This window comes from Flavobacterium sp. (genome assembly GCF_004211145.1).
Taxonomy (GTDB): domain Bacteria; phylum Bacteroidota; class Bacteroidia; order Flavobacteriales; family Flavobacteriaceae; genus Flavobacterium.
Genome location: NZ_SEBS01000005.1, coordinates 57,672 through 115,342, shown reverse-complemented (window position 1 = coordinate 115,342; position 57,671 = coordinate 57,672). Strand labels below are relative to the sequence as shown.

The 57,671-nt window shown below is 47.0% G+C and carries 50 protein-coding genes and 1 tRNA gene (2 of these 51 cut by a window edge); 22 read left to right on the top strand and 29 right to left on the bottom strand.

Translation table 11 applies throughout. From position 1 onward, the window contains the following. The 3 genes in view from EOO50_RS03845 to EOO50_RS03835 are tightly spaced (at most 4 nt apart) and all read left to right on the top strand, a layout consistent with a single transcriptional unit that may run on beyond the window. On the top strand, positions 1-640 hold the 3' portion of the coding sequence (locus EOO50_RS03845; protein ID WP_290838070.1) for a DUF4349 domain-containing protein. 173 nt of this gene lie to the left of the window's left edge; the window shows 640 of its 813 coding nt (coding positions 174-813); its start codon lies beyond the left edge, outside the window; it ends in the stop codon at positions 638-640. A 4-nt stretch (positions 641-644) separates the two neighbouring features. Beyond that, positions 645-2,282 carry a S41 family peptidase gene (locus EOO50_RS03840; protein ID WP_290838069.1) on the top strand — a complete coding sequence of 546 codons (1,638 nt, stop codon included), beginning with the start codon at positions 645-647 and terminating at the stop codon, positions 2,280-2,282. Continuing rightward, entirely contained in the window at positions 2,282-3,100 is an 819-nt protein-coding gene (locus EOO50_RS03835) for an OmpA family protein (RefSeq protein WP_290838068.1), read from the top strand. Before EOO50_RS03840 ends, EOO50_RS03835 begins: the two co-directional genes overlap by 1 nt. 656 nt (positions 3,101-3,756) lie before the next feature. Here EOO50_RS03835 and EOO50_RS03830 read toward each other — a convergent pair. The 9 genes from EOO50_RS03830 to EOO50_RS03790 form a co-directional block, all read right to left on the bottom strand. After that, a complete protein-coding gene (locus EOO50_RS03830) occupies positions 3,757-4,203 on the bottom strand; it encodes a GNAT family N-acetyltransferase (protein WP_290838067.1) in 447 nt (148 codons plus the stop codon). A 2-nt stretch (positions 4,204-4,205) separates the two neighbouring features. Next, on the bottom strand, positions 4,206-5,174 hold the full coding sequence (locus EOO50_RS03825; RefSeq protein WP_290838065.1) for a DUF4837 family protein: 969 nt from the start codon (positions 5,172-5,174) through the stop codon (positions 4,206-4,208). A 38-nt stretch (positions 5,175-5,212) separates the two neighbouring features. Then, the gene (locus EOO50_RS03820) at positions 5,213-7,249 is read right to left on the bottom strand and encodes a LysM peptidoglycan-binding domain-containing protein (RefSeq protein WP_290838064.1); all 2,037 of its coding nucleotides are present in this window, start codon (positions 7,247-7,249) and stop codon (positions 5,213-5,215) included. A 295-nt stretch (positions 7,250-7,544) separates the two neighbouring features. After that, positions 7,545-8,732, bottom strand: coding sequence for a phosphoglycerate kinase (locus tag EOO50_RS03815; protein ID WP_290838063.1), 1,188 nt, complete (start codon positions 8,730-8,732; stop codon positions 7,545-7,547). A gap of 115 nt (positions 8,733-8,847) precedes the next feature. After that, positions 8,848-9,234 carry a T9SS type A sorting domain-containing protein gene (locus tag EOO50_RS03810; RefSeq protein WP_290838061.1) on the bottom strand — a complete coding sequence of 129 codons (387 nt, stop codon included), beginning with the start codon at positions 9,232-9,234 and terminating at the stop codon, positions 8,848-8,850. Positions 9,235-9,343: 109 nt separating this feature from the next. Continuing rightward, positions 9,344-10,006, bottom strand: coding sequence for a hypothetical protein (locus EOO50_RS03805; RefSeq protein ID WP_290838060.1), 663 nt, complete (start codon positions 10,004-10,006; stop codon positions 9,344-9,346). After that, positions 10,003-10,518, bottom strand: a complete 516-nt coding sequence (locus EOO50_RS03800; RefSeq protein WP_290838059.1) for a hypothetical protein — start codon at positions 10,516-10,518, stop codon at positions 10,003-10,005. The genes EOO50_RS03805 and EOO50_RS03800 overlap by 4 nt, the downstream gene beginning before the upstream one ends. Then, the gene (locus EOO50_RS03795; protein ID WP_290838058.1) at positions 10,518-11,210 is read right to left on the bottom strand and encodes a LytTR family DNA-binding domain-containing protein; all 693 of its coding nucleotides are present in this window, start codon (positions 11,208-11,210) and stop codon (positions 10,518-10,520) included. The genes EOO50_RS03800 and EOO50_RS03795 overlap by 1 nt, the downstream gene beginning before the upstream one ends. Further along, the gene (locus EOO50_RS03790; protein ID WP_290838056.1) at positions 11,207-12,367 is read right to left on the bottom strand and encodes a sensor histidine kinase; all 1,161 of its coding nucleotides are present in this window, start codon (positions 12,365-12,367) and stop codon (positions 11,207-11,209) included. Before EOO50_RS03790 ends, EOO50_RS03795 begins: the two co-directional genes overlap by 4 nt. A 105-nt stretch (positions 12,368-12,472) precedes the next feature. On the opposite strand from EOO50_RS03790, the gene EOO50_RS03785 reads away from it, so the two are divergent. The 3 genes from EOO50_RS03785 to EOO50_RS03775 are packed head-to-tail and all read left to right on the top strand — an operon-like array spanning position 12,473 to position 14,673. Further along, on the top strand, positions 12,473-13,621 hold the full coding sequence (locus EOO50_RS03785; protein WP_290838055.1) for a DNA polymerase III subunit delta': 1,149 nt from the start codon (positions 12,473-12,475) through the stop codon (positions 13,619-13,621). A 4-nt stretch (positions 13,622-13,625) separates the two neighbouring features. Further along, positions 13,626-14,006 (top strand): DoxX family membrane protein, encoded by a 381-nt coding sequence (locus tag EOO50_RS03780; RefSeq protein WP_290838053.1) that lies wholly within the window; start codon positions 13,626-13,628, stop codon positions 14,004-14,006. 28 nt (positions 14,007-14,034) lie between these two features. Continuing rightward, positions 14,035-14,673, top strand: coding sequence for a hypothetical protein (locus EOO50_RS03775; protein ID WP_290838052.1), 639 nt, complete (start codon positions 14,035-14,037; stop codon positions 14,671-14,673). Between the two features lie 53 nt (positions 14,674-14,726). Here the strand turns inward: EOO50_RS03775 and EOO50_RS03770 are convergent, their stop codons facing one another. The 6 genes from EOO50_RS03770 to EOO50_RS03745 all read right to left on the bottom strand — a co-directional run bounded on the left by EOO50_RS03770 (position 14,727) and on the right by EOO50_RS03745 (position 24,465). Further along, positions 14,727-17,003: a helix-turn-helix domain-containing protein gene (locus EOO50_RS03770; protein WP_290838051.1), complete on the bottom strand. Its 2,277-nt coding sequence runs from the start codon at positions 17,001-17,003 to the stop codon at positions 14,727-14,729. Positions 17,004-17,117: 114 nt separating this feature from the next. Beyond that, positions 17,118-17,711, bottom strand: coding sequence for an OmpH family outer membrane protein (locus EOO50_RS03765; protein ID WP_290838049.1), 594 nt, complete (start codon positions 17,709-17,711; stop codon positions 17,118-17,120). A gap of 95 nt (positions 17,712-17,806) precedes the next feature. Beyond that, a complete protein-coding gene (locus tag EOO50_RS03760) occupies positions 17,807-18,658 on the bottom strand; it encodes a class I SAM-dependent methyltransferase (protein ID WP_290838047.1) in 852 nt (283 codons plus the stop codon). Positions 18,659-18,736: 78 nt separating this feature from the next. After that, positions 18,737-20,608: a tRNA uridine-5-carboxymethylaminomethyl(34) synthesis enzyme MnmG gene (gene mnmG / locus EOO50_RS03755; RefSeq protein WP_290838046.1), complete on the bottom strand. Its 1,872-nt coding sequence runs from the start codon at positions 20,606-20,608 to the stop codon at positions 18,737-18,739. A gap of 45 nt (positions 20,609-20,653) precedes the next feature. Then, entirely contained in the window at positions 20,654-21,073 is a 420-nt protein-coding gene (gene ybeY / locus EOO50_RS03750; protein WP_290838045.1) for an rRNA maturation RNase YbeY, read from the bottom strand. Further along, entirely contained in the window at positions 21,070-24,465 is a 3,396-nt protein-coding gene (locus EOO50_RS03745; protein ID WP_290838043.1) for a DUF4175 family protein, read from the bottom strand. The genes ybeY and EOO50_RS03745 overlap by 4 nt, the downstream gene beginning before the upstream one ends. A 363-nt stretch (positions 24,466-24,828) precedes the next feature. Between EOO50_RS03745 and gltX the strand changes: the two genes are divergently transcribed. Next, on the top strand, positions 24,829-26,334 hold the full coding sequence (gltX, locus tag EOO50_RS03740) for a glutamate--tRNA ligase (protein WP_290838042.1): 1,506 nt from the start codon (positions 24,829-24,831) through the stop codon (positions 26,332-26,334). A 28-nt stretch (positions 26,335-26,362) separates the two neighbouring features. Here gltX and EOO50_RS03735 read toward each other — a convergent pair whose 3' ends face one another. The 3 genes from EOO50_RS03735 to EOO50_RS03725 are packed head-to-tail and all read right to left on the bottom strand — an operon-like array spanning position 26,363 to position 28,148. Further along, entirely contained in the window at positions 26,363-26,944 is a 582-nt protein-coding gene (locus tag EOO50_RS03735; RefSeq protein ID WP_290838041.1) for a hypothetical protein, read from the bottom strand. Continuing rightward, positions 26,941-27,510, bottom strand: a complete 570-nt coding sequence (locus tag EOO50_RS03730; RefSeq protein WP_290838039.1) for a hypothetical protein — start codon at positions 27,508-27,510, stop codon at positions 26,941-26,943. The genes EOO50_RS03735 and EOO50_RS03730 overlap by 4 nt, the downstream gene beginning before the upstream one ends. Next, positions 27,507-28,148, bottom strand: coding sequence for an outer membrane beta-barrel protein (locus tag EOO50_RS03725; RefSeq protein ID WP_290838038.1), 642 nt, complete (start codon positions 28,146-28,148; stop codon positions 27,507-27,509). The genes EOO50_RS03730 and EOO50_RS03725 overlap by 4 nt, the downstream gene beginning before the upstream one ends. A gap of 69 nt (positions 28,149-28,217) precedes the next feature. Here EOO50_RS03725 and EOO50_RS03720 point away from each other — a divergent pair, with 69 nt between their 5' ends. Then, the gene (locus tag EOO50_RS03720; protein WP_290838036.1) at positions 28,218-29,189 is read left to right on the top strand and encodes an SPFH domain-containing protein; all 972 of its coding nucleotides are present in this window, start codon (positions 28,218-28,220) and stop codon (positions 29,187-29,189) included. 27 nt (positions 29,190-29,216) lie between these two features. Here the strand turns inward: EOO50_RS03720 and EOO50_RS03715 are convergent, their stop codons facing one another. The 4 genes from EOO50_RS03715 to EOO50_RS03700 form a co-directional block, all read right to left on the bottom strand. Beyond that, positions 29,217-29,456 (bottom strand): DUF6327 family protein, encoded by a 240-nt coding sequence (locus EOO50_RS03715; RefSeq protein ID WP_290838035.1) that lies wholly within the window; start codon positions 29,454-29,456, stop codon positions 29,217-29,219. Positions 29,457-29,458: 2 nt separating this feature from the next. Then, positions 29,459-29,809 carry a competence protein gene (locus EOO50_RS03710; protein ID WP_290838034.1) on the bottom strand — a complete coding sequence of 117 codons (351 nt, stop codon included), beginning with the start codon at positions 29,807-29,809 and terminating at the stop codon, positions 29,459-29,461. 2 nt (positions 29,810-29,811) lie between these two features. Next, positions 29,812-30,138, bottom strand: coding sequence for a YtxH domain-containing protein (locus tag EOO50_RS03705; protein ID WP_290838032.1), 327 nt, complete (start codon positions 30,136-30,138; stop codon positions 29,812-29,814). Between the two features lie 300 nt (positions 30,139-30,438). Next, complete coding sequence (locus EOO50_RS03700; protein WP_290838117.1) at positions 30,439-32,535, bottom strand: glutamine--tRNA ligase/YqeY domain fusion protein; 2,097 nt, start codon at positions 32,533-32,535, stop codon at positions 30,439-30,441. A gap of 187 nt (positions 32,536-32,722) precedes the next feature. Between EOO50_RS03700 and folB the strand changes: the two genes are divergently transcribed. Beyond that, positions 32,723-33,082 carry a dihydroneopterin aldolase gene (gene folB / locus EOO50_RS03695; RefSeq protein WP_290838030.1) on the top strand — a complete coding sequence of 120 codons (360 nt, stop codon included), beginning with the start codon at positions 32,723-32,725 and terminating at the stop codon, positions 33,080-33,082. Between the two features lie 237 nt (positions 33,083-33,319). Here folB and EOO50_RS03690 read toward each other — a convergent pair. The 5 genes from EOO50_RS03690 to rnr all read right to left on the bottom strand — a co-directional run bounded on the left by EOO50_RS03690 (position 33,320) and on the right by rnr (position 38,064). After that, a tRNA-Cys gene (locus EOO50_RS03690) sits at positions 33,320-33,390 on the bottom strand. Between the two features lie 57 nt (positions 33,391-33,447). Beyond that, positions 33,448-34,401, bottom strand: a complete 954-nt coding sequence (locus EOO50_RS03685; RefSeq protein WP_290838029.1) for a hypothetical protein — start codon at positions 34,399-34,401, stop codon at positions 33,448-33,450. Next, positions 34,401-35,087, bottom strand: a complete 687-nt coding sequence (locus tag EOO50_RS03680; RefSeq protein WP_290838027.1) for a LysE family transporter — start codon at positions 35,085-35,087, stop codon at positions 34,401-34,403. The genes EOO50_RS03685 and EOO50_RS03680 overlap by 1 nt, the downstream gene beginning before the upstream one ends. Positions 35,088-35,155: 68 nt before the next feature. Continuing rightward, on the bottom strand, positions 35,156-35,833 hold the full coding sequence (locus EOO50_RS03675; RefSeq protein WP_290838025.1) for a head GIN domain-containing protein: 678 nt from the start codon (positions 35,831-35,833) through the stop codon (positions 35,156-35,158). Next, the gene (gene rnr / locus EOO50_RS03670; protein ID WP_290838023.1) at positions 35,830-38,064 is read right to left on the bottom strand and encodes a ribonuclease R; all 2,235 of its coding nucleotides are present in this window, start codon (positions 38,062-38,064) and stop codon (positions 35,830-35,832) included. The genes EOO50_RS03675 and rnr overlap by 4 nt, the downstream gene beginning before the upstream one ends. A 146-nt stretch (positions 38,065-38,210) precedes the next feature. On the opposite strand from rnr, the gene EOO50_RS03665 reads away from it, so the two are divergent. The 3 genes from EOO50_RS03665 to EOO50_RS03655 all read left to right on the top strand — a co-directional run bounded on the left by EOO50_RS03665 (position 38,211) and on the right by EOO50_RS03655 (position 41,791). Beyond that, complete coding sequence (locus EOO50_RS03665; protein ID WP_290838021.1) at positions 38,211-38,450, top strand: DUF2007 domain-containing protein; 240 nt, start codon at positions 38,211-38,213, stop codon at positions 38,448-38,450. Between the two features lie 606 nt (positions 38,451-39,056). Then, entirely contained in the window at positions 39,057-39,488 is a 432-nt protein-coding gene (rpiB, locus tag EOO50_RS03660; RefSeq protein ID WP_290838019.1) for a ribose 5-phosphate isomerase B, read from the top strand. 179 nt (positions 39,489-39,667) lie between these two features. Continuing rightward, entirely contained in the window at positions 39,668-41,791 is a 2,124-nt protein-coding gene (locus EOO50_RS03655; RefSeq protein ID WP_290838017.1) for a Tex family protein, read from the top strand. A gap of 87 nt (positions 41,792-41,878) precedes the next feature. Here the strand turns inward: EOO50_RS03655 and tatA are convergent, their stop codons facing one another. After that, positions 41,879-42,061: a twin-arginine translocase TatA/TatE family subunit gene (tatA, locus tag EOO50_RS03650; protein ID WP_290838015.1), complete on the bottom strand. Its 183-nt coding sequence runs from the start codon at positions 42,059-42,061 to the stop codon at positions 41,879-41,881. Between the two features lie 164 nt (positions 42,062-42,225). On the opposite strand from tatA, the gene EOO50_RS03645 reads away from it, so the two are divergent. The 10 genes from EOO50_RS03645 (at position 42,226) to rfbD (ending at position 51,791) form a co-directional block, all read left to right on the top strand. After that, a complete protein-coding gene (locus EOO50_RS03645; RefSeq protein WP_290838013.1) occupies positions 42,226-43,092 on the top strand; it encodes a M23 family metallopeptidase in 867 nt (288 codons plus the stop codon). Continuing rightward, complete coding sequence (locus EOO50_RS03640; protein ID WP_290838011.1) at positions 43,089-43,436, top strand: SdpI family protein; 348 nt, start codon at positions 43,089-43,091, stop codon at positions 43,434-43,436. The genes EOO50_RS03645 and EOO50_RS03640 overlap by 4 nt, the downstream gene beginning before the upstream one ends. A 1-nt stretch (position 43,437) precedes the next feature. Next, a complete protein-coding gene (locus tag EOO50_RS03635; protein WP_290838009.1) occupies positions 43,438-44,922 on the top strand; it encodes a GH3 auxin-responsive promoter family protein in 1,485 nt (494 codons plus the stop codon). Continuing rightward, a complete protein-coding gene (locus EOO50_RS03630) occupies positions 44,915-45,811 on the top strand; it encodes a carboxypeptidase-like regulatory domain-containing protein (protein WP_290838007.1) in 897 nt (298 codons plus the stop codon). The genes EOO50_RS03635 and EOO50_RS03630 overlap by 8 nt, the downstream gene beginning before the upstream one ends. Next, positions 45,811-46,761 carry a carboxypeptidase-like regulatory domain-containing protein gene (locus EOO50_RS03625; RefSeq protein ID WP_290838005.1) on the top strand — a complete coding sequence of 317 codons (951 nt, stop codon included), beginning with the start codon at positions 45,811-45,813 and terminating at the stop codon, positions 46,759-46,761. The genes EOO50_RS03630 and EOO50_RS03625 overlap by 1 nt, the downstream gene beginning before the upstream one ends. 100 nt (positions 46,762-46,861) lie before the next feature. Further along, complete coding sequence (locus EOO50_RS03620) at positions 46,862-48,556, top strand: hypothetical protein (protein WP_290838003.1); 1,695 nt, start codon at positions 46,862-46,864, stop codon at positions 48,554-48,556. Positions 48,557-48,558: 2 nt separating this feature from the next. Next, positions 48,559-49,527: a hypothetical protein gene (locus EOO50_RS03615; protein ID WP_290838001.1), complete on the top strand. Its 969-nt coding sequence runs from the start codon at positions 48,559-48,561 to the stop codon at positions 49,525-49,527. A gap of 4 nt (positions 49,528-49,531) precedes the next feature. Then, a complete protein-coding gene (gene rfbA, locus EOO50_RS03610) occupies positions 49,532-50,392 on the top strand; it encodes a glucose-1-phosphate thymidylyltransferase RfbA (RefSeq protein WP_290837999.1) in 861 nt (286 codons plus the stop codon). A gap of 2 nt (positions 50,393-50,394) precedes the next feature. Further along, on the top strand, positions 50,395-50,946 hold the full coding sequence (gene rfbC, locus EOO50_RS03605; RefSeq protein WP_290837997.1) for a dTDP-4-dehydrorhamnose 3,5-epimerase: 552 nt from the start codon (positions 50,395-50,397) through the stop codon (positions 50,944-50,946). Beyond that, complete coding sequence (gene rfbD, locus EOO50_RS03600; RefSeq protein WP_290837995.1) at positions 50,940-51,791, top strand: dTDP-4-dehydrorhamnose reductase; 852 nt, start codon at positions 50,940-50,942, stop codon at positions 51,789-51,791. The genes rfbC and rfbD overlap by 7 nt, the downstream gene beginning before the upstream one ends. Positions 51,792-51,860: 69 nt before the next feature. Here rfbD and EOO50_RS03595 read toward each other — a convergent pair whose 3' ends face one another. Continuing rightward, positions 51,861-57,671: the 3' portion of a putative Ig domain-containing protein gene (locus tag EOO50_RS03595; protein ID WP_290837993.1), read on the bottom strand. Its footprint extends 2,226 nt past the window's final position; the window shows 5,811 of its 8,037 coding nt (coding positions 2,227-8,037); the start codon falls outside the window, past its right edge — the gene reads right to left on this strand; it ends in the stop codon at positions 51,861-51,863.

Sequence of the window (57,671 nt, the reverse complement as noted above, 5' to 3'; positions counted from 1 at the left end):
GTCGGCCAATCTCAAATTTGAAACCAACGACCTTTCCAAGACATTTGCTGAGATTTCGACGTCGGTCAAGAAAGTGAACGGAAGTGTCCAAAATGATTCCGAATCCAAAGAATACGGTACCAACCAGCGGATTTTGCAAGTCCGGATCCCGTCGAAAAATTTCGATACGTTCCTGAGCGAAATTTCATCGGGCGTTTCCTATTTCGACCAAAAAGAAATTTCGTCCACCGACGTCACCGAGGAATACATCGATACCGATTCTCGCATCAAGACCAAAAAAGCACTCGAAGCGCGTTATCTCGAACTGCTCAGGAAAGCCAATAAAGTATCGGAAATGCTCGAGGTCGAAGCCAAACTTTCGGAAATCCGCGAAGAAATCGAATCCAAACAAGCCCGATTGAATTATCTGCAAAACCAGGTCGCGATGAGTTCGTTCACGATCACGTTCTACAAGAATGTGCCCGAGAATGAAAGCGCCAAAGTTTCGTTCGGAAGCAAAATCGGCAATGCGCTCGCATCGGGCATAAACGGACTGCTGGATTTCTTTATCTGGCTGCTCGAAATGTGGCCATTTATTCTTATTTTAGTCGCCCTCATAGTGTTCTTCAGAAAAAGATGGAGAAGAAGAAAAAAGAAATGATATCATGTACACTTTCCTGAAAAAACGATACGTCCTTCCAGCGGTTGGCGCAGGCCTTTTATTTGTCGGCGCGAGCTTTAAGGAAGACTTTTTTGAAGTCGCCAAGCAAATCGAGATTTTTACCGAATTGTTCAAGGCCGTGAACGAAAATTACGTCGACGACACGAATCCCGGCGAACTCATGGATCACGCGATCAAGAACATGCTCGCCGATCTGGATCCGTACACGGTGTACTTCAACGAAGCCGACGTCGTGAAATTCAAGATCAACAACACAGGCGAATACACGGGAATCGGCGCCTTGATCACGCGCAAGGAAGGCGTCCTGATCATCAAGGAACCGTACAAGAATTATCCTGCCGACAAAGCCGGACTCAAAGCCGGGGACGAAATCATCCAGATCGGCGACGTGAATTTGCAGGATTTCAAGGAAGATGCGGGCCAATTGCTCAAGGGCGCGAAAAACACCAAGATCGAGATCAAGTACAAACGCCAGGGAAAAGTCGCCACGACGCAGTTGGTTTTGGATGAGGTCGAACTCAAGGCGGTTCCGTATTTCTCGAAAATCGACGACAAAACGGGCTATATCGTGCTCACCGCTTTCAACAAACGCGCGTCTCTCGAGACCAAGGAAGCGCTCGAGGCCTTGAAACGCGACGGGGCCGAACGCATCATTTTGGATCTTCGCGGCAACGGCGGCGGACTCTTGGGCGAAGCGGTAAACATCTGCAACTTGTTCGTTCCCAAAGGCGAAGTCATCGTGACCACGAAATCGAAACTTGAAAAACACAACAATACCTACAAAACCAACCGCGATCCGATCGACGCTGAAATTCCGCTCGTCGTGATCGTCGACGGGAAAAGTGCGTCGGCCTCTGAAATCGTCGCCGGAGCGTTGCAGGATTTGGATAGAGCGGTGATCGTCGGAAGCAGAAGTTTCGGAAAAGGTCTGGTACAACGCCCGATCGATTTGACGTACGGAACCCAATTGAAAGTCACGATTTCGCGTTATTACACGCCTTCGGGACGATGCATCCAGGCTTTGGACTACGCGCACCGCGACAAGGATGGGAAAGCGATTCGCACCGACGCGACGAAATACAACGCATTCAAAACGCGCAAAGGCCGCACGGTTTATGACGGTGGCGGGATTTCGCCCGACGTTGAATTGTCGGAAACCAAGATGAGCCCGATATCGGACGCGCTCGTTCGCAACGACGGGATCTTTAATTACGTGACCGATTATTATTACCGCCATCCGAACGTCGGGACACAAATCCCAACAATCACCGACGCCGATTTTGCCGAATTCAAGCAATTCCTGAAACGCACGAATTTCTCTTTCGATACCGATACCGAAGTCGCGCTTCGCAAGATGTTGGATGCGGCTAAAAAGGAAAAGATCGACGCGAATATCTCGGCCGAATACCAGAATCTATTGTCGGCTTTGCAACGTTCCGAGGACGCGCAAATCAATCAAAACCAAAAGGAAATCAAGGATTTGATCCTCGACGAAGCCATCAAGCGCTATCAATACAAAGAAGGACTTTACCAATATTACACGAAAAACAATTCCGAAATCAAGAAGTCGGTGGCGATCTTGAATGCGCCTGCCGAATATAACAAGCTACTCAAAATCTGATGCGTCTGAAATTCTCGTTTTTGCTGCTTTTCCTTTGCGCATTCGCAAACGCCCAGGAAAACGTCGTCCAATCGGTCTATTTTCAATTCGACAAATTCGCGCTCGATGCAAGGCAGGCGCAGGAAGTCGTGGCCTTCATCAAAAAAGCCGATTCTACGCGCATCGAATCCATTGAGATTTTTGGTTATACCGATGACCGCGGCAAAGACGCCTACAACACCAAACTTTCCACGCAACGCGCGAACGAAGTGCAAAAGAAAATCGTCGCGGCTGGCATCAGAAGCAAAATCATCGTGACGCTTGAAGGCAAGGGTAAAATCATGATCGAGGAAGATCTCGAACCTGAAAAAATTCCTGAGAAACGCCAGAAGAACCGTCGCGTCGACGTGGTGTTGAACCTGCGTCCATTGCCAAAAATCCAATTGCCGGGAATGTATACTTCGATCCCGAAGAACGCTGTCGTCGGTGATCATATTTACCTCGAAAATCTTTTGTTCGAGCGCGGTTCAAGCAAACTTACATTCAAGGCGAAACAGCAACTCGACCAACTCGCGAAATTGCTGCACAAGTACAAAAATCTGCAGTTCGAAGTCCAAGGCCATGTGTGCTGCACGCCTCCGTATCAAAAGGAAGCGATCGATCTGGCGACTAAAAAACGCAAACTTTCCACGAATCGCGCCGAGTCTGTCTATAAATATCTTGCCTTTAAAAAAATTGCCAAAGACCGCATGACATTCAAAGGTTACGGGAATACGGTTTCGCTTGGAAAAGACCCGGAATATGACAGGCGGGTTGAGTTGGTGATTACGAAGATTTAGGGAAACGCTGCGCTTGGGATTGCGAGATTTGATATGATCGACTTAGGAAGATCATCGAAAATGAATTGTGGGACGGCATTTTGAAAAAGTGTGACAAGAATTTTGAGAATATTCTTTTGCAACGAAATCTGTTGCTAAAATTCTACACCTAAAAAAATGCAACACCTAAAAAAGGTTTCGCTTTCAGCCTGAAGTTCGGCGAAATTTCAAAAAAACAAACGTCATCTACTTCATTAACACTTAAAAAGTATCATACTAGACTTCGATGATCTTTATGAAGGAGTTGTACATTTCAAAAAATCTCGACGGCAAAATAATTCAGGCAAAGTTCTATGGCGAAACCTCCCTTTTGGATAATTACTACGATGTCACGTTTTCATCAATTGATTATCCGATAGAATGAGAACTTATTTTTTCATTCAATCTGTCTAAAGAGAAGAAGCCAATTCCTACGAAAAACATATGTTCATATTTAGCTTGTGGAGTTATTTTGTCGGTAAATCCTGTAGTAGCGGATTTTGGAGAAATTACATTAGACTTGGGGAATTGGATAACTCAAGAAAGAGCAGTTGGAGAATTTATTTTCGGGAATATCGATAGATTAGACGTTCTAGATATTTTAACTAACAGTTAGCGCAAGAATTTATAACCCCGATTCACGACTTCTCCATCCTTATATGCGGAATATCATCCTCCAAATATTCTTCGCCGACCGCAACAAATCCGTGGCTTTCGTAAAATTTCTTCAGGTATAATTGGGCCGATATCGTAATCTCGTCCGTTGAGAAATGGCTTTTTATCGCCTTGATCGACTCTCGCATCAAATCGTGTCCGAGTTTCTTATCGCGATGTTTAGGCGACACGATCACGCGCCCGATCGACGATTCCTCGAAATAATCGCCTTTTCCGAACAAACGCGCATAAGCGGCGAGTTCTCCGTCGAGTTCGCCCAAAACGTGCAACGCTTTCGAATCCTTTCCGTCGATGTCCTGATACACGCAGTTTTGCTCGACGACAAAGACTTCGCTCCTCAATTGCAACACTTGGTATAGCTCGTTTAAAGAAAGTGCCTCAAACGGCTTTATTTTCCATTTTAATTCCATGCTTATTTTTTCTTGGTGAAACGCACCGATTTGAGCATCGCCTCGAGTTCGAACATCAAATCGCGTTTCTCGCGTGATGGCGCATAACAAAAACCTTCGATGACAATATACCGGTTCTTCGCGCCATCGTAAATACAATAATTCAAAAACGGCCCCGACATGAAATCGTTGTTGAGCTCCCAGTTTCCACGGGTTTCGAGCGCGGTCCGTCCGTCGAGTTTTACGGTGGCGAAATAGGGCGCGTATGAATTCTCGGTCACCATCTCGGTATTGCGTTTCGTGCCGTGGATGTAACGCTTCCCGATCGAGTCGCGGCTTTTCACGATATCGTTCACGGTCAGGTCGCGTCCGAAGCGCGAGGCCGGAACTTCGTACGCAATAACGCTCATGCTGCCGCTTGTGATTTCCTTCTTAAACCACAAAAAACGTCGGCGTTGCATCACGATCTTGTAATCCTGCGGGATGTCGAGCGCGATCTTGAATTTTTTGTCGAGGCTTTTGTCGTTCGGAAGATGTTTGCTGAGCTGCTGTTGCGCCTGTCGGATTTCAGTCGCGCGGATTTTTTGGATGATCGTCGGGTAATTCTTCTCGATCGTGTCTAAAATCTGCGCGGTCGTCTTGCCATGGATGTACACGACGTTCTGCGGTTTGGTGAATTGATCTTCGCGGATCTCGTAGTACGGTTCGCCTTTTTTGATCACGATGATGTTGCGGCTGTCGGTCATGTAACCCTCGAAAAGCTTCACCGGATATTGGTTGATCGTGAACAGCGGTTCTTCCTGAGGCAACCCGATCACGGGAGACGCAAACTTATTGCGCAGCGAATCGCCGATCTCGCCTTTCCAAAGCTGATCGTCGATGATTATCGAAACCTCGTTGATTTTGGCCGATGTGGCGCTTTTGTCGACTTTCTTATCGCAGGCTGCAAACGCAAACGGCAGTAAAAGCAATAAAAAAAGGGCTTTTTTCATGGAAGTGAATAAAGCCCTAAAAGTAAGAATATTTTTGATTAGCCGTTTATCTTAAGCTTCATCCCCGGTTTGAGGTTGTTCCCGCTGATCCCGTTCCAACGTTTGATGTCGCTCACGCTGACACCCGATTTCTTCGCGATGCTGAACAACGAGTCGCCTTTTTTCACGTAATAATGTTCCTCGGCTTTCTTGGAAGCTTCAGCCATTCTATCGCGTTTCGACGGTTTTTCGACCGATGCGACGTCGTTCTTGATTTCAGTTTTACCGACGACGAGTTTCGCTCCTATCAACACATTATTGTCCTCAAGGTTGTTCCACTCTTTCAATTGGTCGAGCGAAATGCCGTTTTTCTTGGCGATCGTGCTCAAGTTGTCGCCTTTAGCCACGACGTATTCCTCGTTCTTGAATTGCGGTTCTTCGTTTTTAGCCACTTCTTCCTGACCGTTCAAGAGATCCGAAATTTTAAGCTTGCTGTCAAGTTTCACCGTATTTCCTGACAGGTTGTTCCATTTCTGGAGTTGCTCAGGAGTCGTGTTGAACTTGCGTGCGATCGCAGCCAGGTTATCGCCTTTTTCCACGATGTAATACTGTGGCGCATTTTGCGCGATGGCGGTCGTCGTATCGGGTTTTTTAGTGGTTTCGGCCACAGCGGTTTCGATAGTTTTAGGCTCCGATTTCTTCTTCGGCGCAACGGCAACCGATTCTCTCGTCACGATTCTAAGGTTTCGTCCAAGAGGCGCGACGCTTTTTCTAAGGCCGTTCCATTTCTTGATGCTCGTGATCGAAACGCCGTATTTGTTCGCGATCTCACCCAAACTGTCGCCGCGACGCACTTTGTGGTAATGCGTTTTGGTTTTGGTCACGTAACCGTCTTCGGCATCTTTGTCCTTGTTGTATTTGGTCGAATCTTTAGACGCCACAGCACTTTGGACCGAACTGTACGGACGTTCGCGTCGGCTGGCTTCGTGGGAAACGTAGGCGTAGATTTTTTCTTCGTTCGATGTGAAGATCGCCATCTTATCGTTCGGCAGACGCAGATAATGCGCTTTATCGTGATACGACGGAACGACGTTCATCTTGTACGACGGATTCAACAGTTGCAATTGCGCAACCGGAATGTCGAGCAGATCTGAAAGCTGCTTGAACGAAATCTGCTGGCGCACCATAACCGTGTCGGTCTCGAAATGCTTGACGAGCGCGCGGTTCGGGACGATTCCGTGTTCTTTGTGATATTCGTAAATGTACATTGTGGCAAGGAACGCCGGAACGTAGCCAGCCGTTTCCTGCGGCAAATGCTTGCGGATGTTCCAGAAATTCTGTTGGCCTCCAGATCGGCGGATCGCTTTGGCGACATTGCCCGGACCCGAGTTGTACGAAGCAAGAACCAAATCCCAATCGCCGAAGATTCGGTACATGTTCGCCATGTATTGGGCCGCGGCCTCACTCGCCTTCAATGGATCGGAACGTTCGTCGACATACGAATCAATGCCAAGATTATATTGTTTCCCGGTTTGGTACATGAACTGCCAAAGACCGGTCGCTCCTACTCTCGAAACGGCTTTCGGATTCAACGCCGACTCCACGATCGCAAGATATTTGATCTCGAGTGGCACGTTGTATTTCGCGAGCGCTTCTTCAAAAATCGGGAAATAATACTCCGAGATTGCCATGAGGCGTTCGTACGAGCGTTTGCGGTTTTTAAGGAAATTCTTGGTCAGGTTTTCAAGTCCCGCATTGTATTCGATGTTGAACGGAGACTTGGAATCCATCTCCTTGAGGCGTTTCTTGAAAAGCTCGGTCGACCAACCTTCGTCGTAATCCACCTTTTTGTCGAGGTCGATGTTCTTGATGTCGTTCGAAAGGTTGTCAAAAAGTTCGAGATTGGTAAGCTCTTTCATCCAAAGACTGTCAACACATGCCGCCATGTTGTCGTACACGAACGTGGATTTGATGGAGTCTAGATAAGAGCGTTTGATTTCAGGTTGTGGTGTTGCCTGGACTTGTGCGACTTCTTGTGCGGACACAGAAGCTGAAAAGGCTAACAGTAAGGAAAATGTGGCATTTTTTAAAGTCATTCTCTACGTTTTTTTAGCTTCGGAAACGCCGGAAATCCTGTGCGTTCGTGGCTTCAATTCGTGATTCGTTTTTTGAAATTTTGGGGCAGTCTCGCAACGAAGCGATGTACAAAATGCTATGGAACAAACATTTGTGTTTTTGCAAACATAATGATTGTATAACAAAATTCAGTAATGATATAACGCCAATTTGGCTTTTGAAGTATATTTTTTAACATTTTCATCAACAATCGAGCTCAAAAACTCGCGATAGTGCAAATTTTTGAGCCGAATTGTTTTGATGAAATTCTACGATTTATTCTTCGATCGCAGCGATTCCGGGAAGTGATTTTCCTTCAAGCATCTCGAGCATCGCGCCTCCGCCTGTAGAAACGTAACTCATCTTGGGTTCGAGCCCGAATTGTTTCACGGCCGAAACCGAATCTCCGCCTCCAACAAGTGAAAAAGCGCCGTTTTGAGTAGCTTCGGCAATATAATTTCCGAGTTCGATCGTTCCATTGGCGAAGTTCTCCATCTCAAAAACGCCAAGCGGACCGTTCCACAAGATTGTTTTCGATTCGAGGATTACTTTTTTGAAGTTTTCTAGCGACTTCGGCCCGGCGTCGAGACCTTGCCATCCGTCGGGAATTTTATCGACGTCGACGATCTTCGTATTCGCGTTGTTATTGAAATCATCGGCCGCAACGACATCGACAGGAATATGGATCTGGACGTTTTTCTCCTTCGCTTTCTTGAGGATTTCAAGTGCGAGGTCGAGTTTGTCCAATTCGCAGATCGAATCCCCGACTTCTCCGCCTTGCGCCTTGATGAACGTATACGTCATTCCGCCGCCCAAAATCATGTGGTCGACCTTGTCCAAGATATTTTCGATAACGGTGATCTTGGTCGAAACTTTCGATCCGCCCAGTACCGCAGTCACGGGTTTTTTGCTGTCTTTCAACACTTTGTTCAAGCTCTCGATTTCCTTGGCGAGCAACGCACCGAAGCATTTCTCGTTCGGGAAAAACTTCGCGATGATCGTCGTCGAAGCGTGTGCGCGGTGTGCGGTTCCGAACGCGTCGTTCACATAAATGTCACCCAATGACGCGAGTTCTTTGGCGTAACCTTCGTCTCCGGCTTCTTCTTCAGGATAAAAACGTAGGTTTTCGAGCATCAGGACTTCTCCGGGTTGCAGATCTTCGGCGGCTTTTTTGGCGACTTCGCCTCTTGAATCCTCAGCGAATTTCACTTTCACGCCAAGTATTTCCGACGTTTTGTCAAGGATATGTTTTAGCGAATATTTGTCCTCTTTCCCTTTCGGGCGACCCAAATGCGACATCAAGATCGCGCTCCCGCCGTCTTTCAAAATTTTATCTATCGTCGGTTTTGCGGCTTCGATGCGCGTGTCGTCGGTAACTTTGAAATTCTCGTCGAGCGGCACGTTGAAATCGACGCGGATCAGCGCTTTTTTATCTTTAAAATCGAAATTGTCAATAGTTTTCATATAATCTTGTTTAAGAGGAAACGCAAATATAGGTTTTCGGCGCCAATTGAAAAAGCCTTCAATCTGAGTAGGTGCAGACCGAAGGCATTCCGTAGTGGTATGAAATAAAATTGAGTTACTTCACGAGCATTTTCCTGCTTTGCGTGAAAGTTCCGTTGTGGTCCTGGACGCCTATCGTAAACACGTAATGTCCTGGCGAAAGGCCGTATTCGGTGCGGTTTACGCTGATCTTGTTCGCTCCGAAATTAAAATTGTATTGTTTCGTATGCCCGATTTGTGTCCCATTCAGATCGTAAAGCGAAAAACTCACTTTCGAATTGCTTTCAAGGATAATCGGGATCGTGGTCGTTCCGTCGAAAGGGTTCGGGTAATTTTGCCCGATGATCGCATTCTGTCTTTTATCGAGCCTGAAATCAGGTTTGAGACGGCTTGAAGAAGCAGCGGACGTCACTTCCAATTCTGCGCAACCGACGCTCTTTTTCGCTGTAATCTCCCGTTCCATATTCGTACTTTGAATTCGTTACAAATGAATCGAAAACTATCCGAAATGAAAACTTATTGAGGTAAAGCGCGAAATTTCTGCGGTAAAAAAATGCCCGAAAACGAGATAGTCAACCAACTGCGATTTCCAGTATCAAAATAATCGCGTTTCCTGAAAGCGCTTCGAAATCAACATCTTCCGATTCGCGAACTGTTAAGGCGTCGCGCGCCTCAAGCCACCGATCCGCGAATTCGAACGCGCCGTTAATCACAAAAGCGAAGATACCGTTCGATGGATTTTGAGTTTTGAAAACGCATTCCTGACGTGCGTTGAAAATTCCGATGAAACCGTTCGTGGCATCGGTTTCGAAAATGGGTTGCAGTAGATTCCGACTGTCGGAAATCGCGGTTTTGGAAATTCCGCTTTTTAATCGCGCCTTTATTTCGACGACGAGAAAATTTATCTGCTGATCGTCGTACGGATTCACGATTGAAAAACTGTTCGTGCCTGAAAATCGTAAGATCTCGCCCGTAGAAATCAGCGTTTCCTCGTTGTTCGCATCACAAAATGCAAGTGCGCCGATCATCGGAATTATCAAAATCACCAAACTTTGCTCGCCCGAATACAATTTGGAATGCGCCGGCGCGAGCGTCTCGTCGTTCACGGCTTGCAAATTTCCGAACGGCTTTCGCGACGCGTCGAAAAAGTCTTCGGAATTGAAAATGGAAAGTTTTCGATGCCAACTGTTTTCAAACTTGAATCGGCTGATTGCCGTGTAAATCTGCGCTTTCACGACGGCAGTTTTTGGATGGAATACACGTTCAACCCGTGTTGCATCGGAATAAGCAACGTTTGAATTTCGGCTCCTTTTTGAAACGCGTCCCTATTTTCAATATTTGAAACAATGAAATTTTGAGCGATTTCACTTGTTAAAATCATCGGTTTCGATATAAATTCGAGTGCTACGCGATGTTTCGACTTTTCTTCAAAATCCGAATCGAGAATTTTCAACGCGAACTGGTTCAAATCCAGTTTTTCATCGTTCGCATCGACAATTACGGGAATTTTTCCACCGAGTTGGCTGAGCAAAGGATAAACTGACGGACTGATCCTCGAATGGATTTTCTCGGCATCGGGCGCGTTTTTCAAGAAATCGGCGAAATTCGCAAAGGCGCTGAAGTCTGGATAATTCTGGACCTGCAACCGATATTCGAACCAGCTCGCCTCAAAAACAGCCTTGTCCCAAGCCGATGTCGAATCGGAATCGATGACTCGCTTATACGAAAATCGGACGATCGCCTCCATCACTCGCCTTTCTGGATGGCCGCGAGAAAATCCTTTTCGTAACTCGCCGAAATCGGAATTTCCTCATTCCCGATGTGCACGATCTTGTTGCGGACCTTGTCGATTTTTGACATCGGAACTATGAACGATCGGTGGATGCGCATGAATTCGGCCGACGGAAGTTTCTCTAAAATCGCTTTCATCGTCATGCGCGCCACAACGGTTTTTTGGTTTTGGATGTGTATTTTCAGGTAATCGTCCAGACCTTCGATGAACAAGATGTCGGCAATCGGGATCTTGACCAGGCTATAGTCGGCCCGGATAAACAAAAACTGCTGTTCCGCATTCTGGTTCTGATAATTGTATTGTGCCTTGACTTTTTCAACGGCCTGCGTAAATCGTGACAGCGAGAACGGTTTCATGATGTAATCGACGGCGTTCAGGTTGAAACCTTCGACAGCAAATTCGGAGTAGGCGGTCGTGAAGATCACCATTGTCTTATGTGGCAGATTTCGGTAAAAATCGATGCCCGAAATCGACGGCATGTTGATGTCGAGAAACAACAGATCCACGGGAAATTTGCGCAAATGCTTCATCGCTTCGTCGGCTTTCGTGAACGATTTCTGCAAATCGATGAAGTCGACCTGCGAGCACAGCGCCTCGAGCACTTGAAGCGCAGGCGGTTCGTCGTCTAAAGCAATGGCCTTTATCATAGATCAAGTGTGAGCGTTACCGAATAATTTTCGTCGTCCTGGCGAATGTCGAGCGTGTGTCGGCCCGAATACAGCATCTGCAGCCTCTCGGTGGTATTTGCCATGCCGATTCCGCCTTCGTTGTGTACCGAATGGACTTTCTTGTTGGCCACGAAAAGCGTCAGGTGCGATCCAACGATGTCGATGCTGATATGAATTTCGGAATTTTCATCGGGATTCACACCGTGTTTGAACGCATTTTCTATGAACGAGATCAAAATTAGCGGCGTGATCTGTTTCCCGTAAGGCGCGCCCTGGGAAACGTATTCGATTTTCACCGTGTCGCCCAAACGCGATTTTTGTAGCGCGATATAGTTCTCGATGTAGTGGATTTCCTTTTCGAGCCCGATCATGTTGCTGTTCGCGTTACTCATGATGTAGCGCATGAGTTCCGACAATTGCACGACCGAATCGGCGGTGCGATCGTCCTTCCTGATTGCCAAAGCGTAGATACTGTTTAGCGTATTGAACAGGAAGTGCGGATTGATCTGTGCTTTGAGCAGCGACAGTTCGGCTTCCATCCTATCGCGTTCCGATGCCTGGAGCCGGCGTGCACTTGAAAGGAACAAACTCGCAAGAACGCCGGTCAGGAAAATCAAGATCGTGTGCGCGTTTTCGTTGGGTTTCATCGGCATGAAATCAGGACCCGGCGGGTTTCCGAAATTCGGACGACGCATTCTTTCTCCAATGGGCGGTTTCGGCCCGTTTCGCATTCCCATCGGCGGTCCCTTTGGTTGCCCGATGATTACTTCATTTCCGGGCAAATCCTTCAATATCGCGACTTCGGGTCGGTCAAACAGAAACGCCATAAACACGAAAAAGCCAAGGAAAACCGTGAGGATCGCGAAGTAAATCGTTTTTTGGTTCGAGTAGTAAAGTCTCGGGATCAGGTAGCAGTAATTCAAATAGAAAAACAACAACAACGAAAAGTAGACCGCAAAGTAAACGCGATCGTGGCCGTTGCCGTACAAATTTGGAATGCGCATGAATGAACCCGAAGCCGTAAAAATATACGGCAACAGCAAAAACGCTACGCAAAGGCAAATGTGCGTGGCATAAAACGCAAAGTTTCTCTTGGCAAAATATTTCATTCTGCGAGCGAAAGTAGTCGTTGACATTTCCCTGTTAAAATTAAAGCGGTAAATTACATAATTCCTGCGGAGTACCACAAAGCTTAACCCGCGGCCGTTGCAACATTGCCCAATTCCGCTATCTTTGCTCCTATGCAGTTTTCACAAATCCTGGCTCAGGAACATTTGAAAAGCCATCTCGTAAAGAGCGCCGCCTCAGGCAGGATCCCGCATGCACAGCTGTTTGTCGGGCCTGAGGGAAGCGGAACATTGGCGATGGCCGTGGCGTATGCGCAGTTTATTCTGTGCAACAATTCGGGCGATGAAAATTCGGGCGGAAACGACGCCTGCAATCTAAAGTTCGAGCATTTCCAACATCCCGATCTGCATTTCGTGTATCCGACGGTTACGACCGAAGACGTCAAAACCAAACCCAAAAGCCTTGACTTCCTGCAGGAATGGCGCGAGTTCATGAAAACAAACATGTACGGAAGCCTTTTCGATTGGTACAAAATGCTCGGCGTGAAGAACAAACAGGGCGAGATCCGGGTTGAGGATGCGCAGGAAATCGTTAAAGCGCTGTCGCTCAAGGCCTACGAAGGCGGTTACAAAGTCATGATCGTTTGGATGGCCGACAAGTTAAACATCGCCGCCTCGAATAAAATCCTAAAACTGCTCGAGGAACCCGAACCGAAAACCGTTTTCATCCTGATTACTGAAAACGAAGAAGATATTTTACAGACGATCCGTTCGCGTTGCCAAATGCTGCAATTCAACGCGTTACCCGAACAGGTGATCGCCGACGCCTTGGTTTCACGCGAAAATATGGTCCCGAGAGATGCTCTGCGAATGGCGCGCCAAGCCCAGGGAAATTTCAACAAAGCGCTGCATTTGAAGCACGAAGACAGCGAGGATACGCCTTTCGAGGAATGGTTCGTGATGTGGGTTCGCGCTGCGTTCCGCGCCAAAGGAAACGCCGCCGCGATCAACGATCTGATCCAATGGAGCGAACAAATCGCATCGTTGGGTCGCGAAACGCAGAAGAAATTCCTGTCGTTCTGCATCGACATGTTCCGACAGGCGCTACTGCTCAATTATCAAGCGACGCCACTCGTCTACTTCGAGCCCAAAGTCGACAAGTTCAAACTCGAAAATTTCGCGGCTTTCGTGAACGACAAGAACATCAATGAGATTTTTTCCGAACTTTCGGATTCCATTTATCACATCGAACGCAACGGGAACGCGAAAATAATCTTGACCGACCTTTCGATAAAACTGACACGTCTCATCCACAAAAAATAACCAAATGAACTACGCATCAATTCTCATCCTGCTTTTTTTGGCCGTGACTTTCATCCAATCGGGCTACGACAAAGTGTCTGACTGGAAAGGCAACGTGGGCTGGCTTAAGGAACATTTCTCGAAAACATTTTTGGCCAAAAGCGTGCCCGCGGCTTTGTTCATCATCTTGGCACTTGAATTGGCGGCAGGCATTTTTTGCGTCGTCGGAAGCATTCAATTGCTCACCAACGGCGAACGCTCGTACGGATTTTACGGAGCCGTATTTTCGTGCATCACGTTGATTTTTTTGCTTTTCGGGCAACGCATCGCCAAGGATTACGATGGCGCGCGAACGATCGCGATTTATTTCATTCCGGCTGTGATGGCCGTGTATTGGCTCGGATAAGTTGCGAATATTGAACTCGATCGCCATCTTGAAAACACGGTTCATTTTATGTTTTCTGCTTTTCCCTATTTTGACGTTCGCGCAAAAAGGAATTTCTCTTGGACGCGGCATCCTCGAAATTGATTTTCGGAAATTTCCGACATTGGAATTTCACTCGGACACTTTAAGACCCGCCGGGAAAAAGATCCGTATAACAAAAAACAAACAAGGCGATTTTTCAATTCAAGACGAAAAACAGAACCGAACCTGGTTCAATCCCGAAGGCCTTTGGCTCGACTATAGTATTTTCATCCTTCGCGTCGATGAAAAAATCGGGAATTGGTATCGCGTTTATGTCGATAACAAAAAGGGAACGACGCTATGGATCAAGGCCGGAAAGACCGGAAACTTTATGTCTTGGCCCGAATTTTTACAGACCACGACATCGGTTACGAAAAATAAGGAATTTAATCTGGAAATAAAATCCGGTCCGAGCGATACGTCAAAAACCATCAGAAATTTGGAACAATCCGATTGTTTTGAAGTCCTCGAAATCAAAGGCGACTGGCTCAAAGTTCAACCCAACGAGACTTTTGATTGCGACGAAAGTGAACATCCAATAAAATCCGGTTGGATCAAATGGAACATAAAGAATCGACTTTCGGTAGATTACGGTTTAAGTTGCTAGTTTTATAGAATGTTTTTCGTTGGACAAAATGTGCAACCAATATGCCTGACTTCCTAAGCCGATGCAATCGTCGCGCGAAATAACTTAAGTTCATCCCAAGTAAATTCGTCCCCATATTTTTCCTTCAAGGTTCCGACCGCATCTTCAGGATTGAACCCGATGAAGATTTCGGCGAGTGCGTCAATCCTGTCCTGAGGCAATACGTCGGCGATTGAAATCGTCTCACTTTCAATGAGTTTGGCCAAATGTGAATTGATGGTTTGCTTGGTAAGTTTGCGTTGCTCTGCAATTTCCTTGACCGACATTTGCTGTTGCCACAGTTCGTACGTTTCCTGGACGGTCGTTTTCTTGGGTTCTTTCTTTTCTTTTTTCTTCGACGGATAACGCTCCACAATGATTTCATCCTCAAGGAGTTCGCCGTGTGTTTCCTTATACGTTTCGCGTATTTTCGACATCTTGTCCTCGCGGTAATTTCGGATTTCCGGAACATCGAGCTTTTCCTTCGACATTTCTTCGCCCGCGAGCACGATGTCCATAAAACGCCGCATCTTAAGCAATCGCAGCACGGCTTTGGTTTGTTCTTCTTCGAGATCGAGCAGTTCCGAGAAAAATTCCTTTGCTTTCTTCCTGCGTTTGACTTCTTCCATCTTGAGCAGCAATTCTAGAACGAGCTTGTCCATCGGGAGGAAAAAGTATTGCAAGGCCGCGTCGATCCTGGCCGAAACAAATTCCATATCCGGATTTTCGACGTTGAATAAACGATCGAGCTGGATCGTGAATTTCGCGGCCGCATCGAGCATCGTTTCGAGCGTTTTGTACTGCTTTTCGGCCCATATCTTGTGTTTCGATTTCTCGGACGTCCCGATTTCCTGCGTATAACCGAATCTGTGGTTGCGCCACTCCTGGGCCAGATCCTGCCAATCGAAACTGTCTTTCAATACGTTGCGGATGAAATTTTTGCTTTCGTGCTTGAACGAATGTTCCAAAAAGTCGTTGTCGGCGCGGTTCGACGCATATTCCATTACGTCGCGGTCGTTCTCGAGGCCGTTCATTTTTATCTCAGAAAGCAAAATAAGGCCGTTTAACGAGCGAAGTCGCGAAAAAGCAACGTAGGCTTGTCCGGGCTGGAAAATGTGCGTCACGTCGAGCGCAGCCTTGTCAAACGTTAGGCCCTGGCTTTTGTGGACGGTGATCGCCCAGGCGAGTTTGATCGGATAATGCACGAACGTGCCAAGGATTTCTTCCTGGATTTCCTTCGTCGTAGGATTCACGAAGTACCTAATGTGTTGCCATTCATAGCGTTCAACGGGAATCGTGCGGTTTTCTTCGGGAAAATGAACCAGGATTTCCTCATCCGACAACGCGCTCACGAATCCCGTTTTCCCGTTGAAGAATTTCTTTTCTACCGACGAATCGTTCTTTACGAACATGACCTGCGCCCCGACTTTGAGCCTGAGCGTTTCATCTATAGGAAAAATCTTATCCGGAAAATCGTCGGTAATTTCGGGTTTGTACTCGTATGTTTTCGAATCAAGCACTTCGAGAGCCGCAAAATTGATCGCATCGGCCTTGGCATTGTGCGTCGTAAGGGTGATGAAACCCGGATTTTCGCGCAAATTGAAATCGGGTTTGACGAAAGTGTTCAACACCGCGATGTCTTCACGTGAAACAATGTTGTTCCGCAGATTGTTGAGAATGTTGATGAACGCGTCATCGGTCTGCCTGTAAATCTTCGTGAGTTCGATGTACAACGGCGGATTTTTCTGCACTACCTGCGAATGAAAAAAGAATTTCCCGCGGTAATATTTCCTGAGCGTATTCCATTCTTCGTTCTTGATCACGGGCGGCAATTGCAGCAAATCGCCGATGAACAAGACCTGCACGCCACCGAATGGCGCGTTTTTCTTGCGAACCGACTGCAACATAAAGTCCATCGCGTCAAGCAGATCGGCGCGCAACATACTGACTTCATCGATGATCAGCAGTTCCATGTTGCGAATCACCGATTTCTTGGTCGCGTTCATTCGGAAATGCCTGCGCAGACTGTCGCGCGTTTCGAATTTTACCGTGTCTGAAAACGTCGGCGCCGTATAATCGGGGATAAAGCCGGCAAACGGAAGTTGAAACATCGAGTGGATCGTCACGCCGCCCGCGTTGAGGGCTGCGATTCCCGTCGGAGCGACGACGACTGTGTTTTTGTGCGTCGTCTTGATGATTTCCCGCAGCAGCGTCGTTTTTCCGGTTCCGGCTTTCCCGGTGAGAAAAATCGAGCGGTTGGTTTGATTGATAAAACGTAAAGTATAGGCGGCGGCTTCAGACAGATGGTTCATTTTGGCGTGTATTGACGAGATGGAAAATTACGAATATTTCGGCAAGCTATTGATTTACAACAATAAAAAATGCTTCCCGGATAGAGAAGCATTTTTCATGTACATTTTCAAAAATTATTTTTTCTCTTCGGTCGCAGGAGTCGCGTTTGCTTCTTCAGTTTTCGGAGCTTCTTTCTTATCGCCTGCTTTGTATTTGTCGTTCAAGGCCTTCAACACGTCTTTCGTAATGTCGTATTGATCTTTCGCGTAAAGGATTGAAACGGCTTCACCAGTTCCGAATACGTAGTCGTACCCTTTTTCCTTGCCGTATTCCTTGATGTATTTTTTTACTTTGGTCACAAGCGTGTCCATCTCGACACCGCTTTCCTCCTGCAATTGGCGCAACATTCCTTGTTGGGCGTACTGCAATTGTTGTTGTCTTTTTTGCAACGGACCGCTGTTTTGCTGCGCCCAGATTTCACCCAATTGACGCGCTTTTTGTTCGAAAGCCTGTGCGTCGGCCTGAAAACGAGCCGCTTCAGCTTTAAGTTCCTTGCCCATTTCGTCGGCTTTCGACTTGTATTTGGCATCGATGTCTTTCGCCTCGGTATAATCTTCCATCAACTTCGATGTATCGACGTAAGCCGTTTTGAATTGTGCCGTCTCGGCTGATTTGTTGCAAGAAACCATCGCGATCGCGATTGCAAGTATTGCCAATGTCTTTTTCATTCTATGTTTATTTTCTGGTTTTAAAAAATCTGCGTAAAAGTATAAAAATTAGTTGACGGGCAAAGGGTTGAAATAAAATTCAAGCCTTGCCACGACTATTGGTTTCGAATGACGTAAATAAGCGAAGAAAACTCGCCTGTTTTTCTAGCTTTCATATTGGATTTCAAGCCATTAAGAAACGCCGACACGGGTTTCATGCCGCCTTTTTTATATTTCTCCGACAAAAGACTCACGTAAAACGCGTCAAATGGCATCGGAAGCGTTTTTTCAAGTTTCAAACCGTTCTGTGCCGATAATTTTTCGATCGATGTCTTCGAGAAATGCCACAAGTGACGCGGAACGTCGAACGCCGCCCAATGTTCGCCATATGTTTTTGCGTCTTCAGATTTGAAATTCGGAACGGCGATCAAAATGACGCCATTGGGTTTTAGCAGACGTTTCAATTCGGCAAGTTGCTGCGACGGATTCGGAACATGTTCCAAAACGTGCCACATCGTTATCGCGTCGAAGGATTTGGCTGGATATGTCTCGGTCGCGTCTGAAAATGAAACACCTTTTGAAACTGCGATAGATTTCGCCTTTTCACTTGGTTCGATTCCCGATACCTTCCAACCATCGGATTTTGCAACCGCCAAAAAATCTCCGGTGCCAGCACCGATGTCGAGAAGATTTCCTTTCGAGGATTGAAGTGAATTGACAAGCTTCAACTTATTCTTAAGTGCAATTTTCTTTACAAAGTGATAAACTTTTTCAAAAACCGAACGCTTTCCATCCGTATGTGAAATATAATCGTCGCTTTCGTAGTACGATGCAAGTTTTTCGCCCTCAGGTTTTGGAAATGTATAGAGTAAATCCAAGTCGGTATCGTGATACAATTTGAATTGTTCGCCTGAAACCGAGTGGTCCTTGACTTCCAAAAATAGCTTGTCGTTGTTGGTGTTTGTCATATAAACTTAAAATAAAATCGCCCAATCATCGGCAATCCCTTTATTCATGGGCTTTCACCCAATTCGTTCCACGTGAAACTATCTTCCCATGTAAATCAAAAGCACCGAAATATCGCTTGGAGAAACGCCACTAATCCGCGACGCTTGAGAAATCGTAACGGGTTTTATTGCGCTCAGTTTCTGTTTTGCCTCAATTGACATCGATTTGATTTTGTGGTAATCGAAATCCTCAGGAATTTTCACATCTTCGAGTCGTGTAAGCTTGTCGGCGTTCGCACGTTCCTTTTCAATATATCCGGAATATTTGACCTGGATTTCGGCTTGCTCTATAATTTCCTGATCTAAATCATTTTGAGCGATATATTCTTTTACCTTTTCAAATTTTAGGATGTCATCGAGTTCAATCTGTGGTCGGGAAAATACTTTGAACATTTTATCCGACTGTGTGATCGGCGCGCTTTCTTTTTCCACGAGAATGGGATTCGTTTCTTCGACCGTCACACTCGTGTCTTTAAAGAATTTTACCATATTTTCGCTTTCGGTTAGCTTCTTCTCCATTCTTCTCAGACGCTTCTCAGACGCAAGACCAATCTCGAAAGATTTTGGCGTCAATCTGAAATCTGCGTTATCTTGGCGAAGCAACGTCCTGTATTCTGCTCTCGATGTAAACATGCGATACGGCTCCTCGGTTCCCTTCGTAATCAGATCATCGACAAGAACACCAATGTAAGCCTCATCGCGCTTCAAAATAAACGGATCTTTCTCCTGGACTTTCAACGCGGCGTTGATTCCCGCCATCAATCCTTGGGAAGCTGCTTCTTCGTAACCTGTCGTTCCGTTGATTTGCCCTGCAAAATACAAGCCTTCCACTAATTTCGTTTCAAGCGTGTGCTTGAGTTGCGTAGGCGGAAAGTAATCGTATTCGATCGCATATCCCGGACGGAAAAACTTTACTTTCTCGAATCCCGCGACTGATTTCAATGCTTTGTACTGAATATCTTCAGGCAATGACGTAGAAAATCCATTTACATAGACTTCGACGGTATTCCATCCTTCAGGTTCAACGAAAAGTTGATGGCGTTCCTTGTCGGCGAATCGATTGATCTTGTCTTCAATCGATGGACAATAACGCGGTCCCAAACTTTTGATTCGTCCATTGAACATCGGCGAACGATCGAATCCTTCGCGCAAAATGTTATGGACGTCGTTCGACGTATACGTCATATGACACGACCGCTGGTGTTTCAACGGCTGTGTTTCGTCAGAATATGAAAATTTCTGCGGGATTGCGTCGCCTTTCTCCTCGTTCATCTTGGAGTAATCGAGCGAACGTCCGTCTATGCGTGGAGGCGTTCCGGTTTTCATTCGCCCGGCTTCAAAACCGGCGTTGACCAAATCTTCGGTGATTCCGTACGCGGCACTCTCGCCTGCTCGTCCTCCACCGAATTGTTTTTCCCCGATATGGATCAATCCGTTCAAAAACGTCCCGTTTGTAAGCACGACGGTTTTCGATTTGATCTCGACACCGAGTGACGTCTTGATTCCTTTGATTTTTCCATCTTCGATGATGAGGCCGCGAACCATCTCTTGGTAGAAATCAAGATTCGGCGTCGCCTCAAGCATGAGTCGCCATTCTTCAGCAAAACGCATGCGGTCGCTTTGAACTCGGGGCGACCACATCGCGGGACCTTTCGACTTGTTCAACATTTTAAACTGGATCGCCGTCTTGTCGGACACAATTCCCGAATATCCGCCGAGCGCGTCGATTTCGCGCACGATTTGTCCTTTCGCGATACCGCCCATCGCTGGATTGCACGACATTTGGGCAATGTTTTGCAAACTCATCGTTACCAACAGCGTTTTGCAACCCATGTTGGCTGCGGCCGCTGCGGCTTCTGAACCTGCGTGGCCGGCGCCGACCACTATAACGTCATAACTTTCTCCAAACATAATGTTCCACGTGAAACACGCTTTTGATTTTTCTCATTCGGATGTTTAAGGTTCCACGTGGAACATTCGCATCTTTTCTTCTTCTTTGCTTCTCATTACAACTTCGTCGGCCTCCGATTTATCTTTGTATCCGCAATAATGCAATACGCCATGAGCCATTACCCGATTGAGTTCCGACTCGAAAGAAACCCCGAATTCGGCCGCATTTTCCTTCACTCGTTCGATTGAAATGAAAATATCACCATGTAATTCGTTTCCTACAGAGTAATCGAAGCTGATAATGTCGGTCAACGTGTCGTGATTGAGATATTTTTGATTGATTTCAAGCAGATATTCATCATCGCAAAAGATGTAATTGATATCGCCTTCTTTCTTTTGTTCCGATTCGATGATACGCGAAATCCAGCTCTCGTAAGCCGCCTCATCGGTAATCTCAAATTCGGTCTCGTAATTAAAACTTATCATTGTGCCTTGAAATATTCCTGAACCTTCTGGTTGTAATTGGAGCGCAAAGGTAAGCTTTGGCGGTTTAATATTTCAATACTGTTCAAATAATCCTGCAAAGCCGCCGGAAGCGCATTCGTTTGGTTGTTGAACTCTTTTTTGTTCGTTTCCGATTGACGCTTCTTCTCCTCGCCTTGTTGCTGCACCGCTTTTTCGAGTTTGAGCAATTCGTATTTGAGGTTCAGGATTTTTTGCATCGTTTCGTTGTTAAAGCCTTTGTTGAGCAATTGCTTCTCGATTTGCTTCATCTGGTCGATTGCGCTTTGGCCCGAACCGCCAAGACCTTGCTTGTTCAATTCATTCTGCAAGGCTTCACGCAATTGGCGTTGCTCTTTGTAGATTTCCATTATTGCGCGTGCGTCGCCTTCTCCGTCATCGCCTTCAGAACCTTCGCCCTGACCGTTTCCTTTTCCGCCGCCGCCTTCGCCTTTCGCGCCTTTTTCACCTTTGCCTTTTTGGCCATTCTGACCACTTTTTCCATTCTCGCCTTGCTTACCCGCTTCGCCTTGTCCGGGCTTCTCGCCTTCGCCGGGTTTGTCGCCGGGTTTCTTTCCGCCTTTCATCTTATCGCCGAGTTCGCCTTGTTTCTTGATGATGTCGGGCAATTGCATGCCGCCGCCCTGACCTTGTCCTGGCTTGGGTTTTCCGCCACCCGAACCTTGCATGTTCATCTCCATCTGCATGCTGTTCATGATCTCGCTAAGCATATCGGCCAATCGGTTCGCGGCTGAAATCGTGTACTGTTGGTGAGACGCACCTTTTGAAACCTGGGCTTCCACGAACGCTTCAAGCGACTTGTCGATGTTGTAATGTACGTTTCCGATTTCGGTCGTGACGTTCTCGGTCATCTTCGGGTTGCGCAACGACATCGCGAACAAACTGTCGTCGACGTGTTTGAATTGTTGTTTTAAATCCTGTTGTAGTTTCAAGTTCTTGTTGAACGAAGGCGCGTTGCGCTTCAGGTCTTTGAAATCGTTCATCAAGTCTTCTTCCGAGAATGAAAAAGCAAGCAAATTATCAAGGATCTGACGCAGCATTTTCACGTCTTCTTCCATTTGTTCCATTTCGCCTCCGCCCATCATCTGCATCATGTTCTGTCCCATTTCCTGCATCTTTTTTGAGGCGCTTTTTTGTTTGGGCTTCGCGGCTTTCTGGCTTTCCTTTTTGAGTTCGTCCGACGCTTTCTTCAAGTCGTCTTCGATGCTTTTCTCTTCGTTTTCAGTCTTCGGCAACTCCATCGGCTTCTTCAAATCCTGGTTATCCTTCTCGAGTTGATCAAGTTCTTCCTGGATCTTATCAAATTCCTTATTGATTTCTTCTTGTTTGTCTGACTTGTTTTCCTTGTCGTTTTCTGAAAGCTTATCCTGTTTCTCGGCTAGCTTTTCCAATTTGTCGGCAATCTGTTCGGCCTTTTTCTCGACGTAATATTTCTTGGTCAGTTCAACCAATTGCTCCAGATTCTTGGTTTGGTTTTTCGCATTCTGTTTGAACTTGTCCATTTTTTCGAACAGTTCTTCCTTGCTGATCTTGTCGTTGAGTTCTTTCAATTCATCGAGCAACTTTTGGTTTTTCTCAATATCTTTTTCCTGCTTTTCCAGTCGGCGTTGCAGTTCTTCCTTGAATTCATCCTTTTTTTCGCTCTTGAATTTGTCGAGGTTCTCGTCGAGCTTCTTCGTAAACTCCTTCATCATCTCGTCCTGCTGTTTCTGGCGTTTGATAAAATCGTTTACCTTTTGTTGATCCTTGAATTCGAGATTGTCTTTTTCCTTTCCGGCATTGCGCAATTTATCGAGTTCCGACAATTGCTTCTCCTGGTTCTTAAGTGATTTCTCGAGGCTATTGATGTTGCTGTTTTGCTCCTGCAACATTTCGTCCTGCTTCTCTTCCTCGGTCGAGATCCTGTCGCTGAATACCGACGATTTGCTCGCCTTAAAACCGTGAGGCGCGTCGTTGTCGAAAACCTCAAAATAATATTCGTAGGAAATTCCCTGCTCCACCGGAAGCGTTCCCGGAAACGAAAACACGAATTGGTCGAACACGTCTTTCTTCACTGCGATTGTTCCACGTTTGGCGGCCGCTGCGTTTCCTTTCGGATAATACACGACTTGCAGTTTCGACAAACCGTAGTCGTCTGAAACCTGTCCGAGGATGTAATCTTTGCCGACTTTCAAAGTATCGGGCGCATTGCCGACCGTAATCGTTGGATACTGATCCTTTATAACTGAAATTCTGTAGTTTAACTTCTCGTAATTCGCTACCTTGCTATTCGACGTAAGTATCTGATACTCGGTGTTTTGTGAAATTGATTTCGACAATGTGAACGCATTTTCATTTTTCACGAACGGAAACGAATTCGCCAAATCGCTCCAATCGACTTTTTGCGTCGCCTGCGTTTGCATGTTCCACGTGACGCGCGTGCCTTCAGGAATGACGGCGTTTCCGGTTCCTTTGATGGTTTCCGAACGCTTGCCGAGGTAATTCGGGAAGTTCAATACCATTTCGAAATTCGCGATAGACGGTACGGTAATCACGGCGAGTTCATAATCGTTCGAACGCACTGCATTTGCTTCGATATGGAATTCCATGTTCATCGCCGGTTTCGGGATTCGGAACTGGAACTCGCCCGCCTTCTCTGATTCCATGAAATAACTTTCATCGCCGATGTAGATCATGGCATTTTCAGGGACGATTCGGCCTTCTATTTTGACTCGGACGATAAAATCCTGGTTCTGCTCCGTCTGCAGCTTATCGTTGAGCACGACGAACTTAAACGGCGCCGGCGGAAGGAACTGCTGTTTGTAATTCACGACTCGGTTCAAACTCTGCGACAGGAAGTCGTCGTTGCCCGAGATGTAAAAAAACGCGACGAACAACAACGGCAGGATCGCGAGTGGCAAATACTTTCGGTTCTTCCTGAAATTTACGGCATTGCTGAACGGAACCGGTTGCAGCGAATTCGCCTTCTGCTCTATCGAGGCGAGCAACAATTCCGACTGATTTTTGTCGTCACGCAACTGCAAAAAATTCGTGAGTTTGTCACTGACTTCTGAGAAGTGGTTCCCGATGATATCCGACGCCTCGGCATATCCAATTCCCTTTTGCAACTTGAAAAGCTTCGAAATCGGGAACAAGATGAAACGCGTGAGCAGGAAAAGTTCCACGCCGATGAACGCCCAGAACAAAAAAGTGCGCGCTCCGGGTTTGAGCCAAAGGAAATATTCGACCGAAATCGTAAACAAAAAATACAAAACACCCAGCCCGACAAAGAAAATGCTGCCGCGTAAAAGTTCATTCGTATAATATTTCCTGATGAAAGCCTCGAGCTTTTCGTAGATGAGATGCGACTTTTCCAAAGTTGTTTGTTTACTTAACCGATAAAAGTAGTCATTTTGGAAAACAAAAAAAGTTAATTTATGGACGCGCTGCGCTTTGGACACGCGTTGCTTACGACACGCTGCGCTTTAGACACGCGTTGCTTTGGATACGCTGCGCTTTAGATACGCGTTGCTTCGGACTCGCTGCGCTTTGGACTCGCTACGCTTTAGACTGCAGGACTTGGTAGAGATTGGAAATCGGGAACATCTTTTATTGATTGTCGTTTACCACGTCCTGCAGTCCAAAGCCCGCAGGGCGCGTCCAAAGCGAAGCGCGTCTATAGCGAAGCGCGTCTATAGCGTAGCGCGTCCCATTTCCCTATCTTTGCAAAAATTTTCAACATGTCAAGACCAGTTCGCGTGCGTTTTGCACCAAGTCCGACGGGTCCGCTTCACATCGGCGGCGTCCGGACAGCACTTTTCAACTATTTGTTTGCCAAGAAACACGGCGGCGTTTTTTATCTAAGGATCGAAGATACTGACCAGAATCGTTTCGTCCCGGGAGCCGAAGCCTACATTTTCGAAGCGCTCGAATGGCTCGGAATCGCACCGTCAGAAACTGTCGCGAAGAATGAAAAGTTCGGACCGTACCGACAAAGCGAACGCAAACCGTTGTATAAGGAATATGCGGACCGACTGATCGCTTCAGGAAATGCATATGTCGCGTTCGACACGCCTGAAAGCCTTGACAGTCTTCGGAAAACGGCCGAAGCTGAAGGAAAAACATTCATCTACAATCATTCGGTTCGCGATGGATTGGACAATTCACTTTCGATTTCGGCCGAGAAAACCCTCGAAAGAATAGCGTCGGGCGAAGATTATGTCGTGCGTTTCAAAACGCCTGTGAACGAGATTTTGCATTTGACCGACATCATCCGAGGCGAAATAAAATTCGACACGAACCTGCTTGACGATAAAGTATTGTTCAAATCTGACGGCATGCCGACGTATCATTTGGCGAACATCGTCGACGATCATTTGATGGAAACCTCCCACGTGATCCGAGGCGAAGAATGGTTGCCATCTATGCCGCTGCACGTCTTGCTGTATCGCGCCTTCGAATGGGATGCGCCTGAATTCGCGCACTTGCCGTTGATTCTGAAACCTGTCGGAAATGGAAAATTATCGAAACGCGACGGCGACAAAATGGGCTTCCCGGTGTTTCCGCTCGAATGGAAAACTGAGGAAGGCGTTTCGTCGGGTTATCGTGAAAAAGGCTATTTCCCGGAAGCGGTCGTCAATTTCCTTGCACTTTTGGGCTGGAACGACGGATCTGAAAAAGAGATTTTCTCACTTGAGGAACTGGCCGAAAGTTTCGATTTGAACCGCGTGCACAAAGCCGGTGCGAAATTCGATCCCGAGAAAAACAAATGGTTCAACCACCAATATCTCGTCAACAAACCCGATTCGGAACTGGCGAAAGACTTCGCTCCTATCCTATCCGACAAAGGAATCGAGATTGATCAAACCAAATTAATCAGGATCGTTTCGTTGATTAAGGAACGCGCGCATTTTGTGTCGGAATTCTGGGAACTGAGCGACTACTTCTTCGTCGCGCCCGAATCGTACGACGAGAAAGCGTCCAAAAACTGGAAGGAAGAAACGCCGGCTTTGATGAGCGACGTATTCCAATTGATAGAAGACATCGGCGATTTTACGTCGGCCAACATCGAAACTATCGTAAAGGATTGGATGACGAAAAATGAAATCGGAATGGGGAAAGTCATGCAGCCGCTGCGTTTGAGTCTCGTCGGGGCATTGAAGGGCCCGCATCTTTTCGACATCATCGAACTTATCGGCAAAGAAGAAACCGTGTCGAGAATCAAAAAGGCGATCGCCAATTTATAAAAGAAAAGCTCCAATCACGGAGCTTTTTTTATTTGCAGTCGACGTAGTTCGTCATGTCGAAGAATCCCCAGATCTGCATTTTTTGGGTGTCGGATTCGTAATCGAAATTGTCGAAATATTCCACGAATTTCGCGCAGTCGCCAAAGTGTTTCCTGACCATGTCCTTTACGGCTATGCGTTTGTCGACTTTCTTTTTCGCGACGGTCATCACAACCGATTCCAGTATGTTTCCGTCGTTGTCGAGAACCGCAACGAGCATTTCAACGGCGTACGCACCTTGGTATTTCAAGGGAACGCTGGCGAGGATTTTCGTATCGGTTTCGGCCTTGATGTGATAACCGCGGTGTTTGTTGGGCGCGAAAATCTTGAATACGTTCATGCCGACATCGACTTGTGCGAGATCCTCGAATTTGATCACTTTCGCCTTCTCGCCTCTCATGATGTAGTTGACGCGCTTGCCGCCGTAATCCATTTGGAGCGCAGCGGGACTCAGGAGTTCGCCGTCGGCTTTCTCGATGGTGAGCATCGGTCCGTCAGGCGGTCCTTCGATTGGAGATTGAGCGAAAAGATTTAAACTTCCGAACAGTAAAACAACTAGGATTTTCTTCATTTTTTGCAGTAAAGACGTTCGGGATTATCGAGATAATTGAGTAAGATCAGGTTCGATTTATCTTCCTGATCGCCCAAAAGCGCTAATCTTTCCATGAACGAATTACAATCCATGAAATGTGTCGAAGCGATCTTGAAAACCTTTGCACGATCCTCGGCATCTGATTCCCTTGCGGTAAATTTCAACGTTTCGGTCGCCTTTCCGTTCTCGATGAGCACGATTTCATATTGTTTCACGACCGATTCGAAACCTCCGACATATCTGGAAACCATCTTGTTCGATGTCGCAAGCGTCTTGCCTTTCGACGAGGCGATCACGTACAACAATCGTTGTTTCTTCCCGATATCGAACCGCTTAAGCACTTTCTTATCGACGACCAACGAATCGACATCATTGAACAGGATTGCGCTATTTTGGCTGTTGGCTTTGTATTCCACGCGCTTTTTGGATTCGTTCACGTGAAACGAATGCATATCGATTTTCGTCCCGCCTTTCTTGACAAGATATTGCTGGGCGAACATATTCGAACAAACCAGCAGCGCAAACCAAAGCCCTTTTTTCATCATAAATACAGAATCAATGTTCCCGTGAACACGTGAAGATTTCCTTTGAAACTACTGCCTGTAGTATTGTTTTCGACCTTGTTCAAAAAGTTGTTGAAGCCGTATTGGTATTGGGCGTTCAAGCGAACATGCCTTACTCCTGCCGTGATTCCGACGGCGCCTAAAATATTGAACGTGCTTACATCTTCGATATCCTTGATCGTAATCGGGAGATCGTCCACGAAATTATCTTCGTAATCGGATTTGTATTTCAATTTACCGTTCACTTGCAAAACCGGCCCGGCTTCGATGCTCAAATGGTTTTCGACGATTTTATAACTCGGCATCAACGAGATTTTCACACCTTGGATCTTAAGATCGACATCTTCGATTGCGGGCGTCAATGCGTTTGTCGTCGGAACCGAGAATTTGCCTTCGAAGAACTCGATCGCGTACACCATATCGAAATCATTATAGAAATTTCCGCGGACTGAAAGACCGACATTCCAGCCCATTTCGGCTTTCGTATCGAAATTACTGGTCTTGAGATCCGTTTGGTTCAAACCTCCGATAATCCCGATCCGATTGGAATCGCGGTAGTTATACTGGGCAAACGACGCGGCCGACGTAAACAATACCGCGGCTAAAAGTGCTTTTTTCATGTGTGTTTATTAAAAGACAAACCTATGTTTTTTTTCGTAATTTACTTCCAACTAAACAATAATAACATCATGAATATCCCAACTATTGTGTTTCTGGTAATCGGCCTGTTTATTTTCTTGTCGTGTTTTTTCACGGTCAAGCAGCAATCGGCCGTCGTCATTGAGCGTTTCGGTAAATTTCAAAGCGTCCGAAATTCTGGCCTTCAGCTAAAAATTCCTATCATCGACCGCCTTGCGGGTCGCGTGAACCTCAAGATCCAACAGCTCGATGTCATCATCGAAACCAAAACGAAAGACAACGTGTTCGTGAAGATGAAGGTATCGGTTCAGTTCAAAGTGATTCAGGAAAAAGTGTACGATGCGTTCTATAAACTCGAATATCCGCACGACCAAATCACCGCCTATGTGTTCGACGTTGTGCGCGCCGAGGTTCCGAAGTTGATCCTCGACGACGTTTTCGAACGCAAAGACGACATCGCGATCGCCGTGAAACGAGAGCTTAACGAAGCCATGACGACCTACGGATACGACATCATCAATACGTTGGTGACCGACATCGATCCCGATATCCAGGTTAAAAATGCGATGAACCGAATCAACGCAGCCGACCGCGAAAAGACGGCAACCGAGTTCGAAGCCGAGTCAGCAAGGATCCGAATTGTCGCCAAAGCAAAGGCCGAAGCCGAATCGAAACGCCTTCAAGGTCAGGGAATTGCGGACCAACGACGCGAGATCGCAAGAGGTTTGGTCGAGTCGGTTGAAGTATTGAACAAGGTCGGGATCAATTCACAGGAAGCGTCGGCATTGATCGTCGTGACGCAGCATTACGATACGTTGCAGGCTATCGGCGCCGACACGAATTCGAACCTTATCTTACTCCCGAATTCGCCTCAGGCCGGAAGCGACATGCTCAACAACATGGTCGCCTCTTTCACCGCATCGAACCAGGTGGGCGAAGCGATGAAGAATTACAAACCCAAGCCGAAACCCAAAAGCGATTTCACGCACGACCAAAACAATCCCGACGAGGACGACAAATAAAAAAAGAGGCTCAAAACGAGCCTCTTTTTATTTGAATATCTTTTTGAGGATAAAGTTGATAGCCATTCCCTTTAAAGGTCCGGCGAATCCGCTTACCACATCGATCGCGACTTCAGGAATGCCGCCGAACATCTTTTTGGGATCGAAACTTTCTTTGGTGTCGTCGAAATTCTTGATAAGCTTTTGATAGTGGATTTCCTTTTCGAGTTTTAGGATTTCGAGGTCGCGCTCTATCTCGGCATACGACGCATATTTCTTGTTTTCCATGGTTATTCGTTGAAAAAGAATTCTGAAAATTTCTCAAGTATCGGGCCTTCGACGAACTTATCTTTTATACTGTAAATCAGCAGACTAAGCAAGATATAGACGCCTCCGATGATTAAAAATCCATAGGCGAAATTGTCAAGCGCATACCCGATCGCTATTGCCGCGGCCACCGAAATAAACACCAAAACGAGCATCAAAAATATCCCGATCAGGAAGATTTTGAGCAACATCGTCGTGGATTTCATCGCAACCTTGAACAGCCACAATTTGTAGTACGCGACGCTGCTGTCAATGTAACCTTTGGCGTTCTGCTGGAACTCGCCCGCGTTCTCCTTCAACTCTTCGAAAGCCATATCTATTTTTTAAAGGATGCGGCCGCTTGTTTCAAATCGGCGAGTTTCTTTTCAAGGGTCGCGATCACGTCATTGGTTTTTTCATCGACGTTGGCGGCAAGATCATCAAATTGTGATTCGATGTCCGATTTCGAGTTTTCGAGTTTCGACTTGAATTTTGAAGACAAATCGTCGAACTTGTTTTTAAGCTCGTCTTTTTTCTCGTCGAAACCCTCTTTTAATTTTTCACGCGTTTTCGAACCTTTTTCAGGTGCGAACAAAATTCCGAGTCCGGCGCCGATCGCTGCGCCGACCAAAAATGCCGCGGCGGCTTTTGAAGTATTTGACATGTTGTCTGTTTTAGATTTCCACTTAAAGATAGCCATTATTTAACATTTGCCCGTTAACAGGTCGTTAAAAGCGGCTAACTGAAGCAAAAATTAAAATAAAGCGTTTTGAGGGATTTTCTTTTTTAAAATGTCGGATTGGGTTAGTGATTTTTAAAAATGCGACAGCCGCAAAATATAAAAGCCGATTTTAATAGTGTCTATTTATAATTTTTACATTTTTAAAAGATTTTATATATAATTGAAAAACCGACTTTAATCAAGTCGGTCTTCATTTATAAAATCTATTATTGTTTTAAACTATTAAAATTTAGAAAGTGATTGTAAAACCAATTCACTTTTTTCAGACGATTTCAATTCTTCGATCTGATTTTTGAAATTTGACAACGCGTTGTCATTCTTCTTCAAATTTTCTAAAACTTCAAACCGCACGAAAGGCGACTCACTTTTCAACGACATTCCGTAAAATTTTTCCAGAACATCGTCTTCGACATCGGAGGCCGAAATCTTGTCGGAATATTTAAAAAGCCAATTCGCGAACAACAATGAACTCTTGTTATTCGTCACATTCTTGCGGAAAGCATTCTGGATCAAACTGAAATTCTCCAGAGACTTTATGTTTTCAGAGATCGCTTTTTCGATCACATTTCGCTCTTCATCGGAACCCGACTTGAAAAATCTATTGATTTCCTTAAGCGAATTATTGACGGCGTTCTCCTCTTTCTTGCCTTTTTCTTCCCAGGCATCTTTAAGGCCGACGGTTCTATTGAAAACCAAATTATCGGCCGTACTTTCCTTATCTACAGTAAAATAGCCTAGTCGTTGGAACTGGAATTTGTCCTCGATTTTCGCATCTTTCAAACTCGGTTCGACGAACGCCTGAACGACTTTCAACGACTCCGGATTCACGAATTCAAGAAAGTCTTTCCCTTTGTGGGCGTCGGGCGCTTCGTCGGTGAAAAGGCGGTCGTAGAGACGAACTTCGGCCGGAACCGCGTGTGCTGCCGAAACCCAGTGAAGCGTGCCGGAAACCTTGCGTTGGCTGGCTTCGGTGCCGCTTCCGGACAACGAATCGATATCGTAAGTCGCGTGGATTTCGGTGATATTCCCGTTTGAATCCTTGATTACTTTTTCACCTTTGATGATGTACGCGTTCTTCAATCGGACTTCTTTGTCGATTGAAAGCCTGAAGAATTTTGGCGGCGCGTCTTCCATAAAATCCTCACGTTCGATGTATAATTCGCGTGAAAACGGCACTTTTCTAAAACCGGCGTTATCATCTTCAGGATTGTTTTCAGCTTCAAGCCATTCTTCCTTACCTTCGGGATAATTGGTGATCACGAGTTTCACGGGATCGATAACGGCCATCACGCGAGGTGCGATCTTGTTCAGATCTTCGCGCACACAAAATTCCAAAAGCGACACGTCGATCAGATTGTCTCGTTTCGCAATCCCGATCGTGTTCGCGAAATTGCGCAGTGAAGTAGGAGTGAAGCCGCGTCGGCGCATGCCTGAAATCGTCGACATACGCGGATCGTCCCAACCGGAAACGAAATTCTCGTTGACCAACTTGAGTAGTTTTCTCTTACTTACAACCGTGTGGCTCAGATTTCTACGTGCAAATTCACGTTGTTTCGGACGTACTTTCTTGTCGTCGTAAATATTGTCGAGGAACCAGTCGTACAGTTCGCGATGCGGCAGAAATTCAAGCGTACAAAGCGAGTGCGATATCTGTTCGAGGTAATCGGATTCACCGTGCGCCCAATCGTACATCGGGTAAATGCACCAATCGTCTCCGGTCCTGTGATGGTGTTTGTGCATGATGCGGTACATCAACGGATCGCGCATCAGCATATTGGTCGATGCCATGTCGATTTTGGCGCGCACGATATGCGTTCCGTCAGCGAACTCACCGTTTTTCATGCGTTCGAAAAGGTCGAGATTTTCTTCGACCGAACGAATGCGGAACGGTCCGTCGACTCCAGGTTGGGTCGGTGTTCCTTTTTGTTCGGCGATTTCCTCGGACGTTTGGCTATCAACATACGCTTTTCCCTTCTTGATAAGCTCGACCGTCCAATCGTAAAGTTGTTGGAAATAGTCCGAAGCGAAACGTTCCTCGGCCCATTCGTAACCGAGCCATTCCACATCGCGCTTGATCGCATCCACGAATTCCTGCTCTTCCTTTTCAGGATTCGTATCGTCGAAACGCAGGTTCACGGGCGCACCATACGATTCACCAAGCCCGAAATTGAGCGCGATCGCACTCGCATGACCGATGTGCAGATAACCGTTAGGCTCTGGCGGAAAACGAAAACGCAACTTGTCATTGGGCAAGCCGTTCTTGAGATCTTCTTCTATGATTTGCTCAATGAAATTGAGGGATTTTTCTTCAGACATAATGTTATTTCGAAAGGTGCAAAGTTAGGAAAAGACGAATGACGAATGACGAAAGACGAACGAAAAAGAGTGTTTAATTTGACATGTTGTTTGACAAATTTGCTGATTTCATTACGATAGCTGAAAGTCCTTCGGTCATTTGTCTTTCGTCATTCGTCTAATTCGTAATTTTGACGTAAAATACAATCAAATGGGAATCATCAAACTCAAAAATATACGCACGTTTTCGTACCACGGTTGCTTGCCCGAAGAAACCAAAATCGGCTCCGAATACGCCGTTGATCTTGAAATCAAGACCGATCTGCGCAAGTCGGCCGAGAGCGACAAGCTTTCAGATACGGTCGATTACGTACTTCTAAACCGAATCGTAGTTGAGGAAATGGCAATCGCGTCCAAACTTTTGGAACACGTCGCACACCGTATTATCGTTCGGATTTTTGGGGAAATTCCGGAAGTTTCGAGGATTTTGCTGTCGGTGTCGAAATTAAATCCACCGATTGGCGGCGATGTCGAAAGCGTTACAATCGTGATGGAAGAATACAGAACCTGATAGGAATTAGTTTGCGCGAAGGATGGAAGCGGCATCCTTTTGGACAACCTGCAAGGTTTTTTTCAACCTTGTAGGTTTGTCCAAAAGATACAGCGGACAGCCTGACGGCGGCTAAAATTTACCTTAAAATCTATTGTTGATTCCGCCGGCGCGCCCAAATAAATCGAGATATATGAGCGTCACTATCGGCAAAAAAAAAAAGACCTGCAAGGTATGTAAACCATGCAGGTCAGGTTGAGGCATCGTGCGGATTCGAACCGCAGTAGGAGCTTTTGCAGAGCCCAGCCTAGCCACTCGGCCACGACGCCATTAGGACGGCAAATGTAACCAAATCTTTTAAAGTTTGAAAGTTTCGGTTTAAAAAATCAATGTCCGGTTTTGTTGATCTTGTTTTTTTGATTTTCCTTGAAAACGATTTCTATCTTCGCCTGTGTCGTAAGGTCGACTTGCGTTTTGAATTTCAGCAGTTTACCGTTTTTCACCGCAAGACAGACCAATTCCGCTTCCTGCTCGATGGGAATTTTCTCGAATTTCATTTTGTCTTTTCCGTTGAAATAAGTAGACAATTGAAGCGTGCTGTTCGTCTTTTTGAAGATCAGATACGTTTCGGCATACGTCAATTTCTTATCGGCAAATGAAATCTCGAAATCGCCCGGAGTTTCCGTCCTGTTGAACGCACCGCAAGCGATCCATCCGATGTAATCGAGTTGCATCGGCGCATATTTGTCGGCCAAAGCGTCATTGTCATACGTATTCACGATGTTGCCGTTCATGTCGAAAAGAAGATTTTCGGTGCCGTCCTGTTTCTTGAATTTCTGATTCGCGGGCGACCAGTTCAATCGGTTCAGACTGTCGCGATCGGCAGTGAAAAGCTCCATGCGTTTGGTAGAGATCCGAGGGAATTCCACCTCGATCGTTTTACCTCGTTTGACGCGAAGCACGTTTCCGTTTGATGTCATTCCGATGAAATATTCACCGCCCGAAAGGAGCATTTTCCCGTTTGAAATTGACGGAGCGTTCGCCCTGAAAAAATCGTCGGACGTGAATAATTCTTTTAGCTCGACGTGGATTTCAGATCCGATGGGTTTGCCATTTTCGGTTTCCAAATTCTCAGGAACAACGTGGATTATCGTTCCTTTTTCACCTTTTACGAGCGATGGCTTGTCGAACGAAATTTCGAATTTTTGAGTGGAATTGTCGAGGCTCGAAAAGTGTTCCGACAACAATCCGGATTGCTTTTTAAAATCGGTCGTCTCGCTTTTTTCAGCACACGAAATCGCTAGTGTCGATACAAAAAATAGTAGTAAAAACCGTCTCATCAATCGTTTTGGTGTTCGAATTTCTCGATGACTTTATTGACGCGTTCGCGCTCCTTAGGGAACAATCCCTGAACTGACAATACGAGTCCCGAAATGATCAAAATGATACTGATTCCCTTCTTGATCATCAAGATGTTGTGCGGGTTCAGATAACGTCGTAACTGTTTGGCAAGCAATATCTTGAAAATATCAACGACGAAATAACTCAGGATTACCGAAGTGAAAAACGTGAACATTCTGGACGGTTGCAACTGCAGTTTCGGACCGACTGAAATGATCAGCAACAACCAAAATCCCAACACACCGACGTTGATGAAATTGAGGAAAAAGCCTTTTATCGCAAGCGTGAAATAGTTGTTTTTCGCGAGCTCGGCGGGATCTTCAGGATCGATATTCTTCTTGGGTTTCTTGTTTTTGACCAAACTGATGATGCCGTAAGTAAGCATGACCAGACCCCCGAAAATAAACAACGCGGGATCGTCCTTGATCGCGGTGATCAACCGGTAACTCGAAAAATATGCGATGATTATGAAAACGATGTCGGCCAAAATCACTCCGACGTCAAACGACAAAGCAGCGCGAAAACCTTTGACAACGCTGGTTTCCAGCAAAACGAAAAAAACCGGGCCGATAATAAAACTCAAAACGAATCCGACCGGAATCGCTGCCAAAATATCTTCGATCATCAAAAAGGCTTATAACTGTGGAAACACAAATATAACTGAAAATTCAAAAGATGTTAATAAACGTGGGCTTAATCTCCTGCTTCGACAATCGTTCCGCCCAAAATTGATTTTTTGTCAACATTCTCCGGATTTCCATAAATCGTGATCTCGCCACCGGCTTTGGTTCTCGCTTTCACGTATTTGGAAGCGTTCACGTCAGCTTCTCCGCCTGCATTGATGCTCACGTCGGTTCGGTCGGTGATCAAATCCTTGGCTTCGACGATTCCGCCTGTTCCGATAGAAACTTCCTGGTCGCCGGCTTTTCCTTCCAAACGCACGATCGCTCCCGTAACTGATTTCACTTTCAAAATCTCGACGTCGAGCTGCAACTTGATTTCGGCACCTTCTTTCGCGGTCACTTCCAATCTCGGGGAGTTCACGGCTTGTTGGCTAGAAATATATCCGCCTTCGCTCGCATCGACGCTTTTCAATTCCTGATAGTAGATCTTGGCTTCGATTTCTTCGCCTTTGAGTAATTTCGATGGCGGCATCGCGAGTTTTAGTTCGCCATTCTGGTTGGCGACGATCACGTCCTTACAGCGTTTTCCTGAGATTTCGACTTTGTTTTCGTTTGACGGAATCAATTCGGCCGAAATCTGGTCGTACACTTTAACCTTGTTGAAATCTCCTGGATCTTTCGTAATGGTCTGACTGAATGCGGCTTGTATCGAAAATAATACGGTAAGCACAAATCCTAACGTTCTCATTTCTTCTTGTTTTTCTGTTGTTCCTGATTCTGATTCTTCGCGGCTTCATATTCCTCTTTTTTCCCGAGGTAATGGAAGTCGAGTTGTTTCTTGACCAAATCGGCGCTTTTAACCTTCACGTAGACTTCATCACCGAGTTGGATCTTGTTGTGGGAAACCTGTCCGACGAGCGCGTATTGCTTGTCGTCAAACGTGTAATAATCGTCTTTTATCTCGCGGATACGGCACATTCCTTCGCATTTGTTGTCGACGATCTCGACATAGATTCCCCATTCGGTAACACCTGAAATCACACCGAGGAAATCCTCATCCTTGTGATCCTGCATGTATTTAACCTGCATGTATTTCACCGAATCGCGTTCGGCCTGGGTCGCTGAATATTCCATGTTCGACGAATGCACGCATTTTTCCTCATAGACTTCTTCGCTCACCGATTTGCCTCCGTCGATGTAATACTGCAACAATCGGTGCGCCATCACATCGGGATAACGACGGATAGGCGAGGTGAAGTGCGAATAGTAATCGAACGCCAAACCGTAATGCCCGACATTGTGCACCGAATATTTGGCCTTGCTCATTGTTCGGATGGCCAACGTATCGACCATATTCTGTTCTTTTTTTCCCTGAACGTCGGTGAGTAATTTATTGAGCGATTGGGAAATATGCTGTTTGCTCCTGAAGTCGATGCTGTAACCGAATTTCGAGATGATGCCTTGAAGTCCGATGAGCTTATCCTCATTCGGTTCGTCGTGGATTCGGTACACGAACGTCTTCTTTTGCTTCCCGATGAATTCCGCGACTTTCTTGTTGGCCAAAAGCATGAATTCCTCGATCAGGTGGTTCGAATCCTTAGCTTCCTTGAAATACACGCCGACAGGTTCGTCATTCTCGTTGAGTTTGAATTTGACTTCGACCTTATCGAAAGAGATCGCGCCGTCGGCAAGACGTTTACGACGCATAATCTTGGCGAGTTCGTCGAGTTTCAACGTCGCTTCCACGATTTCGGCGGGCGCTTCGTACGATTCTCCGGTCAACGAAATCTCCTGGGGAATTACCGCCGATTTCGTTTCGATGATATGTTGCGCTTCCTCATAAGCGAATCTCTGGTCTGAATAGATTACCGTGCGTCCGAACCATTGATTGATTACGTTTGCTTTGCTATCGACCTCGAAAACGGCCGAGAACGTATATTTTTCCTCATGCGGACGAAGCGAACACGCGAAATTCGACAAAACCTCAGGCAACATTGGAACAACGCGATCCACGAGATAGACTGAAGTTGCGCGGTTATAGGCTTCATCGTCGAGGATCGTTCCTTCCTGCACGTAATGCGAAACATCGGCGATATGGATCCCGATTTCGAAGTTGCCGTTGTCGAGTTTCTTGAAAGACAAAGCGTCGTCAAAATCCTTGGCATCTTTAGGGTCGATCGTGAACGTAAGCGTTTTTCTCATGTCGCGACGCTTGTCGATTTCGTCCTGATGGATCGACGTATCAAGCTTTTGGGCGTAGACTTCGACATCGACAGGAAAATCATATGGCAATCCGTATTCCGCTAGAATCGCATGGATCTCGGTGTCGTGTTCTCCGGGTTTTCCGAGGACTTTCGTTACGATTCCAAACGGTGAATCGGCTTTCTTAGGCCAATCTTCGATCGTTACGAGCACGACGTCTCCGTTTTCAGCGTCTCCGATCTTGTCTTTCGGAATGAAAATATCGGTGTACATTTTCGGGTTTGCCGTCGATACGAACGCGAAGTTTTTCTGGATGTCGATCACGCCGACGAAATCGGTCTTGTGGCGTTCCAGGATTTCTACGACTTCGCCCTCAGGACGCTTCCCTTTTCGTCGGTTATAGACATAAACCTGGACTCTGTCCTTGTCAAGGGCGCGGTTCAGGTTATTGTTCGGAATGAAGACATCTTCTTCGAACTCTTCGCAGATGAAATACGCGGTCTTGCGGCTCGTCATGTCGATCTTACCTTCGTAATAATCCTTGCTGACAGCCTTGACCAGATATTTTCCGGGTTCGCTTTCGATGATTTTCTTTTGGGCCGCGAGTAGTTTCAAGTCGCGGATGATCTCGTTTCGGCTTTTGGTATCGTCCACTTCGAGAATGGCCGCGATTTGCTTATGGTTGAACCCTTTATTGGAATTTCGGGCGAGTATCTTGAGTATTTTTCCCGTAAAGTCTTTTGGTTTGCTTCCGGGTCTTGGTGCTTTTTTGCTCATTTTTCAGTTAAAATAATCCTGAAAATTACAAAATAACCGACTGTTAAAACTTGAAGCGTCAGAGTTTTAAATAAAATATAACTTTTTGGCATAAAAGCTGGGAAATCCAAAACATTCGTACCTTTAAGGAAACAGCAATTTCACACATGGTAAATTTCATCACGATCGCCATTTTCCAATATACTCACGAAATCGAAATCCTTAAGCACAGGCTCGAACAGGAAGGCATCAATTACTTTTTTGAAAATGAAGCCACGGCGTCGGTTGCGCCCATGTATTCGCTCGCACTCGGCGGCATCAAACTCAAGATCCATCCGAACGACGCCGATTCGGTAAACATGATCCTCGACGAACTCAAAGGCGGACACGACCTTCGCATCGTCTAAACTGAAAGGTTGTCAACATTCATTAAAAACAAAAAAAGAAAAGGGAATTTTAAATTTTAAAAATGGTGGTTATTATAGCGTGTGAATAGCTACAATAATTTTACGAATTGTAATCTTGTGCTTTCGTTTTACTTTCTTATAACGATTTATTAACATTGGAATCGACATGCAAACTGCTGGATTTTAGACTTTTTTATGATTTGATTAACAACTGTTGACAATCCAAATGTAACTGATCTTGTCGAAAATTCACCTTGCCGAAAACTGTTGATATCTGCAATTTCGTTATTGAAAACTTTTCCAAAATTAGACCGAACTCAATTAGGATTTTACGTCTGGATTTTTGATTGGAAATTTTTTCCTTACATCGATGATAATTTTCTAAAATCTTGTCCGATGTTTTCAACAATCAATGTTAACTTAACGTTATCTGGAAATCAACCACTTACAAATCGTTATAAACATACTCAAAAATTGATCTGTTCCGCGAAATGTAGTCACCGATAAAATAAACACCCGAGGCCAAGCCGAACTGATGGAGCGTAAATAAACGATTCACCTATTAGACAACAAAAGACAAAAAACTACCTTTGCAAAAACACAACCATGAAAATATCGATAGGAAACGACCACGCCGGTCCCGACTACAAAAAAGCGATACTCGAAAAACTTACATCGCTCGGGCATGAAGTCACCAATTATGGAACCGATTCGACCGACAGTGTCGATTATCCCGATTTCGGACATCCTGTAGCCGAAGACGTAAGTTCAGGAAAATCCGAATTCGGAATTCTGATCTGCGGCACCGGAAACGGAATAGCCATGAGCGCCAATCAACATAAAAACGTACGCGCAGGCGTTTGCTGGACAAAGGAAATCGCCGATTTATGCCGACGTCACAACGATGCGAATATCATCGCGATCCCGGCGCGTTTCACGTCGGTTCCGCAAGCCGTAGATATGGTCGAACACTTTCTCGCTACCGAATTCGAAGGCGGACGACATGCGACACGCGTCAATAAAATAGCCTGTAGCTAAGACCGAAAAATTTTTTTAGCCGCGAATTCGCGAATCTGTACTCTTAAAAACGTGCAAAATTCGCGAATTCGCGGCTCACTTTTTTCCGATATTTACGCCTTTAAATTCGGAGTTCATCAAAACGAAATCGTCTATCATCTTTCCGTCTATCATCTATCCGTCTATTATCTATCATCTCAATGACCAACATCCAATACATTTCCCAACACGTTTCCGCTCCCGCAAAAAGCATCCAGAATACGGTGCAATTGTTACTCGAAGACTGTACGATTCCCTTCATTTCGCGCTATCGGAAAGACATGACCGGAAATCTCGACGAGGTTGTGATTGAGCAGATTGCAAAGTTGATGCTATCATTTGATACTATCACCAAGCGCAAGGAAAGCATCATGAAATCGATCGACGAACAAAATGCGCTCACGCCCGAACTCGCCAAAAAAATCGAAGCTTCATTCGATTTGAGCGAACTCGAGGATTTGTATTTACCGTATAAGAAAAAGAAGAAAACCAAGGCCGACACTGCTCGTGAAAATGGTTTGGAACCGCTGGCCAAGATCATCATGGCGCAAAATTCGGACGATGTCGATTACATAGCGTCGAAATACCTGAATAAAAACGTCGTTAACGAAGACGAAGCCTTGCAAGGCGCCCGAGACATCATCGCCGAATGGATCAGCGAGAACATTTACATAAGGGAAACGCTGCGTCGGATCTTCCAGCGCAAAGCCGCGATCACGACCAAAGTCGTAAAGACCAAAAAAGATGATGAAGCCGCCCAAAAATTCAATCAGTATTTCGATTGGAGCGAAAACCTGTCGCGCACGCCGTCTCACCGTCTGCTCGCGATGTTACGCGCCGAGAACGAAGGTTTCGTGAAATTAAACGTCGACATCGAAAAGGAAGAAGCTCTCGAGATGATGGAAAATTCGGTGATAAAAAACAACCGAGATACTTCAAGTCATCTAAAAAAAGCGATTTCCGACAGTTACAAACGACTGCTCGAACCCGCAATCTCGAACGAAGCATTATCTGAGGCCAAAGCCAAAGCCGACGCGAATTCGATCAATGTTTTCGCCACGAACTTGAGCCAACTATTGCTCGCGCCGCCTTTAGGTGAAAAACGAATTTTGGCGATCGATCCCGGATTTCGAAGCGGCTGCAAGATCGTCTGCCTCGATGAAAAAGGTGATCTGCTGTATAATGAAACAATATTCCCTCACGCGCCCCAAAAAGAAGACGCAATCGCTATGAAAAAGATCCGATCGATGGTAAACGCGTACAAGATCGATGCGATCTCAATCGGAAACGGAACGGCTTCAAGGGAAACCGAATTCTTCATCAAGAAAATAGCGTTCGATAAACCGATCCAGGTTTTTGTGGTCAGCGAAGCCGGAGCGTCGGTATACTCGGCGTCGAAAATCGCGCGTGAGGAATTCCCGAAGTATGACGTAACGGTGAGAGGCGCGGTTTCCATCGGACGAAGACTGTCGGATCCGTTAGCTGAACTCGTCAAGATCGACCCGAAAGCCATCGGCGTCGGACAATACCAACACGATGTCGACCAGACCAAATTAAAGGAAGAACTCGATACGGTCGTGGTGCGCTGCGTGAATTCGGTCGGTATCAACATCAATACGGCGAGTAAATCGTTGCTATCGTACGTGAGTGGAATCGGGGAGAAGCTTGCCGAGAATATCGTCGCGTATCGTTCTGAAAACGGGCCGTTCACTGAAAGAAAAGAACTCAAAAAAGTCCCGCGTTTGGGCGATAAGGCGTTTCAGCAAGGCGCGGCGTTTATCAGGATCTCAAATGCTAAAAATCCGCTCGACAATTCGGCCGTGCATCCTGAAAGCTATCCGATCGTCGAAAAAATGGCGAAAGACCTGAAATTATCGGTGCAGGAACTCGTCGCGAACAAGGAAAAAACGGCGCTCATAAAACCGGAGAATTACGTGACGGAAACCGTCGGTATCCTGGGTTTGAAAGACATAATAAAGGAATTGGAAAAACCTGGGCTCGATCCGAGGAAATCGGCCAAAATTTTCGAGTTCGACAGTTCAGTCAAATCGATTAAAGACTTGCGATCGGGAATGGTGTTGCCCGGAATCGTCAATAATATCACGAATTTCGGCTGTTTCGTCGACGTCGGAATCAAAGAGAGCGGATTGGTCCACATTTCCCAACTCAAGGAAGGTTTCGTGTCGGACGTGAACGAAGTCGTGAAATTACACCAACATGTCCAGGTAAAAGTCGTTGAAGTCGACGAAGACCGCAAACGCGTCCAATTGACGATGATATTATAAAAAAGAAAGCCACGAAATTTACGAACAGGCGCTAATTTCCTAGCAAATATTCGTGAATTTCGTGGCCAAAAATCTTTTGACGGATTTTTATATTACGTCTTTCGGTTCTTCTTTTTTCTTCTCGGCAGCGTTTTCGTCTTTTGCCGCGTTTTTGAATTCCTTAACTCCAGAACCCAAACCTTTCATTAGTTCCGGAATCTTTTTACCTCCGAAGAGCAACAAGATTACGGCGATGATCAAGATCCATTCAGTCATTCCAAATTTTCCCATGGTACATAATTTTAGCCGAAGCAATTGAAAAATATCAAGCAAATATAACGCAAAATTGCGTCGGGTTATTTAAAGGATTAGCAAATATTTATGATTGCCACCTAAGTCATTTACGGAATCAACCCGCGTTTGGATTTCCTATATTTGTAGGATAACGCGAAACCATGTGCGCAAAACGACTCAAACGAAAAAAAATCGCCAAGAAACTCTTCACGAAAAACCGTCTGGTTATTTTGAATGAAGACACGTTCGAGGAAATTTTTTCGCTTCGGTTGACGCTTATGAACGTGTTCGTCGTGGCAACTGTAGGCGCGGTGCTGATCATTTTCGTGACGACGTACATCATTGCGTTTACGCCTTTGCGCGAGTATATTCCGGGGTATGCGTCGTCGAAATTGAAAAGGGATGCGACCGAATTGGCGCTCAAATCCGATTCCCTGCAAACCGCGTTGCGCAACAACGAAGCCTATATCCGATCGATAAAGCGAATCCTTACCGGCGATCTCGATTTCGCCAAACTCAGCAAGGATTCCATAATCGCGGCCGGATTGGAAGTGCCCGACGGGAAATTGACGGCGTCTGACGAGGAAACCGAACTCCGAAACGAAGTCGCCAAAGAAGACAAATACAACCTGTTCGAAAAAGCGACCCCGAAAACAGGAATCGTGCTTTTCGCGCCCGTAAAAGGCAGCGTGACCGACAAATTCAACGCGCGCCAGAAACACTACGCGGTCGATGTCGCGGTGCCGAAAAACACGCCGATCAAATCCATTTTGGGCGGAAACGTGATTTTCGCCGACTGGACGCCGACCAACGGAAACTGCATCATCGTGCGCCATAACAATGGATTCATTTCGGCCTATAAGCACGCGGCCGAACTCACCAAATCTGAAGGCGACGTCGTGAAAACGGGCGAAGTCATTGCGCTCGCGGGAACGTCGGGTCAGGAATCCACGGGCGTGCATCTGCATTTTGAATTATGGAAAGACGGCTATCCGATCGATCCCGAACAATTTATATCGTTTGAATGATGAAAGACATGTCTATTGAAACCACGGCTTTACTCGTCGGATTGATCTTCGTGATCGTCTCGATAATTATGTTGGCTTTTCCACCGAAAAAGATCAACGGATTGTATGGTTACCGAACGTCGGCGTCGATGAAATCACAAAAGCATTGGGATTTCGCGCAGCGTTTCTCGTCGTTCCGCATGATCGAGGCAGGCATTTTCCTGTTGGGTTTTTCGTTCGCGAGCAATTATTTTGGAATCAATCCCGTGAAATCGGCAGTCGGCACGATCGTCTTGTTGCTCGCCAGCACGCTTTATTTGATTTTGCGAACTGAAATCGCGCTCAAAAAGAAATTCCCGAATTAATATGTCGTTCAAATCGTTCGCCGCAAAAATCTTCGCCGATTACATCTACGCCAAAACCCAAAAATGGGCACAAAATCCTGTGGAAACCCAGCAGAAGGTTTTTCGCGGGTTGATCGCGGCCGCGAAAGACACGCAATTCGGGCGCGACCATGACTTTTCGGAAATAAAAAACCACGCTGATTTTTCGCAAAAAGTTCCCATCCGCGATTACGAAGGCCTCAAAACCTACGTCGATGCGGTCGTACACGGTAAAGAAAATGTGCTTTGGCCCGGAAAACCGTTGTACTTCGCCAAAACATCGGGCACGACATCGGGCGCGAAATACATTCCGCTCACCAGAGAATCGATGCCGTTCCATATCGAAGCCGCGCGCGACGCGATCCTGCATTACATCCATGAAACCCGAAACGCCGATTTCGTAAACGGAAAAATGATTTTCCTGCAGGGAAGTCCCGAACTTGAGGAAAAACACGGCATCAAATTCGGGCGATTATCGGGAATCGTCGCGCACTTCGTCCCGAAATATCTGCAAAGAAACCGCATGCCGAGTTGGGAAACGAACATCATCGACGACTGGGAAACCAAAGTTGACGCGATCGTGGCCGAAACCATAAACGAAGACATGACCGTGATTTCAGGCATCCCGAGTTGGGTGCAGATGTATTTTGAAAAGCTGCGGCAAAAAGGAGGAAAGCCCGTCGGGGAAATCTTCAAAAACTTCAACCTGTTTATTTACGGAGGCGTGAATTACGAGCCGTACCGCGCGAAATTCGAAAATCTGATCGGCCGAAAAGTGGACAGCATCGAACTGTTTCCCGCGTCCGAAGGATTTTTCGCGTACCAGGATTCCCAAAAAGAAAAGGGAATGTTGCTGTTGCTCAACTCCGGAATTTTCTACGAGTTCGTCAAAGCCGACGAATTTTTTACCGAAAACCCCAAACGTCTCACGATCGGGGAAGTCGAAATCGGCGTGAACTACGTGTTGATCTTATCGTCGAATGCCGGCCTTTGGGCGTATAACATCGGCGATACCGTACAATTTACGTCGACAAAACCGTACCGCGTGATCGTGTCGGGCCGCATAAAACATTACATTTCGGCGTTTGGCGAACACGTGATCGGCAAGGAAGTCGAGGAAGCGCTCAAGGAAGCCATGCAAGGAACCAACGTTCGCGTAAATGAATTCACTGTCGCGCCCCAAATCAATCCTACCGAGGGTTTGCCGTATCACGAATGGTTCATCGAATTTGAAAACGAACCAGCGGAAATCGCATCTTTCTCGCAAAAAATCGACGACGCGATGCGCAAACAAAATGTGTATTATGACGACTTGATTGCGGGGAATGTGCTTCGAAAGATCGTCATCACAAGAGTTCGAAAAGGCGGATTCGACGAATATATGAAGTCGATCGGGAAACTCGGCGGACAGAATAAATTGCCGAGATTGGCCAACGACCGTAAAATCGCCGACGCACTCGATGTCTAAAATGCTACTGTATTTCGTGCTTTTCCCAACGCTGATCGCCGCCCAGATCAAAGGCCGCGTAATCGACGAACACGGAGATCCGATCGCTTACGTGAACATTTTCCCCGAATCGGGCAACGACGGTTTTTCAGCCGAAGCCGACGGAACGTTTTCAATCCCGAACCATAAACCAGACGAAAAATTCACGTTTTCGGCAGTCGGTTTCAAGACGATCACGCTTCAGGGAATTGACGTGAACGAAGTTGTGATGTGGGACGAAACCGTCAAATTACGGGAAATCGTCGTCGGGAAAGCCAAACGGAAACGCAGCAAACAAATCGACAAATTCGGGACAAGCGGCATTCGGGTTTACATCAACCAAACTGCGGGTAAGGTTTTCAATCCCGACGAAAAGTCGGAATATCCTTTCTTGACCGAAGTCACGTTCAATTCCAAAAGCGAGATTTCAGGCGCGAAGGTCAACATCCGAATCATGAGCGTCAACGAAAATGGAGAACCGGATCTCGATCTGGTCGCGAAAAATATAATCGCGTCGGTTCCGAAAGGCGACAGGAAAACGACCGTAAACATTGCCGAATTCAACATCGAAATACCCCAAAACGGCATCTTCGTCGCGATCGAGCCGTTGAAAATAAAGGAAAATCTGTATACGACCGTGGTTGTCTATGAAAGCATTTCGGGCGATAAGAAGACGCGAGAAGTCTCGGTCCAACAACCGTATTTCGGGTTTTTACCATCGGACGAGAACAACACTTGGTATCTAACGTCGAAATGGAGCAAGCGGTCGCGACACAAAGTCGACGATTCGGGTAGCCTTTCGAACGTCATGATGCGGAAATATCACGATAAATTTCTCGAATCGACGATTTCAATCACTATCTCGAATTGATGAAAACAATATTTCTTTTACTTCTTCCGACGTTGCTCGTCGCCCAAATCCAAGGTTCGGTCAAGGATAGCATTTCCGGCGAACCGATTCCGTACGCAACAATCTGGATCGAAAATACTGAAGTCGGAACCAACGCCGACGAAGCCGGACAATTTTCGATATCGGCTGAAACCGACAAGAATTTGCTTTTTTCGGCCATCGGATACGCGACGAAAAAACTGCGCGCGAATGCGGCATCGAACGTCGTCCTGCAACCCGCCCCGATTTTGCTCGATGCGGTTTCCGTGCAAAAACCCAAACGCACGAAATCGAATGTCGTCGGTGAATTCCAAATGAAAAATGTCGAAACGACCTACGGTTGCAATGGAAGGCCGTTTCGCGTGGCGCGATATTTCAATGTGGCGCAGATTCCGTCGGAAACACCGTATTTAAAGACGATTTCAGTCGCGACGGTTTCCAAGATAAAAGGCGCGAAGTTCAATTTTTACCTGATCGAAGCCAACGCTGACGGAACTCCGGGAAGCGAAATGCTCGCAAAACCGATCTTGGCGTCGGCAAAAAAAGGACGAAACAAAACGATAATCGATGTTTCCGAATTCAAGATAAAATGCTCTGAAACCGGTTTTTTCGTTGCGTTGGAATGGCTCGTGATTCCCGAGAATCGGTACGAATTCACGTATGAATCCAAAACGGGGACGATCACACAAACCAGTTACCAGCCCACGTTCGGCACACAGTACAAAGCCGAGAATTCGTCCTGGGGTTTCGACTGGAAAATCGCGACCTGGAAGCCGTTCCGCAAAGACCTGGCGAGATACGATGCTTTCGAAAATGAAATCCGCCTTATGAATCCCGCCGATAGCCATCAATTCAAGCAAATGATGGAACACGCCAAAAAAATCCGTACGTATTGGGAAGAATTCGCGGTAGAAATCACGTTGTCGAATTAGTAAAATTAACGTCGGAATTATCAGCCGAACCCGCAATTAACCTTACCCTAACCAACTAAAGTGCAAAAACCCTACATTTGCACAGTGAGAATTTTATTGAATGAAAGAACTTAAAAATATCGTTCGCTCACGCGCGCAGGAATCTTCGAGCGCGGTCGAACGGCTTTATATTACGATGCGCCACCTGTTCAACAGGGGTTTTTATAAACCGATGGGCGTTTCCGGAGAAACTTTACGCGAGGCGCTTTTGGCGTTGCGACCTGAAATTTACGGCAGTATCGCCGGCGAGAAAGTAGAACTTAACGGATTGTTGTATGTGATCGAGCGCCTTCCCGTAGGGATCGAGGAATGCCGGTTCATCAATTTGACGTCCGACGAAGGTTACTCGAAATCCCATTTCAAGGCGATCATCCCGCCAAAGAGAAAACGCAATTGTTACCGCATCGACGACGAACAGATGAACGTCGAAATCACGCGCGGCCGCTCGGATATCTATGATATTTTGACGCACCTCACGTTCCTTTTCATCGAATCGCACAAGATTAAGAACCGCGCGCTTTTGGATGAAAATACCGGCGAGGTTTCACGCGATTGGCAAAAGCTCGGCGAGGTTGTTGAGAACGGCGAGCCGCTTGAATTGGCCGAACGCGAACAGGCGATGTCGCACGCGGCGAATCTATTGGGCCGATCATTCTCAGAAATCATCGAGATTTACGACGGTTTCGGGACAACTGAAAAACCCGATCGTTTTATCCATGTTATCTATTGGCTTGGAAAACTCGCGATCGAGGAACTCATAGAAAACAACAAACGCACGATCTCGTTCAGCCCGATCCTGCGCGAACGCCTCGGGCATCACATTCACGGTGAAATCTGGGCGAACAACATCAAGACCATTTTGCGCGACAACAATTTGTTGAACCGCCCGATCCATATCATCAGCGCGAACATGCACAGTGTGATGAATTCGCTTTTCGCGACGCATCTGCTCAAGACCAAGTTCAAGGACAAAAGCGATTTCGTGATCTATGAAGAACTCAGTAGATCAGGCGCCGACGCATTGCGCAAACCCGTTGAGAAATTCGCGACGGAACACGGCATGATCTCGCTTCCCGATACGTCGGGCACGAACATCGACGTGCAGATCTTCGACACTGAAAAGATCGACTGGAAAAATTCAAGCTTCCCGAACGCGAACGTTTCGGGCGAAAATCCCGTTATCATCGTCATGGATTACGCATTCGGTGAGCAAGCTTATGAAACGATCGACGAACTTTTGAAACCGTTCCAGGAATCGAAAAACCAGCGCACGTTGTTGAACGTCGTGTCGGTTTCGATCATGGGAAAAGCGGGAATCTTGGAAGGCGGAAAAGGCGATATCATGATTCCGTCGGCACACATAAACGAAGGAACGGGCGATAATTATCCGTTCGAAAACGAGTTGACGCTCGACATGTTCGAAGGCAACGATATTCCGGTTTACGCAGGCCCGATGGTTACCGTTTTGGGAACTTCACTCCAAAACCGTGATCTTTTGACGTTCTTCAACAAGTCGACCTGGGGCGTGATCGGCCTTGAGATGGAAGGCGCGTATTACCAAAAGGCGATACAGTCGGCGTCGAAAATCCGAAAGAGCATCAACCCTGACGTGAAAGTGCGATATGCGTATTACGCTTCCGACAATCCGCTGGAAACGGGCAGCACGCTCGCATCGGGAGGTTTGGGAACCACAGGCGTGAAACCGACCTATTTGATTACGATTAAAATACTTGAACAGATATTAAATTCGAAATAGAAATGAGTAAACAACCAAAAAATTCAGACGAAAACGAAATCGACTTGGCCGAACTCAGAAAAAAAATGGGCAACGCCGCAAGTAATTTCAACGCTCGATTGTTCCAATTGTTGAGGTTCGGGATTAAGAATGCGATTATTTTGATAGTGCTTCTGATCGTTGGCGTCGGGCTTGGATTTTACCTTGACAAAACCCAAAAAACCTACGATCACTTATTGGTCGTTTCCCCGAATTTCGGAAGTGTCGATTATCTGTATGAAAAAGTAGATCTGATCGAATCCAAGATCAAGGAGAACGATACGGTTTTCCTCAAAGGACTCGGCATTCAGAACGCCAAGAAATTGGCTAAGATCGAAATCGAACCGATCGTGGACATTTACCAATTCGCGAACCGCAACGAAACGTATTTGGAGATGCTCAAGGTAATGGCTGAAAACAGCGATATAAGGAAGATTGTCGAAGAACCGCTTACGAGCAAGAACTATCCGCAACACCTGATCACGTTCTCTACAAAAGACGCGACCGACACCAAAAAGACAGTCGAGCCTTTGTTGAAATATCTCAACGACAGCGATTTTTACAGGAAAATCCAAACAGAATACGTGAAGAACGTCGCTTATAAAATGAGCGCCAACGATTCCACGATCAAACGAATCGACAAACTTCTCGACGCGCTTGCCTCGAAGAATTCCGGGTCGGGACAGGTCTATATCAACCAGAATACGCAGCTCAACGATGTACTCGAAACCAAAGACAGGCTCGTTCGCGAACAAGGCGATCACCGCATCGACATGGTCAGCATCGATAAAATCGTAAAAGACAACAATACGATATTGAACATTGAAAACACGAAAGCGGTAAACGGTAAACTTAAAATCGTACTTCCGTTATTGTTCATTTTCCTGTTCATCGCCATAAAATTGTTCTTGTCTTTTTATAGGAAACAATCTGCAAAGATGAACCAAGCGTAAGGCAATGAAAGGAATTATTTTAGCCGGAGGATCCGGAACGCGCCTTCACCCGTTGACGCTCGCCGTGAGTAAGCAACTCATGCCGATTTACGACAAGCCGATGATCTATTATCCGCTTTCGACGCTTTTGTGGTCGGGAATCCGCGAGATCCTGATCATTTCGACTCCCCACGATTTGCCGCTTTTCAGGCAATTGCTTGGCGACGGAACGAGCCTCGGTTGCCGATTCGAATACGCCGTCCAGGAAAACCCGAATGGTTTGGCCGAAGCGTTCATCATCGGTAAGGAATTCATCGGGAACGACAAGGTCGCGCTCGTCTTGGGCGACAACATTTTCTACGGAACAGGGCTTTCAGGTTTGCTGAAATCGAACAACAATCCTGACGGAGGCGTAATTTATGCGTACCATGTCCACGATCCCGAACGTTACGGTGTCGTTGATTTCGACGCAAGCGGAAACGTACTTTCGATCGAAGAAAAACCAGCCGAACCAAAATCGAACTACGCCGTTCCCGGAATTTATTTCTACGACAACGACGTGGTCGACATCGCGGCCAACATACAACCAAGCCACCGCGGCGAGCTTGAAATCACCGACATCAACAAAGAATACCTCAAACGTGGAAAACTCAAGGTCAGCATTCTCGACCGAGGAACCGCTTGGCTCGACACCGGAACGTTCAATTCGCTGATGCAGGCGTCACAATTCGTCCAGGTAATCGAAGAACGCCAAGGATTGAAAATCGGATCGATCGAGGAAGCCGCTTATGTAATGGGCTACATCTCGTCCGACCAACTAAAAAAACTCGCCGAGCCGTTGCTTAAAAGCGGTTATGGCAAACATTTGCTAGGATTAATCCAATAAAAATGACGTTTACCGAAACCAAACTAAAAGGCTGTTTTATCATCGAACCCAAGATAATCGGGGACGAGCGCGGCTCTTTCATGGAAAGCTTCAACGAGCGCACGTTCGCGAACGGAACGGGTTATGAGGCGCATTTCGTGCAGGACAACCAATCGGTTTCGTCACGAGGCGTCTTGCGCGGGCTTCATTACCAGACTGGCCAGCATGCGCAGGCGAAATTGGTCCGGGTTTTAAGGGGCGAAGTGCTCGACGTCGCGGTCGATTTGCGTCCCGGATCGGAAACCTTCGGGCAATATGAATCGATCCTGCTTTCGGGCGACAACCAAAAACAATTCTTCGTACCTCGCGGATTCGCACACGGTTTTTTAGTGCTCAGCGAAACGGCGGTTTTCTTTTACAAGTGCGACAATTTCTATAATAAAGAATCAGAGGGCGGATTGATGTTCAACGATCCATCGGTCGGCATAAACTGGAATTTCCCTGAAAATGAAATGATCATTTCCGAGAAAGACCAAATCCTTCCCACGTTAAACGACGCAAAAAAAGTATGGTAGTTCTTGTCACGGGCGCATCGGGACAATTGGGCCAAGCGTTGAGGTCGGTCAAGAATCAATACGGTTCGATCGATTTTTACTTCGCCGATTCGACCGAAGGCGACCTCACGAATCCGGAATCATTAAAAACGCTTTTCGAAAAGACAAAACCCGATTTCTGCATTAACGCCGCGGCGTATACGGCTGTCGACAAATCTGAAAGCGAACCCGAGAAAGCGCACGCGATCAACGTCGACGGCGTCAAAAACCTCGCGAAAACCTGCCTCGACTACAATTGCACGTTGCTTCACGTTTCAACCGATTTCGTGTTCAACGGAAACGGTTCGGTTCCCTACATCGAAGATTTCCCGACCGATCCGCAAGGCGTGTACGGACGCACAAAACGGGACGGCGAACTTGAAGTGATGAACATCCTTGAGCGCTATTTCATCGTCAGGACGTCTTGGGTTTATTCGGAATTCGGAAACAACTTCATGAAAACCATGTTGCGATTGGCGTCGGAACGCGACGAGATAAGCGTTGTGAGCGACCAGATCGGAACGCCGACATACGCGGTTGATTTGGCGCACGCGTTGCTCAAAATCATCACATCCGGAAAAACAACGTACGGAATCTACAACTACAGCAACGAAGGAATCGCGAGCTGGCACGATTTCGCCAAAGAGATTTTCAGCTTGGCAAAGAGCAATGTGAAACTCCATGCGATCCCCACGAGCAGCTTCCCGACTCCGGCAAAACGTCCGGCGTACAGCGTGCTCGATAAGTCGAGGATCAAATCAATTTTCGGTTTGGAAATCCGCGATTGGAAACTCGCGCTCGCCGACGCTTTCAAGGCGAATTCGTAAATATTTTCACGTTACCGCATAAAAAAAGGAGGTCATTCCTGAACCTCCTTTTTTGATTTTTATGTGCGATTAGTTTCGGACAATCTTCTTGATTCCCATACGACCTTCGCTTTCCAGACGCAACGTGTAAATGCCTTGCGCAAGCTCTCCGAATCGGATGGTTTCGTTCTCGACGCGTCCCGATTGCACGAGTTTTCCGTCGATCGAATACAACGAATATGTCGTGTCGCCTTCCAGTCCTTTGATCGAAATCGAATCGCGGAACGGGTTCGGGAACACAATGAATTGCATCGCGCGTGGATCACCGACGCTAAGTTCTGGCGTGATCGTGATGATGACGTCGAACGAGACGCTTCCGCCCGAATTCGTCGCCGTAACCGTATAAGTTGCGATCGGCGTTGTCGTTGTCGGAGTTCCTGAGATGATTCCCGTCGCAGGATCGATCGACAATCCGGCTGGCAACGATGGCGAAACCGAATACGTGATGCCGGAACCTGTAACTGTCGGGATCAACGGCGTGATTGCAGCATTGGCCGAATATGTGTTCGGCGATGTATAACTCAATGCGGTCGGCGCGATGTCGTTCACGGTAATGATGACGTCGAACGAGACGCTTCCACCCGAATTCGTCGCGGTAACCGTATAAGTCGCAGTCGCGGTAACAGCCGTCGGAGTTCCTGAAATGACTCCGGTTGTCGTATTCAAACTCAATCCCGCAGGAAGCGCAGGAGAAACGCTGTACGACGTCACTGTTCCCGTCACGGTCGGATTTAGATTCGCGATCGCAGTTCCGACGGTAAACGTATTTGGAGACGTATAACTCAAAGCTGTAGGCGCTGCCGGGGTAATCGTGATGATGACGTCGAACGAGATGCTTCCGCCCGAATTCGTAGCCGTAACCGTATACGCGGCAATCGGCGTAACCGTTGTCGGAACTCCTGAAATGATGCCCGTTATGAAATCCATGGAAAGTCCGGCCGGCAACGAAGGTGAAACAGAATAAACGACGTCCGATCCCGTAATTGTCGGCGTCAACGGTATGATGTTCGACCCTACAGGATATGTATTCGGCGAAGTATAACTCAACGCGCTCGGCGCAATTCCGTTCACGGTGATGATCACGCCGAATGAAACGCTTCCGCCCGAATTCGTCGCGGTCACCGTGTAAGTCGCAGTCGCGGTCACAGCCGTCGGAGTTCCTGAAATGACTCCGGTCGTCGTGTTCAGATTTAATCCCGCAGGAAGCGCCGGAGAAACGCTGTACAATGTCACGGTTCCGAATACGGTCGGGTTCAAATTCCCGATCGCAGTTCCAACGGTAAATGTGTTTGGCGAGTTGTAACTCAAAGCGTCAGGCGCCATCGGATTAACGGTGATCACAACCCCGAATGACGCGTTTCCGCTTACATTCGTCGCCGTCACGGTGTAAGTTGCGGTCGCAGCCACAGCCGACGGTGTTCCTGAAATGACTCCCGTAGCCGCGTTCAACGACAAACCTGCAGGAAGCGCAGGAGAAACGCTGTATGAGGAAACCGTTCCTGTTACGGTCGGGTTCAAATTAGTGATCGTATTTCCGACGGTGAATGTGTTCGGAGAATTGTAACTCAAAGCGGTCGGAGCGGCCGCGTTCACTGTGATCACGACGTCGAATGTCGTGCTTCCGCCCAAATTCGTAGCCGTAACCGTATAACTTGCAAGTGCTGTAGCAACTGATGGCGTTCCTGAAATGACGCCCGTCGATGTATTCAAACTCAATCCCGCAGGCAATGAAGGAGAAACGCTGTATGATGAAACCGAGCCGGTCACGGTCGGCGTCAACGCGGTAATCGTAGTTCCCGCGGTAAACACGTTCGGAGTCGTATAACTCAACGCGCTTGGCGCCGGAGCGGTCACGGTGATTACAACCCCGAATGAGGTCGATCCACCCGAATTCGTAGCCGTTACGGTATATGTCGCAGTCGCGGTCGCAGCCGATGGCGTTCCTGAAATGACTCCGGTCGTGGTATTCAAACTCAATCCCGCAGGAAGTCCCGGCGAAACCGAATAGGAAACGACATTTCCAGTCACCGACGGCGTCAGTTGCGCAATTGCGTTCCCGACGGCAAAAGTGTTCGGAGAGGTATAACTCAACGCCGATGGCGCGATGTCGTTGATCGTGATTGAAATCCCGAACGAAGTCGATCCGCCTGAATTCGTCGCCGTTACCGTGTAAATCGCAGTTGGTGTTACCGTTGTAGGGTTTCCGGTGATAATTCCGAAGAGCGGGTTCAACGTTAGTCCGTCAGGTAGAGCAGGCGAAACCGAGAATCCGGTAATCGACCCGATGATTGACGGGAACAAGAACACGTTCGCACCGATCGTATAAACGTTCGGTGTCGTATAGCTCAAATTGCCGGGCGCGGCAGCATTCACCGTGATCACGACTCCAAACGAAGTCGATCCGGTTGCATTCGTCGCGGTAACCGTATAAGTTGAGGTCGCGGTCGCACTCGCAGGTGTTCCTGAAATTACTCCTGTCGTCGTGTTGATCGACAATCCGTTCGGAAGCGCAGGCACGACGCTGTAAGAGGTAACGGTTCCGGTTACGGTCGGCGTCAAAGCGGTAATTGTGGTTCCGACGGTAAACGTATTCGGTGAACTGTAGCTCAATGCAGTCGGAGCGGCCATATTCACTGTAACCACGACGCCAAACGAAACGCTTCCGCCCGAATTTGTAGCGGTAACAGTATAAGTCGCGGTTGCAGAAACAGCAGTCGGCGTTCCTGAAATTACTCCTGTCGTCGTATCGAAAGACAAACCGGCTGGCAATGTCGGAGAAATGCTGTACGAATCAACGGTTCCTGTAACTGTCGGGCTTAAAGCCGTGATCGCAGTTCCGACGGTAAACGTGTTCGGAGTCGTGTAACTCAAAGCGGTCGGAGCGGCGGCATTCACTGTGATTTCAACATCGAACGTTACGCTTCCGCCCGAATTTGTAGCGGTAACAGTATAAGTCGCGGTTGCAGAAACAGCAGTCGGCGTTCCTGAAATTACTCCTGTCGTCGTGTCAAAAGACAATCCCGCAGGCAATGTCGCAGAAACGCCGTACGAATCGACCGTTCCGGTAATTGTCGGGCTTAAAGCCGTGATCGCAGTTCCGACGGTAAACGTGTTCGGAGTTGTGTAACTCAAAGCGGTCGGAGCTGCGGCATTTACTGTGATTTCAACATCAAATGTTGTGCTTCCGCCCGAATTCGTAGCTGTAACGGTATAAGTCGCGGTTGCAGAAACAGCAGTCGGTGTTCCTGAAATTATTCCTGTCGTCGTATCGAAAGACAATCCCGCAGGCAATGTCGCAGAAACGCTGTACGAATCGACCGTTCCTGTAATTGTCGGGCTCAAGGCCGTAATCGCAGTTCCGACGGTAAACGTGTTCGGAGTCGAATAACTCAAAGCGGTCGGAGCGGCGGCGTTGACTGTGATTTCAACATCGAACGTTACGCTTCCGCCCGAATTTGTAGCGGTAACAGTATAAATCGCGGTTGCAGAAACAGCAGTCGGTGTTCCTGAAATTACCCCTGTCGTCGTATCGAAAGACAATCCCGCCGGCAATGCAGAAGAAACGCTGTATGAATCGACCGTTCCTGTAATTGTCGGGCTTAAAGCCGTAATTGCAGTTCCGACGGTAAACGTGTTTGGAGTCGAATAACTCAAAGCGGTCGGAGCGGCGGCATTCACTGTAATCTCAACATCGAACGTTACGCTTCCGCCAGAATTCGTAGCGGTAACAGTATAAGTTGTAGTCGCGGTTACGGCAGTCGGCGTTCCTGAAATTATTCCTGTCGTCGTATCGAAAGACAATCCGGCAGGCAATGTCGCAGAAACGCTGTACGAATCGACCGTTCCTGTAACTGTCGGGCTTAAAGCCGTAATCGCAGTTCCGACGGTAAATGTGTTCGGAGTCGAATAACTCAAAGCGGTCGGAGCTGCGGCATTCACTGTAATCTCAACATCGAACGTTACGCTTCCGCCCGAATTCGTAGCGGTAACAGTATAAGTCGCGGTTGCAGAAACAGCAGTCGGCGTTCCTGAAATTACTCCTGTCGTAGTATCGAAAGACAATCCGGCAGGCAATGTCGGAGAAACGCTATACGAATCGACCGTTCCAGTAATTGTCGGGCTTAAAGCCGTGATCGCAGTTCCGACTGTAAACGTGTTCGGAGTCGTGTAACTCAAAGCGGTCGGAGCGGCGGCGTTGACTGTGATTTCAACATCAAATGTTGTGCTTCCGCCCGAATTCGTAGCGGTAACGGTATAAGTCGCGGTTGCAGAAACAGCAGTCGGCGTTCCCAAGATTACTCCTGTCGTCGTATCGAAAGACAATCCCGCCGGCAATGTCGCAGAAACGCTGTATGAATCGACCGTTCCTGTAACTGTCGGACTCAAGGCCATAATCGCAGTTCCGACGGTAAATGTGTTCGGAGTCGAATAACTCAAAGCGGTCGGAGCGGCGGCATTCACTGTAATCTCAACATCGAACGTTACGCTTCCGCCCGAATTCGTAGCTGTAACGGTATAAGTCGCGATTGCTGAAACAGCAGTCGGCGTTCCTGAAATTACCCCTGTTGCCGTATCGAAAGACAATCCCGCAGGCAATGTCGCAGAAACGCTGTATGAATCAACCGTTCCTGTAACTGTCGGGCTTAAAGCCGTGATCGCAGTTCCGACTGTAAATGTATTTGGTGTCGTATAACTCAAAGCGGTCGGAGCGACAATGGCAGGATTCACCGTAATAATTACGTCGAAAGTCGTGCTTCCGCCAGCGTTTGTCGCAGTTACGGTGTAAGTAGCGGTTGCGGCAGTTGTTGTCGGCGTTCCTGAAATGATTCCCGTAGTCGTGTCGAAAGACAATCCCGCAGGAAGCGGTGTTGAAATGCTATAGCTTGTCGCGGTTGCGGTCGTGGCTGGAACCAGTGGCGCGATAACCGTTCCGACCGTAAACGTATTCGGGCTTGTATAGGTGAGCGGCATTTGGACGCCGTCCATCGCGATGTTGTTGAACGTGACGCGAGCGCCGGTATCGGCTGTCATGTTCGGGCCGGTGAATCGCAAACGAACCTTGAAATTCTCGTTGTCGTTCACCGATGCCAAAGCCGAGAAATCGGTTTCAAACAATTGATACGTTCCCGTTGTAAGCGCCAATGAAGACGAAGCCAATCCTGTCGTGATCCAAACCGGAGTGCCCGCGTTTACTGAATAATCCAAAGTAATTCCGGTCGCGGCACCTTCGTCCATCGCGGCGAATGAGAACTTGATTTCCTTGTAACCTTTCGTCGGCAAATTGAACACCATCGTATTCTCAAGACCGTTGTTCTGGAACGGCTGGGTGATCTGCAGGCCGCGCATGATGCCCGGAGCGTATGGTAAATTCGAGTTGGCTTCGGTGCGATAGTTCAACGGCGTCGGGCTGTTGCGGCGCTCCATCGAACCGTGTCTCCACAAAGGATCGGTCGACGTGAACGGATAACCAGCAAGCGAAGACGAATATGAAATCGTCGTGTTCGGAAGCACTTCGTACGAGGAATTCAAGAAGGTAAGCGGCGTATCGTTCGGGATGGCGGTGTTCATCATCCAGAAATACACCGGCTCGCTTTCTTCGACGGCAAAACCTTCAGGAATGAAAACGGCGTTCACGTTGAAACTTGTAGCCGACGTTACCGTAATTTCAGCGGTCGTAGCCGATGATGCGCCCGTCCAATGGCTGAACACGTAACCCGGTTTTGCGATTGCCGTAAGCGTTACGGGAATGTTCGAGAAATACGTTCCGCTCCATGGAAACGGAGTCGCGTTTACCCCGGCCAAGGCTGGCGTGATCTCGATCGTATTTATTTTGATGTAACC

Bases quoted from the DNA above. Each gene is read 5' to 3' on its own strand.
- EOO50_RS03760 (WP_290838047.1), bottom strand. From the start codon at position 18,658: ATGACAAACACCAACAACGACAAGCTATTTTTGGAAGTCAAGGACCAC.
- EOO50_RS03725 (WP_290838038.1), bottom strand. From the start codon at position 28,148: ATGAAAAAAGCACTTTTAGCCGCGGTATTGTTTACGTCGGCCGCGTCG.
- EOO50_RS03820 (WP_290838064.1), bottom strand. From the start codon at position 7,249: ATGACTTTAAAAAATGCCACATTTTCCTTACTGTTAGCCTTTTCAGCT.
- rfbC (WP_290837997.1), top strand. From the start codon at position 50,395: ATGACGTTTACCGAAACCAAACTAAAAGGCTGTTTTATCATCGAACCC.
- rfbA (WP_290837999.1), top strand. From the start codon at position 49,532: ATGAAAGGAATTATTTTAGCCGGAGGATCCGGAACGCGCCTTCACCCG.
- EOO50_RS03665 (WP_290838021.1), top strand. From the start codon at position 38,211: ATGGTAAATTTCATCACGATCGCCATTTTCCAATATACTCACGAAATC.
- EOO50_RS03675 (WP_290838025.1), bottom strand. From the start codon at position 35,833: ATGAGAACGTTAGGATTTGTGCTTACCGTATTATTTTCGATACAAGCC.
- EOO50_RS03730 (WP_290838039.1), bottom strand. From the start codon at position 27,510: ATGATGAAAAAAGGGCTTTGGTTTGCGCTGCTGGTTTGTTCGAATATG.
- EOO50_RS03765 (WP_290838049.1), bottom strand. From the start codon at position 17,711: ATGAAAAAGACATTGGCAATACTTGCAATCGCGATCGCGATGGTTTCT.
- EOO50_RS03620 (WP_290838003.1), top strand. From the start codon at position 46,862: ATGAAAGAACTTAAAAATATCGTTCGCTCACGCGCGCAGGAATCTTCG.
- EOO50_RS03635 (WP_290838009.1), top strand. From the start codon at position 43,438: ATGTCGTTCAAATCGTTCGCCGCAAAAATCTTCGCCGATTACATCTAC.
- EOO50_RS03735 (WP_290838041.1), bottom strand. From the start codon at position 26,944: ATGAAGAAAATCCTAGTTGTTTTACTGTTCGGAAGTTTAAATCTTTTC.
- EOO50_RS03680 (WP_290838027.1), bottom strand. From the start codon at position 35,087: ATGATCGAAGATATTTTGGCAGCGATTCCGGTCGGATTCGTTTTGAGT.
- rfbD (WP_290837995.1), top strand. From the start codon at position 50,940: ATGGTAGTTCTTGTCACGGGCGCATCGGGACAATTGGGCCAAGCGTTG.
- EOO50_RS03840 (WP_290838069.1), top strand. From the start codon at position 645: ATGTACACTTTCCTGAAAAAACGATACGTCCTTCCAGCGGTTGGCGCA.
- EOO50_RS03815 (WP_290838063.1), bottom strand. From the start codon at position 8,732: ATGAAAACTATTGACAATTTCGATTTTAAAGATAAAAAAGCGCTGATC.
- EOO50_RS03835 (WP_290838068.1), top strand. From the start codon at position 2,282: ATGCGTCTGAAATTCTCGTTTTTGCTGCTTTTCCTTTGCGCATTCGCA.
- tatA (WP_290838015.1), bottom strand. From the start codon at position 42,061: ATGGGAAAATTTGGAATGACTGAATGGATCTTGATCATCGCCGTAATC.
- EOO50_RS03790 (WP_290838056.1), bottom strand. From the start codon at position 12,367: ATGTCAACGACTACTTTCGCTCGCAGAATGAAATATTTTGCCAAGAGA.
- EOO50_RS03645 (WP_290838013.1), top strand. From the start codon at position 42,226: ATGTGCGCAAAACGACTCAAACGAAAAAAAATCGCCAAGAAACTCTTC.
- rpiB (WP_290838019.1), top strand. From the start codon at position 39,057: ATGAAAATATCGATAGGAAACGACCACGCCGGTCCCGACTACAAAAAA.
- EOO50_RS03710 (WP_290838034.1), bottom strand. From the start codon at position 29,809: ATGGCTTTCGAAGAGTTGAAGGAGAACGCGGGCGAGTTCCAGCAGAAC.
- EOO50_RS03770 (WP_290838051.1), bottom strand. From the start codon at position 17,003: ATGAACCATCTGTCTGAAGCCGCCGCCTATACTTTACGTTTTATCAAT.
- EOO50_RS03720 (WP_290838036.1), top strand. From the start codon at position 28,218: ATGAATATCCCAACTATTGTGTTTCTGGTAATCGGCCTGTTTATTTTC.
- gltX (WP_290838042.1), top strand. From the start codon at position 24,829: ATGTCAAGACCAGTTCGCGTGCGTTTTGCACCAAGTCCGACGGGTCCG.
- EOO50_RS03655 (WP_290838017.1), top strand. From the start codon at position 39,668: ATGACCAACATCCAATACATTTCCCAACACGTTTCCGCTCCCGCAAAA.
- EOO50_RS03625 (WP_290838005.1), top strand. From the start codon at position 45,811: ATGAAAACAATATTTCTTTTACTTCTTCCGACGTTGCTCGTCGCCCAA.
- EOO50_RS03640 (WP_290838011.1), top strand. From the start codon at position 43,089: ATGATGAAAGACATGTCTATTGAAACCACGGCTTTACTCGTCGGATTG.
- folB (WP_290838030.1), top strand. From the start codon at position 32,723: ATGGGAATCATCAAACTCAAAAATATACGCACGTTTTCGTACCACGGT.
- EOO50_RS03630 (WP_290838007.1), top strand. From the start codon at position 44,915: ATGTCTAAAATGCTACTGTATTTCGTGCTTTTCCCAACGCTGATCGCC.
- EOO50_RS03830 (WP_290838067.1), bottom strand. From the start codon at position 4,203: ATGGAATTAAAATGGAAAATAAAGCCGTTTGAGGCACTTTCTTTAAAC.
- EOO50_RS03705 (WP_290838032.1), bottom strand. From the start codon at position 30,138: ATGTCAAATACTTCAAAAGCCGCCGCGGCATTTTTGGTCGGCGCAGCG.
- rnr (WP_290838023.1), bottom strand. From the start codon at position 38,064: ATGAGCAAAAAAGCACCAAGACCCGGAAGCAAACCAAAAGACTTTACG.
- EOO50_RS03810 (WP_290838061.1), bottom strand. From the start codon at position 9,234: ATGGAACGGGAGATTACAGCGAAAAAGAGCGTCGGTTGCGCAGAATTG.
- EOO50_RS03715 (WP_290838035.1), bottom strand. From the start codon at position 29,456: ATGGAAAACAAGAAATATGCGTCGTATGCCGAGATAGAGCGCGACCTC.
- EOO50_RS03825 (WP_290838065.1), bottom strand. From the start codon at position 5,174: ATGAAAAAAGCCCTTTTTTTATTGCTTTTACTGCCGTTTGCGTTTGCA.
- EOO50_RS03785 (WP_290838055.1), top strand. From the start codon at position 12,473: ATGCAGTTTTCACAAATCCTGGCTCAGGAACATTTGAAAAGCCATCTC.
- EOO50_RS03685 (WP_290838029.1), bottom strand. From the start codon at position 34,401: ATGAGACGGTTTTTACTACTATTTTTTGTATCGACACTAGCGATTTCG.
- ybeY (WP_290838045.1), bottom strand. From the start codon at position 21,073: ATGATAAGTTTTAATTACGAGACCGAATTTGAGATTACCGATGAGGCG.
- EOO50_RS03800 (WP_290838059.1), bottom strand. From the start codon at position 10,518: ATGGAGGCGATCGTCCGATTTTCGTATAAGCGAGTCATCGATTCCGAT.
- EOO50_RS03615 (WP_290838001.1), top strand. From the start codon at position 48,559: ATGAGTAAACAACCAAAAAATTCAGACGAAAACGAAATCGACTTGGCC.
- EOO50_RS03780 (WP_290838053.1), top strand. From the start codon at position 13,626: ATGAACTACGCATCAATTCTCATCCTGCTTTTTTTGGCCGTGACTTTC.
- mnmG (WP_290838046.1), bottom strand. From the start codon at position 20,608: ATGTTTGGAGAAAGTTATGACGTTATAGTGGTCGGCGCCGGCCACGCA.
- EOO50_RS03795 (WP_290838058.1), bottom strand. From the start codon at position 11,210: ATGATAAAGGCCATTGCTTTAGACGACGAACCGCCTGCGCTTCAAGTG.